Origin of the sequence: Deinococcus wulumuqiensis R12 (assembly GCF_011067105.1) — a bacterium.
GTDB classification, from domain to species: Bacteria; Deinococcota; Deinococci; order Deinococcales; family Deinococcaceae; genus Deinococcus; species Deinococcus wulumuqiensis.
Genome location: NZ_CP049357.1, coordinates 2051312 through 2106119, shown reverse-complemented (window position 1 = coordinate 2106119; position 54808 = coordinate 2051312). Strand labels below are relative to the sequence as shown.

General features: G+C 66.1%; 59 protein-coding genes and 2 tRNA genes (2 of these 61 cut by a window edge). 36 read left to right on the top strand and 25 right to left on the bottom strand.

Translation table 11 applies throughout. The annotated features are described in order from the left end of the window. From G6R31_RS10230 to G6R31_RS10195, 8 genes are all read left to right on the top strand, one after another. Window positions 1-277, top strand: the 3' portion of a protein-coding gene (locus G6R31_RS10230) for an ABC transporter ATP-binding protein (protein WP_017870563.1). Its footprint begins 431 nt before the window's first position; the window shows 277 of its 708 coding nt (coding positions 432-708); its start codon lies beyond the left edge, outside the window; the stop codon is at window positions 275-277. 181 nt (window positions 278-458) lie between these two features. Further along, the gene (locus tag G6R31_RS10225; protein ID WP_017870564.1) at window positions 459-1163 is read left to right on the top strand and encodes a hypothetical protein; all 705 of its coding nucleotides are present in this window, start codon (window positions 459-461) and stop codon (window positions 1161-1163) included. Further along, window positions 1160-1768, top strand: a complete 609-nt coding sequence (locus G6R31_RS10220) for a hypothetical protein (protein WP_017870565.1) — start codon at window positions 1160-1162, stop codon at window positions 1766-1768. The genes G6R31_RS10225 and G6R31_RS10220 overlap by 4 nt, the downstream gene beginning before the upstream one ends. Before the next feature lie 276 nt (window positions 1769-2044). Further along, window positions 2045-4912 (top strand): 2-oxoglutarate dehydrogenase E1 component, encoded by a 2868-nt coding sequence (locus tag G6R31_RS10215; RefSeq protein WP_017870566.1) that lies wholly within the window; start codon window positions 2045-2047, stop codon window positions 4910-4912. Window positions 4913-5018: 106 nt separating this feature from the next. Then, entirely contained in the window at window positions 5019-6086 is a 1068-nt protein-coding gene (locus G6R31_RS10210; RefSeq protein ID WP_017870567.1) for a hypothetical protein, read from the top strand. Window positions 6087-6135: 49 nt separating this feature from the next. Continuing rightward, window positions 6136-6813, top strand: coding sequence for an endonuclease III (gene nth / locus G6R31_RS10205; protein ID WP_017870568.1), 678 nt, complete (start codon window positions 6136-6138; stop codon window positions 6811-6813). 51 nt (window positions 6814-6864) lie between these two features. Further along, window positions 6865-8085 carry an MFS transporter gene (locus G6R31_RS10200; RefSeq protein ID WP_017870569.1) on the top strand — a complete coding sequence of 407 codons (1221 nt, stop codon included), beginning with the start codon at window positions 6865-6867 and terminating at the stop codon, window positions 8083-8085. 5 nt (window positions 8086-8090) lie between these two features. Next, complete coding sequence (locus G6R31_RS10195) at window positions 8091-8810, top strand: zinc ribbon domain-containing protein (RefSeq protein ID WP_017870570.1); 720 nt, start codon at window positions 8091-8093, stop codon at window positions 8808-8810. Between the two features lie 238 nt (window positions 8811-9048). Here the strand turns inward: G6R31_RS10195 and tatA are convergent, their stop codons facing one another. From tatA to G6R31_RS10140, 11 genes are all read right to left on the bottom strand, one after another. Continuing rightward, on the bottom strand, window positions 9049-9414 hold the full coding sequence (gene tatA / locus G6R31_RS17035; RefSeq protein ID WP_017870571.1) for a twin-arginine translocase TatA/TatE family subunit: 366 nt from the start codon (window positions 9412-9414) through the stop codon (window positions 9049-9051). 96 nt (window positions 9415-9510) lie between these two features. Next, the gene (locus G6R31_RS10185; RefSeq protein WP_081608260.1) at window positions 9511-10206 is read right to left on the bottom strand and encodes a HepT-like ribonuclease domain-containing protein; all 696 of its coding nucleotides are present in this window, start codon (window positions 10204-10206) and stop codon (window positions 9511-9513) included. 148 nt (window positions 10207-10354) lie between these two features. Then, a tRNA-Ala gene (locus G6R31_RS10180) sits at window positions 10355-10430 on the bottom strand. 127 nt (window positions 10431-10557) lie between these two features. After that, a complete protein-coding gene (locus tag G6R31_RS10175; protein WP_017870573.1) occupies window positions 10558-11946 on the bottom strand; it encodes a nicotinate phosphoribosyltransferase in 1389 nt (462 codons plus the stop codon). Window positions 11947-11983: 37 nt separating this feature from the next. After that, entirely contained in the window at window positions 11984-12826 is an 843-nt protein-coding gene (locus G6R31_RS10170; protein ID WP_017870574.1) for a metallophosphoesterase, read from the bottom strand. Further along, window positions 12823-13089 (bottom strand): hypothetical protein, encoded by a 267-nt coding sequence (locus G6R31_RS10165; RefSeq protein WP_017870575.1) that lies wholly within the window; start codon window positions 13087-13089, stop codon window positions 12823-12825. Before G6R31_RS10165 ends, G6R31_RS10170 begins: the two co-directional genes overlap by 4 nt. A 28-nt stretch (window positions 13090-13117) precedes the next feature. Continuing rightward, a complete protein-coding gene (locus G6R31_RS10160) occupies window positions 13118-14632 on the bottom strand; it encodes a UDP-N-acetylmuramoyl-L-alanyl-D-glutamate--2,6-diaminopimelate ligase (protein WP_017870576.1) in 1515 nt (504 codons plus the stop codon). A 79-nt stretch (window positions 14633-14711) separates the two neighbouring features. Next, window positions 14712-15335, bottom strand: coding sequence for a deoxynucleoside kinase (locus tag G6R31_RS10155; protein WP_017870577.1), 624 nt, complete (start codon window positions 15333-15335; stop codon window positions 14712-14714). Beyond that, window positions 15335-15949: a deoxynucleoside kinase gene (locus G6R31_RS10150; protein ID WP_017870578.1), complete on the bottom strand. Its 615-nt coding sequence runs from the start codon at window positions 15947-15949 to the stop codon at window positions 15335-15337. The genes G6R31_RS10155 and G6R31_RS10150 overlap by 1 nt, the downstream gene beginning before the upstream one ends. Window positions 15950-16138: 189 nt before the next feature. Continuing rightward, a complete protein-coding gene (locus G6R31_RS10145) occupies window positions 16139-17239 on the bottom strand; it encodes a S1C family serine protease (protein WP_017870579.1) in 1101 nt (366 codons plus the stop codon). Next, on the bottom strand, window positions 17236-17451 hold the full coding sequence (locus tag G6R31_RS10140; protein ID WP_017870580.1) for an FmdB family zinc ribbon protein: 216 nt from the start codon (window positions 17449-17451) through the stop codon (window positions 17236-17238). The genes G6R31_RS10145 and G6R31_RS10140 overlap by 4 nt, the downstream gene beginning before the upstream one ends. 549 nt (window positions 17452-18000) lie before the next feature. Here G6R31_RS10140 and glmS point away from each other — a divergent pair. The 21 genes from glmS (at window position 18001) to rplE (ending at window position 33903) form a co-directional block, all read left to right on the top strand. Next, on the top strand, window positions 18001-19821 hold the full coding sequence (gene glmS, locus G6R31_RS10135; RefSeq protein WP_017870581.1) for a glutamine--fructose-6-phosphate transaminase (isomerizing): 1821 nt from the start codon (window positions 18001-18003) through the stop codon (window positions 19819-19821). A gap of 334 nt (window positions 19822-20155) precedes the next feature. Continuing rightward, window positions 20156-21790, top strand: a complete 1635-nt coding sequence (gene pgm, locus G6R31_RS10130) for a phosphoglucomutase (alpha-D-glucose-1,6-bisphosphate-dependent) (protein WP_017870582.1) — start codon at window positions 20156-20158, stop codon at window positions 21788-21790. Window positions 21791-22088: 298 nt separating this feature from the next. Beyond that, the gene (gene rpsL / locus G6R31_RS10125; protein WP_010886950.1) at window positions 22089-22484 is read left to right on the top strand and encodes a 30S ribosomal protein S12; all 396 of its coding nucleotides are present in this window, start codon (window positions 22089-22091) and stop codon (window positions 22482-22484) included. Between the two features lie 123 nt (window positions 22485-22607). Then, window positions 22608-23078 carry a 30S ribosomal protein S7 gene (gene rpsG / locus G6R31_RS10120; RefSeq protein WP_017870583.1) on the top strand — a complete coding sequence of 157 codons (471 nt, stop codon included), beginning with the start codon at window positions 22608-22610 and terminating at the stop codon, window positions 23076-23078. Between the two features lie 248 nt (window positions 23079-23326). Continuing rightward, window positions 23327-25423 (top strand): elongation factor G, encoded by a 2097-nt coding sequence (fusA, locus tag G6R31_RS10115; RefSeq protein ID WP_017870584.1) that lies wholly within the window; start codon window positions 23327-23329, stop codon window positions 25421-25423. A gap of 100 nt (window positions 25424-25523) precedes the next feature. Continuing rightward, the gene (locus G6R31_RS10110; protein ID WP_025567736.1) at window positions 25524-25961 is read left to right on the top strand and encodes a hypothetical protein; all 438 of its coding nucleotides are present in this window, start codon (window positions 25524-25526) and stop codon (window positions 25959-25961) included. 275 nt (window positions 25962-26236) lie between these two features. Continuing rightward, on the top strand, window positions 26237-27454 hold the full coding sequence (tuf, locus tag G6R31_RS10105; RefSeq protein WP_017872078.1) for an elongation factor Tu: 1218 nt from the start codon (window positions 26237-26239) through the stop codon (window positions 27452-27454). A 5-nt stretch (window positions 27455-27459) separates the two neighbouring features. Next, complete coding sequence (gene rpsJ / locus G6R31_RS10100; RefSeq protein ID WP_010886955.1) at window positions 27460-27783, top strand: 30S ribosomal protein S10; 324 nt, start codon at window positions 27460-27462, stop codon at window positions 27781-27783. Next, entirely contained in the window at window positions 27780-28400 is a 621-nt protein-coding gene (gene rplC / locus G6R31_RS10095; RefSeq protein WP_017871871.1) for a 50S ribosomal protein L3, read from the top strand. The genes rpsJ and rplC overlap by 4 nt, the downstream gene beginning before the upstream one ends. Before the next feature lie 3 nt (window positions 28401-28403). Further along, window positions 28404-29021 (top strand): 50S ribosomal protein L4, encoded by a 618-nt coding sequence (gene rplD, locus G6R31_RS10090; RefSeq protein WP_017871870.1) that lies wholly within the window; start codon window positions 28404-28406, stop codon window positions 29019-29021. Then, entirely contained in the window at window positions 29018-29305 is a 288-nt protein-coding gene (locus G6R31_RS10085) for a 50S ribosomal protein L23 (RefSeq protein ID WP_017871869.1), read from the top strand. Before rplD ends, G6R31_RS10085 begins: the two co-directional genes overlap by 4 nt. A 13-nt stretch (window positions 29306-29318) precedes the next feature. Beyond that, window positions 29319-30146 (top strand): 50S ribosomal protein L2, encoded by an 828-nt coding sequence (gene rplB / locus G6R31_RS10080; protein ID WP_017871868.1) that lies wholly within the window; start codon window positions 29319-29321, stop codon window positions 30144-30146. An 11-nt stretch (window positions 30147-30157) separates the two neighbouring features. Continuing rightward, window positions 30158-30445, top strand: a complete 288-nt coding sequence (rpsS, locus tag G6R31_RS10075; protein ID WP_017871867.1) for a 30S ribosomal protein S19 — start codon at window positions 30158-30160, stop codon at window positions 30443-30445. Continuing rightward, window positions 30442-30846: a 50S ribosomal protein L22 gene (gene rplV, locus G6R31_RS10070; protein WP_017871866.1), complete on the top strand. Its 405-nt coding sequence runs from the start codon at window positions 30442-30444 to the stop codon at window positions 30844-30846. The genes rpsS and rplV overlap by 4 nt, the downstream gene beginning before the upstream one ends. After that, on the top strand, window positions 30846-31595 hold the full coding sequence (gene rpsC, locus G6R31_RS10065) for a 30S ribosomal protein S3 (RefSeq protein ID WP_017871865.1): 750 nt from the start codon (window positions 30846-30848) through the stop codon (window positions 31593-31595). The genes rplV and rpsC overlap by 1 nt, the downstream gene beginning before the upstream one ends. Beyond that, the gene (gene rplP, locus G6R31_RS10060; protein WP_025567820.1) at window positions 31595-32020 is read left to right on the top strand and encodes a 50S ribosomal protein L16; all 426 of its coding nucleotides are present in this window, start codon (window positions 31595-31597) and stop codon (window positions 32018-32020) included. Before rpsC ends, rplP begins: the two co-directional genes overlap by 1 nt. Continuing rightward, on the top strand, window positions 32007-32210 hold the full coding sequence (gene rpmC / locus G6R31_RS10055) for a 50S ribosomal protein L29 (RefSeq protein ID WP_025567822.1): 204 nt from the start codon (window positions 32007-32009) through the stop codon (window positions 32208-32210). Before rplP ends, rpmC begins: the two co-directional genes overlap by 14 nt. Continuing rightward, window positions 32207-32497, top strand: coding sequence for a 30S ribosomal protein S17 (gene rpsQ / locus G6R31_RS10050; RefSeq protein WP_010886965.1), 291 nt, complete (start codon window positions 32207-32209; stop codon window positions 32495-32497). The genes rpmC and rpsQ overlap by 4 nt, the downstream gene beginning before the upstream one ends. Beyond that, window positions 32494-32898 carry a 50S ribosomal protein L14 gene (rplN, locus tag G6R31_RS10045; protein WP_012693995.1) on the top strand — a complete coding sequence of 135 codons (405 nt, stop codon included), beginning with the start codon at window positions 32494-32496 and terminating at the stop codon, window positions 32896-32898. Before rpsQ ends, rplN begins: the two co-directional genes overlap by 4 nt. Next, a complete protein-coding gene (gene rplX, locus G6R31_RS10040; RefSeq protein ID WP_017871863.1) occupies window positions 32898-33245 on the top strand; it encodes a 50S ribosomal protein L24 in 348 nt (115 codons plus the stop codon). The genes rplN and rplX overlap by 1 nt, the downstream gene beginning before the upstream one ends. Before the next feature lie 115 nt (window positions 33246-33360). Beyond that, window positions 33361-33903 (top strand): 50S ribosomal protein L5, encoded by a 543-nt coding sequence (gene rplE, locus G6R31_RS10035; RefSeq protein ID WP_017871862.1) that lies wholly within the window; start codon window positions 33361-33363, stop codon window positions 33901-33903. Between the two features lie 256 nt (window positions 33904-34159). Here rplE and G6R31_RS10030 read toward each other — a convergent pair whose 3' ends face one another. From G6R31_RS10030 to G6R31_RS10015, 4 genes are all read right to left on the bottom strand, one after another. After that, window positions 34160-34804, bottom strand: a complete 645-nt coding sequence (locus tag G6R31_RS10030; protein ID WP_017871861.1) for a cyclodeaminase/cyclohydrolase family protein — start codon at window positions 34802-34804, stop codon at window positions 34160-34162. A 77-nt stretch (window positions 34805-34881) separates the two neighbouring features. Beyond that, the gene (locus G6R31_RS10025) at window positions 34882-35874 is read right to left on the bottom strand and encodes a malate dehydrogenase (RefSeq protein ID WP_017871860.1); all 993 of its coding nucleotides are present in this window, start codon (window positions 35872-35874) and stop codon (window positions 34882-34884) included. A gap of 174 nt (window positions 35875-36048) precedes the next feature. Continuing rightward, window positions 36049-36603, bottom strand: coding sequence for a hypothetical protein (locus tag G6R31_RS10020; RefSeq protein ID WP_017871859.1), 555 nt, complete (start codon window positions 36601-36603; stop codon window positions 36049-36051). A gap of 245 nt (window positions 36604-36848) precedes the next feature. Beyond that, complete coding sequence (locus tag G6R31_RS10015) at window positions 36849-38033, bottom strand: S1C family serine protease (RefSeq protein WP_161618053.1); 1185 nt, start codon at window positions 38031-38033, stop codon at window positions 36849-36851. 454 nt (window positions 38034-38487) lie between these two features. Between G6R31_RS10015 and G6R31_RS10010 the strand changes: the two genes are divergently transcribed. Then, a complete protein-coding gene (locus G6R31_RS10010) occupies window positions 38488-39471 on the top strand; it encodes an IS4 family transposase (RefSeq protein WP_164994000.1) in 984 nt (327 codons plus the stop codon). Window positions 39472-39503: 32 nt separating this feature from the next. Then, window positions 39504-39926, top strand: a complete 423-nt coding sequence (locus G6R31_RS10005; RefSeq protein ID WP_017870974.1) for a gamma-glutamylcyclotransferase family protein — start codon at window positions 39504-39506, stop codon at window positions 39924-39926. 104 nt (window positions 39927-40030) lie between these two features. On the opposite strand, the gene G6R31_RS10000 is transcribed toward G6R31_RS10005, so the two are convergent. After that, entirely contained in the window at window positions 40031-40228 is a 198-nt protein-coding gene (locus G6R31_RS10000) for a hypothetical protein (protein ID WP_017870973.1), read from the bottom strand. Window positions 40229-40366: 138 nt separating this feature from the next. Here G6R31_RS10000 and G6R31_RS09995 point away from each other — a divergent pair, with 138 nt between their 5' ends. Further along, the gene (locus tag G6R31_RS09995) at window positions 40367-42268 is read left to right on the top strand and encodes a menaquinone biosynthesis decarboxylase (protein ID WP_017870972.1); all 1902 of its coding nucleotides are present in this window, start codon (window positions 40367-40369) and stop codon (window positions 42266-42268) included. A 263-nt stretch (window positions 42269-42531) separates the two neighbouring features. Here the strand turns inward: G6R31_RS09995 and G6R31_RS09990 are convergent, their stop codons facing one another. Then, window positions 42532-43947 carry an esterase/lipase family protein gene (locus G6R31_RS09990; protein ID WP_017870971.1) on the bottom strand — a complete coding sequence of 472 codons (1416 nt, stop codon included), beginning with the start codon at window positions 43945-43947 and terminating at the stop codon, window positions 42532-42534. A gap of 517 nt (window positions 43948-44464) precedes the next feature. On the opposite strand from G6R31_RS09990, the gene G6R31_RS09985 reads away from it, so the two are divergent. Further along, complete coding sequence (locus G6R31_RS09985; protein WP_225983243.1) at window positions 44465-46210, top strand: DEAD/DEAH box helicase; 1746 nt, start codon at window positions 44465-44467, stop codon at window positions 46208-46210. A gap of 104 nt (window positions 46211-46314) precedes the next feature. Here G6R31_RS09985 and G6R31_RS09980 read toward each other — a convergent pair whose 3' ends face one another. Further along, the gene (locus tag G6R31_RS09980) at window positions 46315-47883 is read right to left on the bottom strand and encodes an acyl--CoA ligase family protein (RefSeq protein ID WP_017870969.1); all 1569 of its coding nucleotides are present in this window, start codon (window positions 47881-47883) and stop codon (window positions 46315-46317) included. Between the two features lie 231 nt (window positions 47884-48114). Then, complete coding sequence (locus tag G6R31_RS09975) at window positions 48115-48411, bottom strand: hypothetical protein (RefSeq protein ID WP_017870968.1); 297 nt, start codon at window positions 48409-48411, stop codon at window positions 48115-48117. 88 nt (window positions 48412-48499) lie between these two features. Here G6R31_RS09975 and G6R31_RS09970 point away from each other — a divergent pair, with 88 nt between their 5' ends. Next, window positions 48500-49684 carry a M20 family metallopeptidase gene (locus tag G6R31_RS09970; protein ID WP_017870967.1) on the top strand — a complete coding sequence of 395 codons (1185 nt, stop codon included), beginning with the start codon at window positions 48500-48502 and terminating at the stop codon, window positions 49682-49684. Window positions 49685-49805: 121 nt separating this feature from the next. Further along, window positions 49806-50972 carry a glutamate ligase domain-containing protein gene (locus G6R31_RS09965; RefSeq protein WP_017870966.1) on the top strand — a complete coding sequence of 389 codons (1167 nt, stop codon included), beginning with the start codon at window positions 49806-49808 and terminating at the stop codon, window positions 50970-50972. 228 nt (window positions 50973-51200) lie between these two features. On the opposite strand, the gene G6R31_RS09960 is transcribed toward G6R31_RS09965, so the two are convergent. Beyond that, window positions 51201-51283, bottom strand: a tRNA-Leu gene (locus G6R31_RS09960). A gap of 166 nt (window positions 51284-51449) precedes the next feature. Here G6R31_RS09960 and rpsO point away from each other — a divergent pair. After that, window positions 51450-51725, top strand: coding sequence for a 30S ribosomal protein S15 (gene rpsO / locus G6R31_RS09955; protein ID WP_017870965.1), 276 nt, complete (start codon window positions 51450-51452; stop codon window positions 51723-51725). 50 nt (window positions 51726-51775) lie between these two features. Here rpsO and G6R31_RS09950 read toward each other — a convergent pair whose 3' ends face one another. The 5 genes in view from G6R31_RS09950 to G6R31_RS09930 are tightly spaced (each overlapping or abutting the next) and all read right to left on the bottom strand, a layout consistent with a single transcriptional unit that may run on beyond the window. Then, window positions 51776-52336, bottom strand: a complete 561-nt coding sequence (locus tag G6R31_RS09950) for a Rieske 2Fe-2S domain-containing protein (RefSeq protein WP_017870964.1) — start codon at window positions 52334-52336, stop codon at window positions 51776-51778. Then, window positions 52327-53349, bottom strand: coding sequence for a c-type cytochrome (locus G6R31_RS09945; protein ID WP_017870963.1), 1023 nt, complete (start codon window positions 53347-53349; stop codon window positions 52327-52329). The genes G6R31_RS09950 and G6R31_RS09945 overlap by 10 nt, the downstream gene beginning before the upstream one ends. Beyond that, the gene (locus G6R31_RS09940; RefSeq protein ID WP_017870962.1) at window positions 53346-53939 is read right to left on the bottom strand and encodes a cytochrome c-type biogenesis protein; all 594 of its coding nucleotides are present in this window, start codon (window positions 53937-53939) and stop codon (window positions 53346-53348) included. Before G6R31_RS09940 ends, G6R31_RS09945 begins: the two co-directional genes overlap by 4 nt. Beyond that, entirely contained in the window at window positions 53936-54502 is a 567-nt protein-coding gene (locus G6R31_RS09935; protein ID WP_025567248.1) for a TlpA family protein disulfide reductase, read from the bottom strand. Before G6R31_RS09935 ends, G6R31_RS09940 begins: the two co-directional genes overlap by 4 nt. After that, a protein-coding gene (locus G6R31_RS09930; protein WP_017870960.1) for a heme lyase CcmF/NrfE family subunit crosses the window boundary here: on the bottom strand, window positions 54499-54808 show its 3' portion. Its footprint extends 1685 nt past the window's final position; only the last 310 of its 1995 coding nucleotides appear in the window; its start codon lies beyond the right edge, outside the window; the stop codon is at window positions 54499-54501. Before G6R31_RS09930 ends, G6R31_RS09935 begins: the two co-directional genes overlap by 4 nt.

Genomic DNA, 54808 nt, shown 5'->3' with positions numbered 1-54808 from the left:
GGCGATTGGCCGGGCGCTGATGGCGCGGCCCTCGCTGCTGCTGCTCGACGAACCGAGCCTGGGCCTGGCCCCGCTGGTGGTCGAGCAGGTGCTCGCCGCCGCGCAGCAAATCAACGCGCAGGGGGTCAGCGTGCTGCTCGCCGAACAAAACGCCTACGCCGCCCTCGGCATCGCCCACCGGGGGTACGTGCTGGAAAGCGGTCGGGTCACGCTGCAAGGCACGGCGCAGGAACTGATGAACGACGACCGGGTGCGGAGTGCGTACCTGGGGGTGTAGGACAGGCAAAGAGCTGAAGGGGGGTGCGGGCGACGAAGCCGCAGCCCTCTTTCCCTATATTGAAACGAATCGCCATCTCTTTTGGCTGACCCCATTCTGATTCATTGAAGATCGGGTGTTCTTTCTGGGAGTTGTCTTCTCTTGTCAAAGAGTCGGTTGCTGTTGTTATAGTGAGGGCGCTATGAAAACCCCCAGTCGTCTGGTGCTGGCAGGCGCGGGCCTGTGCATGGCGGGCCTGCTGTCCTCCTGCTTTCCTGTTCGTCCTCCCCCTGAAAAACCTGTCACGGTGAAATTCACCTTGCCTGCTGGGGCCGAAACTGAAAAGTTGGCGGTGGCGGCGCTCTACACCACCCGTGACAGTGTCGGAAACGTGGTTCAGAAGCGCGTGGACAACGCTCTGGGGTACGTCTACGGCACCGAGGGCAGCGTGACGCTGCAAAAGGCGCAGCTCGACAAGGTGCTGGCTGACCCGAACTGCCTGCCCTACCGCGCCGACAAGGTCAATCAGGTGACCAACCCCGCCAGCGTGCGAAGCTGCGACATCAATTTCGTGGCCTACGACCCCGCACAGATGACGGGCGACCCCACCACCGCCAACCTGCGCTACCTGACCCACGACACCTACAGCTACGCGAGCGAGGCCTACACCTACACCTCGACCCTCAGCGGCAAAGTCGGGGACGACACCGTGACCTCGCAGGAAACGGGCAGCCGCCGTGCAGGGTGGAGCCTGGTCACGCACCTGGTGCTCAACCCCAGCAGTGCGCCGGGCACCTATCAGGTCACCCGCAACAGCGTGGAAGACAGCCAGCTCAACCTGTCCCGCACCTTGCACCGGCCCAGCGACTACTTCACCAGCATGAGCGTCACCGGAGGCAAGCAATGAAACGTCTTTCCATGAAGGCCCTGCTCGGCGGCGTCTTGCTCACCTCGGCGCTCGTCTCCTGCGGCCAGGGCAGCCCAGCGCCCGACCTCGGCGGCCTGCCCCCCCTGGCGACGGGCATCACGGTGCGTTTTGACGCGGCTCCTGCCGACACTTACCTCACCCTCAGCACCGAGGGCGGCGAAGTGGTCTACCAGAAGGCCGTGGGCGAGGGGGCCAGGTCGTTTACCCCTGACCTGAACGACTGGCGCAACTTGTCGAGCCGCGCCGCTCCCATCAAGCTCAGCAGCGGCGTGACCACCGAAGCCCTGCTGTTCCTGAAATGGGGCATGTTTCAGGACAAGAACAAGAGCGGCAAACCCGACGACGGCGAGTGGCTCGACCGCATGACCCACGACCGCGTGGCCTACGCCGAAAAAGCCGTCAAGGTCGAGTTCGACACCGAAACGCCCCCCATGCACCACCTCTGGACGCTGAACCAGGGCTGGAGCCGCGCCGAGCACTACGTCTACCGCCCGCTGGGGAGCGGCACCTTCCAGCGCCTCTCGCGCAGCACGGCGCTGTGGGACTTCTGGCTGCACCCGGCGACGCCTCTGACCAGCATGTAATACGGATTCCGCTTAATTCCTGCACAGTCGGGAAAGCGCCGCCTGTGCATCCATATCGCAGAATCCGTATTTTTTCCTACTCGCATCCGCTCGGATTGAATCTGAAACTACCAGATTCAATCGGAATCCGTATAAGACGGCCCATCACCCGAAAGGAGCGCGGAGAGCAGGTGGTCCGCGCTTCTCATTTTTTGCTCCCGGGCGGCCCTGTCCAGTCCCTTCAAACGGTGACATGCTCTCCCCAAAACAGAGTGCAGACGGCGTATTCTTGGGCTTATGACCCAGTCGCACGACGAGCAGGCGCAGACCATGATGTGGGGCGGCAACGCGGCCTTCATCGAGGGGCTGTACGAAAGTTATCTGACCGACCCGGCTTCGGTGGACCCCGAGTGGCGCAATTACTTCGACGCCATGCGCGGCGGCGCTGCCGAGCGCGTCCACAGCGAGGTGCAGCGGCGCTTCTACGACCTCGGCACCCAGCGCCGGGGCGGGGCCGTCGTGCCGGTGCCGCAGGGCGTCAGCGGCGCTCAGCAGGCGGCGGGCGCCCTCGTGACCGCCTACCGCGTCTACGGCCACATCAGCGCCAGGACCAACCCCCTCAAGCTGCGCGGCATTCCCACCGTGCCCGAACTGACCCCCGAGTTCTACGGGCTGTCCGAGGCCGACCTCAGCGAGCAGGTGCAGGACGGCCCCTTCAGCGGCACCCTGCGTGAAGTCATCGGGCAGCTTCAGGCCACCTACTGCGGCCCCATCGGGTTCGAGTTCAACTACCTGCCCGCCACCGAGCGGGCGTGGTTCCAGGAGCGCATCGAAAAAGGCCGGGGCCAGTACCCATTCAGCCGTGACGAGCGCCGCCGCCTGATGCACAAGCTCAACGCCGCCGAGGGGCTGGAGCTGTACCTCAAGAACCGTTACCCCGGCGTCAAGCGCTTCGGGCTGGAAGGCGGCGAGAGCTTCATTCCGCTGATGGACCGCATCATCCAGCAGGCGGGCGGCAAATACGGCGTCAAGGAAGTCGTGGTGGGCATGGCGCACCGTGGGCGCCTGAACACGCTGGTCAACATCTTCGGCAAGCCCTCGGGCACGCTGTTCGACGAGTTCGACGGCAAGAAGAAAATCAGCGACGACCCGGATATCGCGGGCGACGTGAAGTACCACATGGGCTACTCCAGCGACGTGCGCACCCCCGGCGGCCCCATGCACCTCGCGCTGGCCTTCAACCCCTCGCACCTGGAAATCGTGTCGCCCGTCGTTCACGGCTCGGTGCGTGCCCGCCAGGACCGCCGGGGCGACACCGAGCGCAAGCAGGTGCTGCCCATCACCGTGCACGGCGACGCCGCCGTGTCGGGGCAGGGCGTGGTCATGGAGACGCTGAACTTCTCGCGTCTGCGCGGCTTTACCACCGGCGGGGCGATTCGCATCGTCATCAACAACCAGATCGGCTTTACCATCTCTGACCCCCGTGACACCCGGTCCAGCCGCTACTGCACCGACGTCGCCAAGATCGCCAACGCGCCCGTGCTGCACGTCAACGGCGACGACCCCGAAGCGGTGGCGTTTTGCGGCGACCTCGCCATCGCCTACCGCCAGGAATTCGGCAAGGACGTGTTCATCGACCTGATCTGCTTCCGGCGCAACGGCCACAACGAGGGCGACGAGCCGCGCATGACCCAGCCGGTGATGTACCGCGAAATCGACCAGCACCCCGGCACCCGCGCGCTGTACGCCGCCAAACTGGAAAGTGAGGGCGTGCTGGACGCGGGCGAAGGCGACAAACTGGTCGGCACCTTCCGCGACCGCCTCGACCGGGGCGACACCGTGGTCGAGGAAATGGAAAACCTCGAACAGAGCAAGCTCGCGGTGGACTGGAGCGACTACACCGGCACCCACTGGAAAGACGACGAGGTGGCCACCGCCGTGCCCGAGGCGAAGCTGCGCGAACTGGGCCTGAAGCTCGCGCAGGTGCCGGACGGCTTCAAGGTCCACCGCACCATCGAGCGCACGGTCATCAAGGCGCGTGAAGCGATGAGCCGGGGCGAGCAGCCGCTCGACTGGGGCATGGGCGAAATGCTGGCCTACGCCTCGCTGCTCGACGAGGGCTTCCATATTCGCCTCGACGGTCAGGACTCGGGGCGCGGCACCTTCGTTCACCGCCACGCCGTGCTGCACGACCAGGCCGCCACCAACCCGCTCGAAGAGGAGTACATGGCGCTCGCCCACCTCTCGCCCGAGCAGGGCCGGGTGGAAGTCATCGACTCGACCCTGTCCGAGGAAGCGGTGCTGGCCTTCGAGTACGGCTACTCGACCAGCGAACCCAAAGCCCTGATCGCCTGGGAAGCGCAGTTCGGTGACTTCGCCAACGGTGCGCAGGCGGTGGTGGACCAGTTCCTGTCGGCGGGCGAAAGCAAGTGGCAGCGCCTGAGCGGGCTGACCATGCTGCTGCCGCACGGCTACGAAGGTGCGGGTCCCGAACACTCCAGCGCCCGCCTGGAGCGCTACCTGCAACTGTGCGCCCAGAACAACATGCAGGTCGTGGTGCCCAGCAGCGCCGCGCAGATTTTCCACCTGCTGCGCCGTCAGGTGCTGCGCCCGTACCGCAAGCCCCTGATCGTCATGACCCCCAAGAGCCTGCTGCGCAACAAGCTCGCCATGTCGCCGCTGAGCGAACTGACGAACGGGGCCTTCCAGGAAGTCATCGGTGACCGCGAGGTCCAGAGCGCCCGCCGCGTGGTGCTGTCCAGCGGCAAACTGCACTGGGAACTCACCGAGGCCCGTGACAAGGACAAGGAAGGCTACGCGGGCACCGCGCTCATTCGTCTGGAGCAGCTCTACCCCTTCCCCGCCGAGGAAGTGAAGGCCGAACTCGCCCGGCACCCCGGCGCCCAGGTCGTGTGGGCACAGGAAGAACCCGAAAACCAGGGCGCGTGGCTGATGATCTGGGAAGACCTGGAACGCTGCCTCCAGCCCGGCCAGACACTCACCCACGCCAGCCGCCCGCGCTCGGCCAGCACCGCCGTCGGGTACACCAGCGTGCATATCAAGGAACAGGCCAAGGTCATCGCCGACGCTCTGGGCGAACCCGTCACCCGCAAGGACGTGGAAGCCCAGGTGGACCTGACCCGCGAGGCGAGCGCCCAGGGCTGAGGCCGGGCACGCCGGGAAAGCGGAGGGGGAGAGGAGGGCCGCGTGCCTTCCCTCCCCCCGCTCCGTTTTGACCTTCTGGACCCAGCCCCAGGCGGTACGCTGAGCCATGCGCCCTTTTGCTGCCCTGCCGACGCTCGCCACTGCCCTGCTGCTTCTCGGTGCCACTGCCCAGGCGCAGCTGTACGGTCCGCCTGCTCCCCCGGCGCCGCCCGTCGCGCCCGCAGCGCCGGTGACACCACCGGTCACACCACCGAGCACCCCGGCAGCGGGCCTGGCCCTGGGTGCCCCCCAGGACACCCTGCGCGAGTACCGCCTGAGCGAAACGACCCGGCTGCGCTACGACGACGTGCAGGTCGAGGTGTCCGGGGGCACGCCGGAACAGGCTGCCCCCCTGCAAAACAGCTTCCGCGAGGCGCTGCGGGCACGCGAGGGCGAGCGCACCCTCACCTACAAGCAGTTCCTGAAAGTCCTGCCTGCCGACGGCACGCCGGGGCGCTACCTCTGGAACAGCATCAGCAGCGAGGGGGGCCGCTCGGTGTCGTCGCGCTCGCTGCGCACCCTCGGCGCGGCGGGCGAGGGCAGCCTGGCCTACCAGCCGGACGCAGTCCCAGTGCCGGGCGACCCCACCCTGGCGCTGCTCACGGCCCAGATTCAGGCCGAACTCGCCCGCACCCACGCCGAACTGCTCGCGGGCTTCGACCCGGCCAGTTTCGGGCTGCTCACGGGCACGGCGCAGAGTGGCCCGCTCAGCCCAGGACCGCTCAGACCAGGACCGCTCAGACCAGGGCAGGCCTTTACGCGGGTCAAAACCCTGCAACCCGCGCACCCCCTGGCGACCCTGCCGGGCCAAAAGGTGGCCGGGGCACCGCTGCAAGTCGAGCAGCAACTGCGCTTCGAGAGCGAGCAGGACGGCCAGCTCGTCTTTTTCCGGCAGGCGCGGGTGCTGCAACCCGGGCAGGTCGTCACCGGCAGCGCCGACCTGCTGCTGACCCTGGCCCGCTACGTCTACGACGGCGAACTGCGCCTGACCCCGGATGGCCTGCCCGTCAGTGCCAGCCGTGACGAGGCGTCCGTCATTCGGGTCACGGGCCGGATGAACCAGGGCGACCTCACGCTCACCTTCGGCCTGACGGTGACCAGTACCTCGGTGCTGACCCTGACGCCGGTCAAGTAAGCCTTCTGGCCTACCCGGCCCGCCCGCGCCCGGGTGTACGCTGCCCCCCGTGACCCCCACTTCCGCCTCCCCGCGCCTGCCTGCCGGAGCCAGGGCCAGAGCGCCCCAGGTTCTGAGCTGCCTGGAAACGCTCTACCCCGACGCCCGCACCGAACTCGTCTTCAACACGCCTTTTGAACTGCTCGTGGCGACGGTCCTCTCCGCACAGGCCACCGACGTGAGCGTCAACGCCGCCACTCCCGCCCTGTTTGCCGCCTACCCCGACGCCCACGCCCTGAGTACAGCGACGGCGGAAGAGATCGAGCCGTACATCCGTTCTATCGGGCTGTACCGGGGCAAGGCGAAGAATCTGGCGGCCCTCGCCCGGCTGCTGGTGGAGCGGCACGGCGGCGAAGTGCCCAACGACTTCGCCGCCGTGGTGGCCCTGCCCGGTGCGGGCCGCAAGACGGCCAACGTGGTCCTGAGCAACGCCTACGGCTTTCCCGCCATCGCGGTGGACACCCATGTAGGCCGCCTCTCTCGCCGCCTGGGGCTGAGCGTACAGACCAACCCCGACAAGGTGGAACTCGACCTGCAAAAGCTCTTTCCCCGCGAGAAATGGGTATTTTTGCACCACGCCCTGATTCTGCATGGCCGCCGGGTCTGCTTTGCCCGCAAGCCCAACTGCCCCGGCTGCGTGATGGCCGACTTTTGCCCGAAGGTGGGGGTGGAGCATGTCGCGGTCTGAGGTTACCCCTCTGCTCTCGGCATTCCTCTCGCTGCACTCCGGGCGGCAAGCATGACCTGGCGTTTTTCCCGGCAGGTCTGGCTGTACCTCGCCGCCGTCTTTTCCTTCGGGTTGTCGCAGGCGTTCGCGGCTCTGTTTCTGAACTTCTACCTGCGGGCGCTGGGGCTGGACGCCGCGTGGCAGGGGGTCATCAACGCGCTTCCGGCGGTCAGCATGGCGCTGCTGAGCCTTCCGGCGGTGGCCCTGGCCCGGCGCATCAGCAACGCGCACACGCTCAAGATCGGGGCGGCGCTGGGGGCGCTCGGAACGGCGCTGCTCGCCCTGTCGCAGGGGCCGGTGCAGGCGATCATCGGCGTGGCGGTGCAGGGCGCGGGCGCGGCGCTGACGATGGTGGCGGGCGGCCCCTTCATGGCGAACAACACCGACGAGAAAAACCGCGTGACCCTGTTCAGCCTGCAAAACGCCCTGATGACCGGCGCGGGCTTCCTGGGCAACCTGCTGGGAGGCCGGGTGCCCGAACTGTACGCGGCGGCCACCGCCAGTGACCCCAGCGGTCTGGGGGCGCTGCGGGCAGCGCTGCTGGTGGCGACGGCGTTTCAGATCGTGGGGCTGTTGCCGGTCCTGGGGCTGCGGCCCACCGGCAAGACCCAGCCCGGGGGCCGGTCCTTCGCGGTGCGTGACAAGGCGAGCATGGCGCGGCTGGTGCTGCCCAACGTGCTGGTCGGGCTGGGGGCGGGCGCGACCATTCCCTTTCTCAACATCTTTATCGAGGGCAAGTTTCAGGTGTCCTACGCCAGCCTGGGCAGTCTGTTCGCCTGGACCAGCCTCGCCACCGCCGTCACGGTCCTTATCCAGCCCGCACTGGTGCGTTCGCTGGGGCAGCTGCGGGCCGTGCTGGCCGTGCAGGCGAGCAGTCTGCCGTTTCTGGCGATGCTGGGCTTTTCGCCTTTTTTGTGGATGGTCACGGCGGCGCTGTTTACCCGGGGGGCACTGATGAACGCGGCGGGGCCGGTCTACAGCGCCTACGCCATGACGCTGCTGCCCGAGGAGGACCGCCCCATGTATTCGGCGGTGAACATGATCGCCTGGAATATGGGCTGGGCGCTGAGCAGCGTGCTTTCGGGCGTGGTGCGCGGGGCGCTGCAGTTCGGCCCGGCCTTCAACGTGCTGTTCGGCTGGACGCTGGCGATGTACGCGGCGAGCATTCTGGCCATCTATTTCGGTCTGTATCGCCGGGCAGGGGCCGGGGCGCAGGCGAGCAGAGTACACTGAGGGCGATGAGTGAGCTGACTCCTTTGCAGCGCCTGCACCGTATTCAGGCCATTGACCTGAATCTCGACCGTCTGCGAGCCGAGGAGGGCAACTTCCCCGATGACCTGCGCTCGGCCCGCGCCGAACAGGACCGGCTGAACAACGACCTTGAGGACACCGAAATCACCCTGGAAGGGGTGGAAAAGCGGGTGCGCCAGCACGAGCAGGACCTCGCCAGTCTGCGCGAACAGGTGGCCCGCGCCCGTGAGGAACAGGAGAAAAACGCCTTCGACGCCCGCGCCCAGAGCCAGTACGGCAGCCGCATCCAGCAGCTCGAGGAGCGGGCCGAGGAACTTGAAGAGGACCTCGCCCCCCTGCGCGAGCGTGTGCGCGAACTCAGCGACAAGGCGAGCGGCCTGCGCGAGCAGCACCGCGCCCTGCGCCCGCAACTCGGCGAACTCGAAACCCGCGACGAAACCCGCATTCAGGACCTGCGGGACCAGGGCGCGGACGAACGCCAGGAACGCGCCGACCTGACCGTTGGCCTTGACGCCCGCACCGTCAAGGAATACGACCAGATTCGCAAGGCGAAAAAAGGCGTGGGCCTCGCCGAAGTCAGGGGCGGGCGCTGCTCGGCCTGCAACGTGGTGCTGCCGGTCAACGTGCAGCAAAAGGTGGCCCAGGGCAAGCTGCCCCCGGTCAAGTGCCCTTCGTGCGGCCGCTTCCTGATTCGTCTGGACGCCTGACCCTTCCGGAGCGAAAGCCCCACCCGCCAGTTTTGGTTCGGGTGGGGCTTTTCTGGTGGGGTGCGGCCTTATACGGATTCCGCTTCATTCCTGCACAGTCGGGCCTATACAGTTGGGAAGGCGCCGCCTGTGCATCCATATCGCGTAACCCGTATTTTTTCCTACTCGCATCCGCTCTGCTGCGCAGCTTTGCAAGTCGGATTGAATCTGGTAGTTTCAGATTCAATCGGAATCCGTATTAGCTGTCCTGTTTTACGGCCTCGGGCACCACCTGCGCCGGGGTGACCGCAGCCGGGGTGACGTGCGCGGCCTGCTGGGGAATGACTGCGGCGGCGGCCACCGGGACGCCCTGCGCCGCCTGAATCTGGGGCTGCGCGGCGACGACCTGCACTGGGGCGGGCTGGACCGGAGCAGCCGAGGACGTGGCCGGGCCGGTGTCCCGCAAGGCCCCGTCGAATTCTTCTTTCAGGCCCTGGGTGCTGCGCCGGAACTCGCGCAGGCTCGCGCCGATGCTCTTGCCGAGTTCAGGCAGTTTGCGCGGGCCGAAGACCAGCAGGGCCACGAGCAGGATAATCAGGATTTCAGGTGCGCCGAGGTTGGGCATAGGAGTCTCCTTGGGGAACCGCGCCGGGGCGGCTCAATGCTTGCCAGTGTAGCCCCGGCAGGTCAAAGCAAAGTTAAACGGGGGTTGGAAACTGGCTCAGTCAAGCTCCCCGCTATTTTCTCGGCCCTGCTGAGCGGTGAGGGCACTGGCGAGGGTACCCTCTAAAGCGATGCAACGCACTGCCTCCTTCCAGACCTTCTTGGTCGAGATGTGGAAGTATTGATGGACAAGTTTGTTTCTCAAAGCCTTGTAGGCTCTGAAATCAATGCTGCGATGCTGCTCCCATTCCTCTCTTGGAATTGCCGCGCAGGCCTCACCAAAACGGGTCAACTGCCAAATAACAGCGTCAATGACTGCTTTCTCAGAGTGCGTCGGTCGGGCTGACACGAATCTCGCTTCTTCTATGAGGGAGAGGTGCCTCTTAAGTGCATGGATGCAATCAAGCATGTGCCTAAGTCTGTCTGAAAGCTCAGGTGCTCCAGTACCGCCTCCTATCCCATAGATGATGAGATTCCCCTCAAGGTCAAGTCTGAGCACTCCACCGACCAAACGCGGCAAGTCATTGAAAACGTCTTCCTGTTCGACCGCGAAAAGCGCAGCTACATCAGCTTCATCAACCGCTTCTTCTAGAAGGTCCTTACCTGAGGAGTAGCTCAGGCTGAGAAGCAGTCTCCTCTCCGTATGGTCAGAAGTCGGTTCTGTGAGACCCAGAGCGATGGCATCTATGCCTCTCGTCCTCATCAGGGCAGCCAGTTCAAGAGATTTCGTTAGAACGTCATTGTAGTCACGCATTTGTGAAGGCTACAGCGCAAACTCTGAGCAGTATTGGCCGTCCAAATAACCACACTTCGTGCATAGCCTGGCTCTATCGGTTCAACAGACAGCACACATTGGCAACAGCAAAAATAAAAAAGGACACCGTTTTCACGATGTCCTTTTCTGGTGGAGCTGAGGGGATTCGAACCCCTGACCTTCTGAATGCCATTCAGACGCGCTCCCAACTGCGCCACAGCCCCGAACAGCTCAGCTAGTGTACAGAGGGTTCCCGAATCTGTCAACGGGGGCCGGGCAAAGAAGTGGGCGCCTCGTTTGCCCCCTCGCCTGAGGGCCGCGCTCGCCCTGGGCAGCGCTACTGCGGCGGCCTCAGCCTCTTGCCCGAATCTCCTCCAGCGTGTCGCGCACCAGCAACTCGCCGTCCCGGTAGACCACCCGCATCAGCGAGCCGGGGAACTCGGTGTCGAAGGTGCGGTAAGCCTTCGTGACCATCCGCCCGTTTTCCTCGACCAAATCGAGCACGCCGTCCTTGCTGCGCTTGCCGGGGTCGGTCACGGGGTCTTTGTAGATGCCCCGGTACGCGCCGTCGATCAGGCCCGCGCTCGCTTTGTACGCGAAGCGTTGGGTGTCGCGGTCCACCTTTTGCAGCAGCGCCCCGCCCATGCCGAAGGTGACGTTTTCGGCGGAAAAGCCGTCCACGTTCAGGTTCTGCAGAATCTGGCGGATGGTCTGTTCGTCGATGCCGTCGCCCTGAATCACCCGGACGTGCCGGAGCACCTTGAAGCCCTTGCTGTTCAGGGTGGTGCCGTACTTGGCAGCGAGCGCGTTCACCGCCATGCGGACCATCGCGGGGGGGTCGCCACTGTCGGGCCGCACGACCAGTGTGGCGCCGCTCTCCTCGACTTCCTGGCGCAGCGTTTCGCCCCAGTGGACGTTGATGGCGTACTTCAGGTCGTAACTGTCGGACACGACGGCAAAAATCCCGCCCGGTCTGCCGAAGTTGCGGACCATGTTGCGGTAGGCGTCCACCTCATGCTCCTTGCCCCAGCTGGTGATGGTGGAGTGCTCGGCGGCAGGGATGGAAAAGCCCGCCAGTTCGGCGCCGTAGTGGTTGCGGCCCACCCGCAGGGCCTCCAGCGTGTCGCTGCCCTGAAAGTTGACGAGGTGCGCCAGCCCCCCGATGCCCGCGCTTTCGCGGCTGCTCACGCCGCGTGAGCCGAAGTCGTGGAGCTTGAAGGGCAACTCCTCGGCGGCGTGGTCGGAGGTGTCTTCGAGCGCCTGCCGGATAATTTCGCGGATGTGCCAGCTCTGGGTGCAGACGGTGGTGGGGTACCACACCCGCATCAGCATCGTCTCGAACCAGCCGGGCAGCCAGGGCAGCTCGGGGTCGGTGTTGGTGCAGCTCATCAGGACGTTGTGGATGGGAACCAGCGTGCCTTCGGGCACCGCGCGGAGTTCCAGGGGGAGCTTGCCGCCGTGAACGTCCACCACGCGCAGCCAGCCTTCATACGGAAACGGCTCGCCGTGCGCCTCGATGACGGCGCGGGCTTCGTCCACGTCCTCGCGGGTAATGCGGCGGGTCAGGTAGCGGTCGAGGATGTACTGCAACCCGAAAAAGCGCGTGACCGGATAGCGCCCCCCGCGCGATTCGAGGTAGGAAAACAGCCGGGTGGTGCCGGGCGGGTACTGGAGAAAGTGGCTCGACTTGTACGAGTCGGTGTCCAGAATCAGGTTGAAGTCCGAAAGCGGGGTGGTCATGGGCAGTCCTCCAGCGAAGGCGGCAGGGGGCAGAACGTCACCAGGGCGAAGCGCTCGGCGGCACGGGGCGCGACTCGCCCACGCGGACATCCTCGGCGGGCATCGCTTCTCCGAAGTGCATGTATTTGCGGGCCAGTTCGGGAGCGCCGCGCCCGTGCAGCACGCGAATCACGGGCCGCGCCTGGGGGTTGCCGATTTCGACCACCGCCAGCCGCCCGGTTTCGTAGGCGCCGAGGTCCACGTACACGTGCCGCCCCAGTCGGGTGGGCTGCCGGACCGGGGTGTGGCCGTGCAGGCTGTAGACCACGCCGCCCGGCAGCGGGAACGGTCCCTCGAAGGGCCGCAGCCACAGCGCCGCCGACAGCGGGTTGGGGTGCGTCTGGTGCGCGACTGGGGGCGCGGCGTGCGACACCAGCACGCTGGGGCGGTCCTCGCCGGGGGCCTCGTCGTGAATCTCGCCGTCGGCGGTCACGTACACCACCCGTTTCAGGTCGGGCAGGTGCAGATACTCGTCGAGGAGGGCAGGGAACTGCTCGAGCGTCAGTCCGCCGAGTTCCTTGCGCACCGTGTCGCCCCCGGCCCGCATCCACCACTGGTAGCCCTCCATCGCCCGGCGGTAGTCGCCCATGTCGTGGGTGCCGAGGTAATCGCGGTACCAGCGCGGGCCTTCCTGCGCCATGCGTTCGTGGTTGCCCATCAGCAGCGTGGCGCGGCCCGCCGCACGCAGTTCGAGCAGCAGCGCGACCGTCGGCATGCTGCGCGGCCCCCGGTCGATGGCGTCGCCCAGGCTCAGGAAGTGGGCGTTAGGGTACTCATCCACCACCGCCCGCAGCAGGTCCACCCGCCCGTGCAGGTCGGGAATCACGACGACCTGCCTCACGGCGCGTCCTCCGGGGCGTCGGCAAAGTCGAGGAGCGTCTGCTTGCTGCGTTCGCGCATCAGGCGGGGCGCGTCGGGGTCGGGGGTCAGGGTGAGCTGGGCGCCTGTGCGGGACACGCGGTAGCCCTGGCCATCGGCGGCGGCGGGCAGCCACTCGGCGGGCAGTTGAAAGGTGCGGCCCTGGTCGTCTTCCACGTCGGCCAGTCCAGCGTCCTCGTCGAGAATGTCTATCACCAACAGCGTGTCGGCGGAGTCTTGCGTCATGCGGGTCAGTGTAGACCAGCGCAGCTTCTCAGCGCCGCAGGGCCAGCGCCGCCCGCGCTTCTTCCACCTCGTTCCAGGGCAGCGTCTCGTCGGCGCGTTCCAGCGTGTCTTCCGGTCCCTTACCCGCCAGCAGCACGGTGTCGCCCGGCTGCGCGTGCGTGACGGCGTGCCGGATGGCCTGCCTCCGGTCCCCGATGCTCAGGAAGTTGGTGCGCCCCGCTTCGCCCGCGCCGCGCTCCATCTCGTTCAGGATGTCGGCCAGCGGGGTGTCGCGGCAGTCTTCCTCGGTAAAAATCGCGTGGTCGGCCAGCCGCGTCGCCACCTCGCCCAGCGGCGCGCGCTTGGACGGGTCACGCGGGCCGCCCGCCGAGCCGATGACCACCCACAGCCGCCCGGCGGTGGTCGCCCGCAGCGTGCCGAGGGCCTTTTCCAGACTCGGCGGCGTGTGCGCGAAATCCACGACGACGCGGGGGCCGTCCCCCTTCCCGGAGGCCGATTCACCCGGCACCCGTTCGCCCGGCACCCGTTCGCCCGGCACCAGTTCCATGCGGCCCGGCACGCCCCGGAAAGAAGCGAGGCCCGCCTGAAGCTGCGGCGGCGTCGCCCCGAGGTGATGGGCCGCCGCCATGCCCGCCAGCGCGTTGGCGACGTTGAAGCGGCCAATCATCGGCAGCGCGGCGCTGAACTCGCCCGCCGGGGACACCACCCGGAAATGCAGCCCGCTGTGGCGCTCCTCGATGTCCTGCGCCCGCCAGTCGGCGTGCTGGTTCTCGGCGGAGTAGGTCGTTTCGCCCGGCGCGACGCCCCGCAGCTGCGCGGTCCAGGGGTCGTCCACGTTCAGCACGGCAAATCTGGCACGCTCGACCAGTTTGCGCTTGTCGGCGAAGTAGTGTTCCAGCGTGCCGTGAAAATCGAGGTGCTCGCTCGACAGGTGTGTCCAGACCGCCACGTCCCAGTCCACGCCGCGCACCCGGTCCAGCGCCAGCGCGTGGCTGCTCGCTTCCAGCACCGCCGCCTGCCCGCCCACCGCGACCATCTCGCCCAGCGTCGCCTGCACCTGCGGCGCTTCGGGTGTGGTGAAGTGCGCGGGAAAATGCCGCAGCTCGCCATCCGGCAGTTCATAGCCGACGGTGGAAAGCAGGCCGGTCTGGAGGCCCGCCGAGCGCAGCAGGTGCCGGGTCATCCAGCTGGTGGTGGTCTTGCCGTCGGTGCCGGTCACGCCGACCACCTTCAGGCGGCGGCTGGGGTGCCCGGCGAGGGCCGCCGCCGCGTCGGCCAGCGCGGCGCGGGCGCTGGGCACCGTCAGGTACGGCAGCGGCGCGGTCTGCCCGTCTGCCAGTCCTTCGCCCAGCACGGCCACCGCACCCGCCGCCTGTGCCTGGGCCATGAAGCTGTGGCCGTCGAACTTCGCCCCCCGAATCGCCACGAACACGGAGCCGGGCTGCACCCACGCGGCGTTGTGGGTCACGCCCGTCACCTCGGCGTCGGTGTGCAGGTCGGGGACGGGCAACTGAAGTTCGGCGGCGAGGTCATGGAGGCGCATAGGGGAGAGGGTAGAGGGTGGCGGGGAGAGGGTAAAGGGTGAAGGGTACAGGGGAGAGGGTGGAGGGGCGGTCCCCCGCTCAGCGCAGCAGCGGCAGCCCGTAGCCGTGCGCCTGCACCCGCCCGCACACCCACTCGAAGGCCTGCGGGTCGTGGACGAAATCCAGCCGGTCCCCGTCCACCCGCACCACCGGGCACAGGTCGAAGGCGGCAATCCACTCGGCGTACAGGCGGTTCAGGCCCGCCAGATACTCGTCGGGAATGCTCTGCTCGTAGTCGCGCCCGCGCAGGGCGATGCGGGACTTGAGGGTGGGCAGCCCGGCCTCGATGTGAATCAGCAGGTCCGGCACGCGCAGCGCGGGCAGCACGCCCTGATACAGGCCCCGGTAGGTCTGCCAGTCGCGCTCCTGCATCTGGCCCGATTCGTAGAGGTTGCGGGCGAAAATGCCGGCGTCCTCGAACACCGTGCGGTCCTGAATCACGTACCGCGCCCCCGTGACCGTGCCGAGGTGCTGTTCCAGCCGCCGCGACAGAAAGTACACCTGCGAGTGAAAGGAGTACTGCCGCATGTCGCGGTAAAAGTCCTCCAGATACGGGTTTTCCGCGTACGGCTCGTACACCGGGCGCAGGCCGTAACGCTCCGAGAGCATCCGCGTCAGGGTGCTTTTGCCGCTGCCGATGTTGCCGGACACCGCCACGTACATCAGGGCTTCCTGGTAGGCGCAGCCGCCAGCGCCGCGTCGATCTGGGCAAAAATCGCCCTTTCGTCGGCCTCGTTCGTCACGAAGTCGTACCCTTCGGCCTCGATGATGAGGTGCGGGTGGGCGTAGGTGCGGAAATAGTCGTCGTAGCGGGCGGTCAGCTCGGCGAGGTACTCGGGCTTCATCTCCTGCTCGTAGGGCCGCCCCCGCTTGGCGATGCGGCGCAGCAGCTCGGGCGTGTCGGCCCGCAGGTACACCACCAGGTCGGGCGTGGGCAGCCGGGGCGAGAGGTGGCGGTAGAGGTCCTGATACAGGTCGAATTCGGCGTCGCGCAGGTTCATCGCCGCGAAGATGAAGTCCTTGTCGAACAGGTAGTCGCTGACCACCTCCGGGCGGTACAGCCCCGGCTGCCACAGGTGCGAGAGCTGCTTGAAGCGCGAGAGCAGAAAAAACGCCTGCACCTGAAACCCGAACATTCCCGGCTGCTTGTAGAAGTCGGCCAGAAAAGGATTTTCCTCCACGACTTCCAGATTCAGTTCGGCGCCCGTGCGCCGCGCCAGCCGCTGCGCGAGGCTCGTTTTGCCCACTCCGATAGGCCCTTCCACGACGACATACATCGGGGTCAAGTGTAGAGGGTGGAGGGTGGGGAGCTGTCCCCCTCTCCCCTCCCCTTATACGGATTCCGCTTAATTCCTGCACAGTCGGGAAAGCGCCGCCTGTGCATCCATATCGCAGAATCCGTATTTTTTCCTACTCGCATCCGCTCGGATTGAATCTGAAACTACCAGATTCAATCGGAATCCGTATTACTCCACCGTGCGCTTGAGCAGCGTCACCGGAACCTTGACCTGCTGGCGGTCGCGCCACAGGGTGAGGGTGACGGTCTCACCGGGGCGCTTGGCGGCCACCAGCCGGGTCACGTCGAAGGAGTTGCGCACGCCCTGACCGTCCACCGCCACGATCACGTCGCCCAGCGGCGCGAGGAGCTGTCCCCTGGCGTTGCGCAGCGAGCCGCGCAGGTCGGCGACGGCGGCGGCGCTTCCGGCAGCCACCTCGTCCACCAGGGCGCCCTCGGCGCTGGTCAGGCCCGCAAATTCGCGCAGCGCGGGGTCGAGGGTATCGAGGTCCACCAGGGTGGCGCCCAGGGTGCCGCGCTGCGGGGCGCCGGTCTTTTCCAGGTCGTCCACGCTCTGCGCCACCAGGTCGCCCGGCAGGGCCAGCCCGATCAGCCCCGCCACCGCCAGGTTCGGTGCGGCGTTGGCCGCCGCCACCCCGACCACCGCGCCGCGCGAGTCGAGCACCGGGCCGCCGGAGTTGCCCTGCTGAATGCTGGCGGTGGTGGCGAGGTACTGCCCGACCTCCTGGGCGATGGTGTCGGTGCGCGGCACGTCACGGGCGCTGGCGAGGACACTGAAAATCCCCGTGCTCACGAAGTTCGAAAAGCGCAGCGGGGTGCCGATCACCAGCAGTTTCTGCCCCGGCACCAGCCGCGCACTGTCCCCGAAGGCCAGCGTGCCCGGCGCCGTGGCTCCCTGCACCCGCAGCAGCGCGATGTCGATGCCGGGGTCGGTGGCCTCGATGCGGGCGGTGGCCTGCCGACCGTTGGACAGCGTGACCGTGATCGCTTCCTGGTCCTGCACGACGTGGTAGTTGGTCACGATCAGGTCACGTTTGTAAAAGAATCCGGTGCCGACTTCTACCGGGTCGTCGCCGGGTTGCAGGGCTTCCTTGCGCAGCCGCACGTCGATGCGCACCACGGCGGGCAGCGCCGCCTGCACCACCTCCACGGTGTTGATCTCGTCGGGCGTGACGAGTGCCTGCTGCGCCGAGACGCGCCCGGCCAGATACGCGCCCGCCGCCGCGCCGAGCAGCAACAGGGTCAGGGCGGCGGCGCGAAGGGGCTTCACTCGCCGCCGCCGCCTTCGCCGCCCGACTTCCCGGCCGGGCGCGAGTCGGTCACGTAAAAGCCGCTGCCCTTGAAGGCGATGGCGGGCCGCGCCAGCACGCGCTTGACCGCCGCGCCGGTCTCGGGGTGAACGGTGTAGGGTTCGTCGCGCATGCTCTGCACGAGTTCGTAGATTTCGCCGGTGTTCAGGTCTTTGTAGAGGTAAGTGGGCATCAGAGGGGTCCTTCGGTGCGGGGCGGCGCTTGCCGCGCGGGTGCCCCGGCAAAACAGAGGTGGGGATCAGCAAAGCCCGTCCCGCACGGGAGCGGGGCCGCCGTCATCCTAGCAGGACACTGACGGGTGCGGCCCTGAGCAACATGCACACCCTGCTCACCTGCCTTTCCTGCTCATCTGTCCGACAGGTGCTATCCTGCCTGCCGAACCCCTATCCCGCTGGCGGGGTTCACCCTCTTCGGGCAGCGCAAGGCCCCGGTTCCGTGCCGGGGAGACGAGGTGGAGGTCAGCGACAGTTCTGCGGATGCCTCCAGGCCCAGGTGACCGGGCCTACCCGGCGCCCCCCTGCACCGCGCAGGCGAGGCGCAAGCCAGGCGATAACCCCCGCAGCGATGCGGACATAAGGCCGGGCAAATCACCCCAACATCACCAGGCGGAAGCCGTGCGTGGCGAAGCCCCCCCAGACGTTCCTGGCCCTTTTTGCACCTGTTCGGCCAGGAACCGAGGGCACTTCGTGGTCTGACCCGCGCACGCCAAAAAGGAGCTTTTATGTGCGGAATCGTCGGTTATATCGGCAGTCGGGCAGCGCAGGACGTGCTGCTGAGTGGTCTTTCCAAGCTCGAATACCGTGGCTACGACAGCGCGGGCGTGGCCGTGGGCGACGGAGCCTGCATCAACGTCCGCAAGAAGGCGGGCAAGCTCGCCAACCTCGCCGGTGATCTGGAAGCGGCGCCCCTGGGCGGCACCTTCGGCATCGGGCACACCCGCTGGGCCACCCACGGCCTGCCCAACGACACGAACAGCCATCCCCACACCACCGAAGACGGCAAGATCGTGCTCGTTCACAACGGCATCATCGAGAACTACCTGACGCTCAAGGAAGGGCTGCTCTCACGGGGTCACACCTTCAAGAGCGACACCGACAGCGAGGTGGTCGCCCACCTGATCGAGGAAGCCTACGCGGGTAACCTGGAAGAGGCCGTCCGCGCCGCTCTGGCGCAGGTGCGCGGGGCCTACGCGCTGGTCGTGACGCACGTGGACCACCGCGAAATCGTGGCCGCCCGCACCGTGTCCCCGCTGGTGATGGGCGTGGGCGAGGGCGAAATGTTCCTGGCGTCCGACGTGCCCGCGCTGCTCGCCTACACCCGCCGCATGGTGTTCCTGATGGACGGCGACATGGTGATTCTCAGCGACGACGGCTACCGCATCACCGACCTGCAGGGCAACCTCGTGCAGCGCGACGTGGACCTGATCGAGTGGGACGCCGAGGCCGCCGAAAAGGGCGGGTACGACACCTACATGCTCAAGGAAATCTACGAGCAGCCCCAGGCACTGACCAACACCCTGCTGGGCCGCTTGCGCGACGAAAAGGGTGAGGTGGACCTCGACATCGACCTCGACCCCCGCTCCTTCAAGCGCATCAGCATCGTGGCCTGCGGCACCGCCTACTACGCGGGGCTGGTCGGGGAGTACCTGATCGAACAACTCGCCCGCATTCCCGTCGAGGTGGACGTGGCGAGCGAGTACCGCTACCGCAACCCGCTGGTGGGCGAAAACACCCTGGCGATTGCGGTCAGCCAGTCGGGGGAAACCATCGACACCCTCGAAGCCATGCGCGAAGCCAAGAAAGGCGGAGCGCAGACCCTGGGTGTCATCAACGCCAAGGGCAGCTCCATGACCCGCGAACTCGACAGCACGCTCTACATCCACGCCGGGCCGGAAATCGGCGTGGCGAGCACCAAGGCGTATACCAGCATGGTGAGTGCTTTCCTGATGCTGGCGCTGTGGCTGGGCCGCACACGCGGCACGCTGAGCGACAAGGAAGGCGCCGAGCTGCTGCACGCCGCCCGCGAACTGCCCCGTCTGGTCGAGGAAGCCCTGAAACCCGAGCGGGTCGCCCGCATCAAGGAAGTCGCCGAGAAGTACGCCCACGCCAGCGACTACCTGTTCCTGGGGCGCGGCGTGAACAGCCCCACCGCTTTCGAGGGCGCGCTGAAGCTCAAGGAAATCAGCTATATCCACGCCGAAGCCTACGCAGCGGGCGAAATGAAGCACGGCCCCATCGCCCTGATCGACGAGAAGCTGCCGGTGGCCGTGATCGCCACCGAGTCCCGCCTGCTCGAAAAGACCATCAGCAACGTGCAGGAAGTGCGTGCCCGCGCGGGCAAGGTCATCCTGTTCCTCAGCGACGGCGACGAGGAGAACGCGCAGCACGGCGACGACGTGGTGTACCTGCCCCGCGCCCACGAAATGGTCAGCCCGGTCGTCAATGCCGTCGCCATGCAGCTGCTGGCCTACTTCACGGCAAGCGCCCTGGGCAAGGACGTGGACAAGCCCCGCAACCTCGCCAAATCGGTGACGGTGGAATAAAGCACACAAAGCTGTCGGGTCATCGCACACGCTGCCTGACGGTCAGCTCAGGGGCGCCGGAATCTCCTGCGGGAGACGGCGCCCCTGCCCTTGTTCCGGCCAGCTTCGGCAGTGTCACTGGCCCACGTGTCGGCGGCTCTAAAGATTCCCTGGCGGCGGCGCCTGGGGACGCGCTCTAGAGCATTTGACAAAAAGACGCAACGTCTTTTTGGCGAGCGGACTGGGACAGCTCGCAGAGAGCGAGTGCAAAACACTGAGCAGGGCGGAGAATGGAGTGATGCGGGGTGCCGTTCCGCGCATCACGTAATTCGGAGAACTGCTCTAGACTGGCCGCATGACCCTCAGTGAGTTGGCCGGAAAACGCGCGCCTCAGTCCCTGCTGACCAATGTTCCCCGTCTGGTCGCGCACTACTACGAGACGCGCCCTGACCCGGCAAACCCCGCCCAGCAGGTCGCCTTCGGCACCAGCGGGCACCGGGGCAGCAGTCTGGGCGGCACCTTCAACGAGGCGCATATTCTGGCGGTCAGTCAGGCGGTGGCCGAGTACCGCGCCGGAGCGGGCATCGGCGGGCCGCTGTTCATGGGGCTGGACACCCACGCGCTGTCCGAAGCCGCTTGGTCCACCGCGCTGCGGGTGCTGGTGGCGAACGGGGTCCGAGTTCACGTCCAGCCCGGATTCTTTACCCCCACACCTCTGGTCAGCCACGCGATTCTGGAACACAACCGCGCCCAGCAGGGAGGCACGGCGGACGGTATCGTCATCACCCCCAGCCACAACCCCCCGCAGGACGGCGGCTTCAAGTACAACCCCCCCTCGGGCGGCCCCGCCGACACCGACGTGACCGCGCAGATTCAGGCCCGTGCCAACGAGTTGCTGCGTGACGGCTTGCGCGGCGTCAAGCAGGTGACGCTGGCCGACGCTCTCGCCGCCGCCACGCCTTTCGACTTCGTCACGCCCTACGTGGAACAGTTGCCGCAGGTGGTGGACCTGGACATCATCCGGAGCAGCGGTGTTCGCATCGGGGTAGACCCGCTGGGCGGCTCCAGCCTGCCGGTCTGGGAAGCAGTGGAGGCCCGCTACGGCCTGGGCCTGACCATCGTGAACCGCGAAATCGACCCGCGCTTCGCCTTCATGCCGGTGGACCGGGACGGCAAGATTCGCATGGACTGCTCCAGCCCCTACGCGATGGCGGGCCTGCTGGAAATGAAGGGCGACTTCGACGTCGCCATCGGCAACGACCCCGACGCCGACCGCCACGGCATCGTCACCCCCGACGGCCTGCTCAATCCCAACCACTACCTCGCGGTCATGATCGAGTACCTGTTTCAGCACCGCCCCGGCTGGAACGCGGAGGCGGGCGTCGGCAAGACCCTCGTCAGCAGCGCCATCATTGACCGGGTGGCGGCGGGTCTGGGGCGGCGACTGGTGGAGGTGCCGGTGGGCTTCAAGTACTTCGTGGACGGCCTGCTCTCCGGCGACCTCGGCTTCGGCGGCGAGGAGTCGGCGGGCGCGAGCTTCCTGCGGATGGACGGGCGCCCCTGGAGCACCGACAAGGACGGCCTGATTCCCGGCCTGCTCGCCGCCGAGATGACGGCCCGCACCGGCAAGACGCCCTCCGAGCGCCTGCGCGACCTCACCGCCTGCCACGGCGAAACCGCCTACAGCCGGGTGGACGCGCCCGCCAACGCCGAGCAGAAGAAGGTGCTCTCCAACCTCTCGCCCGAGCAGGTCACGGCGACCACGCTGGCGGGCGACCCCATCACGGCCAAGCTGACCCGCGCTCCGGGCAACGGCGCGGCCATCGGCGGTCTCAAGGTCACCACCGAGTACGCCTGGTTCGCCGCCCGGCCCAGCGGCACCGAGGACGTGTACAAAATTTACGGTGAGAGCTTCCGGGGCGAGGAACATCTGGCGCAGGTGTTCGAGGAAGCCCGCGACGTGGTGTCGGCGGCGCTGTCAGGCGGCTGAGAGGCTCTCCTCTTTTCCTCCTGCCTTCCCTGTGCGCCCCTTGTAACTCTTGCCTGCCATCGCCTATCATGGCAAGGTTGGAAAGCGTGCCCTGAGAAGGGGTTGAATCAGGGACGCTTCTCGGCATGGACCACGCGAGCGCTTCAGGCCGCGGGTGATCACCTCACGAAAAGGGCGTGTCCAAGCTGCCGCGCCATTTTCAGTCCGTCAACCCGGTGCTGCTCCCCCCGTGTGGGCAGCCTTCTTCTGAAGCCCCGACCACCGGCGCGCTTCAAATCAACGAAACAGGAGTGATGTTTTGCCTACCACCCAGCAACTTCTGCGCAAGGGCCGCAAGGTTCTCCAGAAAAAGAGCAAGGTCCCGGCCCTGAAGGGCAGCCCCTTCCGCCGTGGCGTGTGCACCGTCGTGAAGACCACCACCCCCAAGAAGCCCAACTCGGCGCTTCGTAAGATCGCCCGTGTGCGCCTGTCCAGCGGCTTTGAAGTCACCGCGTACATCCCCGGCGAAGGCCACAACCTGCAGGAACACAGCGTCGTGCTCATTCGCGGCGGCCGTGTGAAGGACCTTCCCGGTGTGCGTTACCACATCGTGCGCGGTTCCTTGGACACCCAGGGCGTCAAGGACCGCAACAAGAGCCGCAGCAAGTACGGCACCAAGAAGCCCAAAGCGGGCGCCGCTGCCGCCAAGAAGTAAGGTCACAGCCCTGCACGCACCTCCCACGCTGTGAAGTCCAGCGAGAGGTGACGCCGATGAAGCAGGCTGTCTGAAACCGCATACCCGTGCCCCCGAAGGGGCCGAGACTCAAGGAGCAAGAACATGGCACGTCGCCGCAGAGCAGAAGTGCGCCCCGTTCAGCCCGACCTGGTGTACCAGGACGTGCTGGTGAGCGCGATGATCAACCGCATCATGCGTGATGGCAAGAAGAACCTCGCCAGCCGCATTTTCTACGGAGCCTGCCGTCTGGTGCAGGAGCGCACCGGCCAGGAGCCGCTGAAGGTCTTCAAGCAGGCCTACGACAACGTCAAGCCCCGCGTCGAAGTGCGCAGCCGCCGCGTCGGTGGCTCCACCTACCAGGTGCCGGTCGAAGTCGGCGTGCGCCGTCAGCAGAGCCTGACCCTGCGCTGGATGATCACCGCCGTGGACGGTCGCCCCGAGCGCACCGCCATCGAGCGCCTCGCCGGTGAAATCATGGACGCCGCGCAGGGCCGTGGCGGCGCCATCAAGAAGAAAGACGACGTGGAGCGCATGGCGGAAGCCAACCGCGCCTACGCGCACTACCGCTGGTAATTCCAGATTGAGGGACAGGACTTTTCTGTCCCTCGTTCCGGGCGGAGTGAGAAGGAACAGCAGCAGCCCCTTTCGTGAAATGGAACAGCAAACGGCGCATTTTCGATTGCTGAGCAGTGGAACGGAAGGGGCGGTCCAGAGCCGCCGAACGCTGGCTGGCCGAGAACCCTAAGTCTCCCGCTCGCTTCTCTCGGCAAGGAAGATCCATCACGGCCACCTGACAGGGCCGCCGTATTACAGGGAGTCTCATGACCATCACGAAATCGCAGGAGTACCTGACCCACTTCCGCAACATCGGGATTGCCGCGCACATCGACGCCGGCAAGACCACCACCACCGAGCGCATCCTGTTCTTCACGGGCAAGAACCGCAACATCGGTGAAGTGCACGACGGCGCGGCCACCATGGACTGGATGGAGCAGGAGCGCGAGCGCGGTATCACTATCACCGCCGCCGCGACCACCGCCCACTGGAAGCACAGCGGCACCGGTGAGGACTACACCGTCAACATCATCGATACCCCCGGTCACGTGGACTTCACCATCGAAGTGGAACGCTCCATGCGCGTGCTCGACGGCGCGGTGGCCGTGTTCGACTCCAGCCAGGGCGTCGAGCCTCAGTCGGAAACCGTGTGGCGTCAGGCCGACCGTTACGGCGTGCCCCGCATCGCGTTCTCCAACAAGATGGATAAGACCGGTGCGAGCTTCGACCTCGTGGTGAACGACATCCGCGAGCGTCTGGGGGCCATTCCTGCGCCGATCCAGTACCCCATGGGTGCCGAGAACGAGTTCAAGGGCATCATCGACATCGTGCGGATGCAGGCCCACACCTTCACCAACGACCTCGGCACCGAGATCACCGTCTCGGACGTGCCCGCCGAGTACATGGACAAGGTGCAGGAAATGCGCCAGCAGCTCATCGAAGCGGCGGCCGAAGTCGACGAAGACCTGATGATGAAGTTCCTGGAGGGCGAGGAGCCCACCCAGGAAGAACTGATCGCCGCGATCCGCAAGGGCACCATCGCCAAGCAGATCTTCCCCGTGCTGTGCGGCAGCTCCCTGAAGAACAAGGGTGTGCAGCTGCTCCTCGATGCCGTGGTGGACTACCTGCCCAGCCCGCTGGAAGTGCCCGCCATCAAGGGCACCCACGAGGACGGCGAAACCGTCACCGAGTTCCCCGCCGACCCCGAAGGCAAGCTGGCCGCGCTGGCGTTCAAGATCATGGCCGACCCCTACGTGGGCCGCCTGACCTTCGTGCGCATCTACTCGGGCACCCTGGCCTCGGGCAGCTACGTGTACAACGCTTCCAAGGACAAGCGCGAGCGCGTGGGCCGTCTGCTGAAGATGCACGCCAACAGCCGTGAAGAAGTCACCGAGCTGAAGGCGGGCGAACTCGGCGCCGTCATCGGTCTGAAGGACGCGGGCACCGGCAACACCCTGATCAGCGACGGCGACGACCGCGTGCTGCTCGAATCCATCGACATTCCCGAGCCGGTCATCAAGCTCGCCATTGAGCCGAAGACCAAGGCCGACCAGGAAAAGATGGGCATCGGTCTTCAGAAGCTCGCCGAAGAAGACCCCACTTTCAAGGTCGAAACCGACCAGGAAAGCGGTCAGACCACCATCGCGGGCATGGGCGAACTTCACCTGGAAATCCTGGTGGACCGCCTCAAGCGCGAGTACAAGGTCGAAGCGAACGTGGGCGCCCCGCAGGTGGCCTACCGTGAAACCATCACCAAGCAGGTCGAAGTGGACTCCAAGTTCGCCCGTCAGTCGGGTGGTCGCGGTCAGTACGGTCACGTCAAACTGCGCGTCGAGCCGCTGGAACCCGGTGCGGGCTTCATCTTCGAAAACGCCGTGGTCGGCGGCACCGTGCCCAAGGAGTACATCGGGCCGGCCCAGAAGGGTGTCGAAGAAGCCATGCAGAGCGGCCCCATGCTCGGCTTCCCGGTGGTGGACATCAAGGTCGTCATCTACGACGGCTCGTACCACGAAGTCGACTCCTCGGAAATGGCCTTCAAGATTGCTGGCAGCATGGGCCTCAAGGAAGCTGTCCAGAAGGGCAGCCCCGCCATCCTCGAACCCGTGATGCGCGTCGAAGTCACCACCCCCGAGGAGTACATGGGCGACGTGATCGGCGACCTGAACAGCCGCCGTGGCCAGATTCAGGGCATGGAAGCGCGCGGAAACGCCCAGATCGTCAAGGCGTTCGTGCCCCTGAGCGAAATGTTCGGCTACGCCACCGACATGCGCTCCAAGACCCAGGGCCGCGCCAGCTACTCGATGTTCTTCGATCACTACACCCAGGTGCCCACCAACCTGGCGCAGCAACTGATGAAGAAGTAAGACCCACCGGTCTGGAGAAAGCTCACCTCTCGGGGTGGGCTTTTTCTGTTGTGCCTCAGAGCGCAGCGCCGTCGGGGGCGGTCCTGTTAACCTGCGGGCCATGACTCTGCCTCCTTCTCCTGCCCAACAGAGCCAGGCGCCCGCCGGACCACCTCCCCGTCGCCTGAGTTTCCTGACCCTGCCGCTGATGATCGGCCTGATCTACAACGCGATCTCTCTGCTGACCATTCCTTTTTCCGGGCCCACGCTCAACGACCTGCTGGCGGAATACGGCAAAGCGTCGGGGCAGCCGGTGCCCACGCTCTCGTCTGAACTGGTTCAGTCCGCGCTCTGGATCTCGTTTTTCCTGACGGCTGCGCTCATCCTGTGGCTGTACTTCACCCGCCGGGCCGTTCTGGAAGGTAAGAATGCGGGGCGCGTGTCCAGCATCGTGATCGCGGTGCTGAGCCTGCTGCTGTTTCCTGTGGGAACGGTTCTCGGGATTTTTATGCTCGTCGGGGCGTTTGACCGTGAGGTGACGGCGTACCTGCGCCGCTGAAGAGGCGCGGTCAGGTGGCAAGGGACAAGGGAGAAGGGGGGAGGGACCGTTGGACCTCCCCTCTTGCCCTGTCAGAACAGTTGATGTAATCTAAGCAGTCGGTGCGCCGTGGACCCCTGTCCCGGTGCAACGTGCCAGAGAGCAGGCGGGACACCGCCCTGGCGAGAATCAACCCAATGTGGGTCACACCACCAGAACCTCGTGGCATGCGCGGGGGAAGCCCGATCAAAGGGGCGCTTTTGTGTGTGAATCCACCGCTTGGAGGGAGTAAGACAATGGCAAAAGGAACGTTCGAGCGCACCAAGCCCCACGTGAACATCGGCACCATCGGTCACGTCGACCACGGCAAGACCACCCTGACCGCCGCCATCACCTTCACCGCCGCTTCGGCTGACCCCAGCATCGAGACCCTGGCCTACGACCAGATCGACAAGGCCCCCGAAGAAAAGGCCCGCGGCATCACCATCAACACCGCCCACGTCGAGTACCAGACCGAAACCCGTCACTACTCGCACGTCGACTGCCCCGGTCACGCCGACTACGTCAAGAACATGATCACCGGCGCGGCGCAGATGGACGGCGCTATCCTCGTCGTCAGCTCCGCTGACGGCCCCATGCCCCAGACCCGCGAGCACATCCTCCTCGCCCGTCAGGTCGGCGTGCCCTACATCGTCGTCTTCATGAACAAGGTGGACATGGTCGACGACGAAGAACTGCTCGAACTCGTCGAGATGGAAGTGCGCGAGCTGCTGAGCAAGTACGAGTTCCCCGGTGACGACCTCCCCGTCGTCAAGGGCAGTGCGCTCCGCGCCCTCGAAGCCCTGCAGGGCAATCCCAAGATTGCCCGTGGCGCCGACAAGTGGGTCGACTACATCTGGGAACTGCTCGACGCGGTCGACAGCTACATCCCCACCCCCGAGCGCGACACCGACAAGACCTTCCTGATGCCCGTCGAAGACGTGTTCACCATCACCGGTCGTGGCACCGTCGCCACGGGCCGCGTGGAACGCGGCACCGTCAAGGTCCAGGACGAAGTCGAAATCGTCGGCCTGACCGATACCCGCAAGACCACCGTGACCGGGATCGAAATGCACCGCAAGCTGCTCGACTCCGGCATGGCGGGCGACAACGTCGGCGTGCTGCTGCGTGGTGTGGCGCGTGACGACGTGGAACGTGGTCAGGTGCTCGCCAAGCCCGGCAGCATCAAGCCGCACACCAAGTTCGAAGCCAGCGTGTACGTGCTGAGCAAGGACGAAGGTGGCCGTCACAGCGCGTTCTTCGGTGGGTACCGTCCGCAGTTCTACTTCCGCACGACGGACGTGACGGGCGTGGTGGAACTGGCCGAAGGCGTGGAAATGGTGATGCCCGGTGACAACGTGACGTTCACCGTGGAACTGATCAAGCCCATCGCCATGGAAGAAGGCCTGCGCTTCGCCATCCGCGAAGGTGGCCGCACCGTCGGCGCCGGCGTCGTTTCCAAGGTCCTGGAGTAATAAACATGGTTGCCCCGAAGATCCGTATCAAACTGCGTGGTTTCGACCACAAGGCGCTGGACCAGTCCGCGAGCAAGATCGTGGACACCGTCCGGCGCACCGGGGCGGACGTGAGCGGTCCCGTGCCGCTCCCCACCCGCATCCGCCGCTTCACCGTGCTGCGCAGCCCCTTCAAGTACAAGGACAGCCGCGAGCACTTCGAGATTCGCACCCACAACCGTCTGGTGGACATCATGAACCCCACCAAGAAGACCATTGATTCCCTGATGACCCTCGACCTGCCCACCGGCGTCGACATCGAGATCAAGACCGTCGGGGGCCGCGCATGAAGGGCATTCTCGGCACCAAGATCGGCATGACCCAGATCTGGAAGAACGACCGCGCGGTTCCCGTGACCGTCGTTCTGGCTGGCCCCTGCCCCGTCGTGCAGCGCAAGACCGCGCAGACCGACGGCTACGAAGCCGTGCAGATCGGCTACGCGCCCAAGGCGGAGCGTAAGGTCAACAAGCCCATGCAGGGCCACTTCGCCAGGGCGGGTGTGGCTCCGGTGCGCGTGCTGCGCGAGTTCCGCGATTTTGCTCCCGAAGGCGACAGCGTCAACGTGGACATCTTCGCTGAAGGCGAAAAGATCGACGCGACCGGCACCAGCAAGGGCAAAGGCTTCCAGGGCGTCATGAAGCGCTGGAACTTCGCCGGTGGTCCGGCGAGCCACGGTTCCAAGAAGTGGCACCGCCGCCCCGGTTCGATCGGTCAGCGCAAGACCCCGGGCCGCGTGTACAAGGGCAAGCGCATGGCCGGTCACATGGGGATGGAGCGCGTGACCGTGCAGAACCTCGAAGTCGTCGAAATCCGCGCGGGCGAGAACCTGATTCTCGTCAAGGGCGCGATTCCCGGCGCCAACGGCGGGCTTGTGGTGCTGCGCCAGGCCGCCAAGGGAGGCAGGTAAGACATGGCGCAGATCAACGTCATCGGGCAAAACGGGGGCCGCACCATTGAGCTGCCTCTGCCCGAAGTGAACAGCGGCGTGCTGCACGAAGTGGTGACCTGGCAACTCGCCAGCCGTCGCCGCGGCACCGCCAGCACCAAGACCCGCGCCCAGGTGGGCAAGACGGGCAAGAAGATGTACAGCCAGAAGGGTACGGGTAACGCCCGTCACGGCGACCGCAGCGTTCCCACCTTCGTGGGCGGCGGTGTGGCCTTCGGTCCCAAGCCCCGCAGCTACGACTACACCCTGCCCCGTCAGGTGCGTCAGCTCGGCCTGGCGATGGCGATCGCCAGCCGTCAGGAAGCGGGCAAGCTCGTGGCCGTTGACGGCTTCGAGATCGCCGACGCCAAGACCAAGAACTTCGTCAGCTGGGCCAAGCAGAACGGTCTGGACGGCAGCGAGAAGGTGCTGCTGGTGACCGACGACGAGAACGCTCGTCGCGCGGCCCGCAACGTGAGCTGGGTCAGCGTGCTGCCCGTGGCTGGCGTGAACGTGTACGACATCCTGCGTCATGACCGCCTCGTGATCGATGCGGCTGCCCTGGAGATCGTGGAAGAAGACGCCGGGGAGGAGCAGCAGTGAGCCACTACGACATTCTTCAGGCGCCCGTGATCAGCGAGAAGGCCTACGCGGCCATGGAACGCGGCGTGTACTCGTTCTGGGTCAGCCCCAAGGCCACCAAGACCGAGATCAAGAACGCGGTTCAGCAGGCGTTCGGCGTGCAGGTCGTGGGGATCAGCACCATGAACGTGCCGGGCAAGCGCAAGCGCGTGGGCCGCTTCATCGGTCAGCGCAATGACCGCAAGAAGGCCATCGTGCGTCTCGCCGAAGGCCAGAGCATCGAGGCCCTGGCGGGCCAGGCCTAAGGAGATTTGAGACATGGCCGTCAAGAAATACCGTCCCTATACCCCCAGCCGTCGCCAGATGACGACTGCGGACTTCAGCGGACTGACCAAGAAGCGCCCCGAGAAGGCGCTGACCGAAGCGCTGCCCAAGACCGGTGGCCGCAACAACCGTGGCCGCATCACCAGCCGCTTTATCGGCGGCGGGCACAAGCGCCTGTACCGCATCATCGACTTCAAGCGCCGTGACAAGAGTGGCGTGAGCGCCAAGGTCGCCGCTGTCGAGTACGATCCCAACCGCAGCGCCCGCATCGCCCTGCTGCACTACGCCGACGGCGAGAAGCGCTACATCCTCGCGCCTGAAGGCCTGACCGTGGGCGCGACCGTGAACGCCGGTCCCGAAGCCGAACCCAAGCTCGGCAACGCGCTTCCCCTGCGCTTCGTGCCGGTGGGTGCTGTTGTTCACGCGCTCGAACTGATCCCCGGCAAGGGCGCCCAGCTCGCCCGCAGCGCGGGTACCAGCGTTCAGGTGCAGGGCAAGGAAAGCGACTACGTCATCGTGCGTCTGCCTTCGGGCGAACTGCGCCGCGTGCACAGCGAGTGCTACGCCACCATCGGTGCCGTGGGCAACGCCGAGCACAAGAACATCGTGCTGGGCAAGGCCGGACGCAGCCGCTGGCTGGGCCGCAAGCCCCACCAGCGTGGTAGCGCCATGAACCCCGTGGATCACCCCCACGGCGGTGGTGAAGGTCGTACCGGTGCGGGCCGCGTGCCTGTGACCCCCTGGGGCAAGCCCACCAAGGGCCTCAAGACGCGCCGCAAGCGCAAGACCTCGGACCGTTTCATCATCACCCGTCGTAAGTAAGGAGGGTCGTTATGCCCCGTAGCCTCAAAAAAGGCCCGTTCGTGGAAGACCACCTCCTGAAGAAGGTGGACGCCCAGAACGACAAGAAAGACAAGCGCGTGATCAAGACCTGGAGCCGCCGCTCCACCATCGTCCCTGAGATGATCGGTCACACCATCGCCGTGTACAACGGCAAGCAGCATGTTCCGGTGTTCGTGAACGAGCAGATGATCGGCCACAAGCTCGGCGAGTTCAGCCCCACCCGCAACTACCGTGGGCACGGCGCCGACAAGAACGCCAAAGGGAGCAAGAAGAAATGACCGCTCCTGAACAGACTTTCCGCAACAAGAAGCAGCGCAAGCAGCAGGTCAAGCTGCGCAAGCCCGGCTTCGCCGTTGCCAAGTACGTCCGCATGAGCCCCCGCAAGGTGCGCCTGGTCGTGGACGTGATTCGTGGCAAGAGCGTTCAGGACGCCGAAGACCTGCTGCGCTTCATCCCCCGCTCGGCCAGCGAGCCGGTCGCCAAGGTGCTCAACAGCGCCAAGGCCAACGCCGTGCACAACGACGAGATGCTCGAAGACCGTCTCTTCGTCAAGGAAGCCTATGTGGACGCGGGACCGACGCTCAAGCGCCTGATTCCCCGCGCCCGTGGCTCGGCCAACATCATCAAGAAGCGCACCAGCCACATCACCATCATCGTTGCCGAGAAGGGAGCCAAATAATGGGCAATAAGATCAACCCGAACGGCTTCCGCCTGGGCATCACCAAGGGCTGGAACAGCCGCTGGTACGCCGGCAAGAAGCAGTACGCCGGTCTGCTCAAGGAAGACGAGCAGATCCGTCAGCTGGTCAACCGCAAGCTGGCTGCCGCCGGTATCGCCCGCATCGAAATCGAGCGCGCAGGTCAGCAGGTCAACGTGATCATCTCCGCCGCCAAGCCCGGCGTGGTGATCGGTAAGGGCGGCGAAAGCATCAAGGAACTGCGCGGTGACATCGAGCGTCTGGTGTCCGCCGGCACGGTGGCCGTGAACGTCGCCGAGATCCCCAACCCCAACATCAGTGCCCCGCTGGTCGCCCTGCGCATCGCCGAGCAGATCGAGCGCCGTTTCGCGTTCCGCCGCGCCATGAAGCAGGCCGCGCAGCGCGTGATGGAGTCGGGCGCCCGCGGCGTCAAGGTGATCCTCAGCGGTCGCCTCGGCGGCGCCGAGCAGGCCCGCACCGAAAAGGTGCTCGAAGGCCGCGTGCCGCTGCACACCCTGCGCGCCGACATCGACTACGGCACCGCGCTGGCCCGGACCACCTACGGCATCCTGGGCATCAAGGTGCTGGTGTTCAACGGTGAAGTGATCGGTGGCAAGACCGAAACCTTTGCCCGTCCTCAGCGCCGTGACCGCGACGAGCGCCGTCCTGAAGGTGGCGACCGCCCGGCCCGTCGCCGTCCCACCGCCCGCCGCCGCACCGGAGGTGAATGATGCTTCTTCCGAAGCGCACCAAGTTCCGTAAGCAGTTCCGTGGCCGCATGACCGGCGACGCCAAGGGTGGCGACTACGTCGCGTTCGGCGACTATGGTCTGATCGCCATGGAACCCGCCTGGATCAAGAGCAACCAGATCGAGGCCTGCCGTATCGTCATGAGCCGTCACTTCCGCCGTGGCGGGAAGATCTACATCCGCATCTTCCCCGACAAGCCCGTGACCAAGAAGCCCGCCGAAACCCGAATGGGTAAGGGCAAGGGCGCCGTGGAGTACTGGGTGAGCGTCGTGAAGCCCGGCCGCGTGATGTTCGAAGTGGCGGGCGTGACCGAGGAACAGGCCAAGGAAGCCTTCCGCCTGGCCGGTCACAAGCTCCCCATCCAGACCAAGATGGTGAAGCGCGAGGTTTACGATGAAGCCCAGTGAGATGCGTAACCTGCAGGCTGACGATTTCGCCAAGGAAATCGACAGCCGCAAGAAAGAACTGATGGAGCTGCGCTTTCAGGCGGCGGCGGGCCAGCTGGCCCAGCCCCACCGTGTGCGCCAGCTTCGCCGCGAAGTGGCCCAGCTCAACACCGTCAAGGCCGAGCTGGCCCGCAAAGGGGAGCAGCAATGAAAAAGACCTTTACGGGCGTCGTGGTGAGCGACAAGGCCGACAAGACCGTGAGCGTCAAGGTCGAGCGCCGCTTCGCGCACCCCCTGTACGGCAAGGTCGTGACCCGCAGCCACAAGTACGCGGCCCACGACGAGAACAACGAATACAAGATCGGTGACCGGGTGGAGATCATCGCGGTGCGCCCCATCAGCAAGACCAAGACCTGGAAGGTCACCAAGCTGATCGAGCGTCCCCGTGGCATCGAAACCACCCTGGCCGAGACCGAAGTCGCCGGAGGTGAAGCATGATCATGCCTCAGTCCCGCCTGGACGTGGCGGACAACAGCGGCGCCCGCGAAATCATGTGCATTCGCGTGCTCAACAGCGGTATCGGCGGCAAGGGCCTGACCACCGGTGGTGGCGGTAACAAGCGCTACGCCCACGTCGGTGACATCATCGTCGCCTCGGTCAAGGACGCTGCCCCCCGCGGCGCCGTGAAAGCCGGTGACGTGGTCAAGGCCGTGGTCGTGCGCACTTCTCATGCCATCAAGCGTGCCGACGGCAGCACCATTCGCTTCGACAAGAACGCCGCCGTCATCATCAACAACCAGGGCGAGCCTCGCGGCACCCGCGTCTTCGGGCCGGTCGCCCGCGAACTGCGTGACCGCCGCTTCATGAAGATCGTTTCCCTGGCTCCGGAGGTGCTGTAATGCCCCGTCCTAGCGCAGGCAGCCACCACAACGACAAGCTGCACGTTCGCAAGGGTGACACCGTCATCGTGCTGAGCGGCAAGCACAAGGGCCAGACCGGCAAGGTGCTGCTCGCGCTTCCCCGTGACCAGAAGGTCGTCGTGGAAGGCGTGAACCTCATCACCAAGAACGTCAAGCCCAGCATGAGCAACCCCCAGGGTGGTCAGGAACAGCGCGAGCTGGCCCTGCACGCCAGCAAGGTTGCCCTGGTCGACCCCGAAACCGGCAAGGCCACCCGTATCCGCAAGCAGATCGTCGACGGCAAGAAAGTGCGCGTCGCGGTCGCGAGCGGCAAGACCATCGACTGAACCACTCACTCGGGTCACCCTGTGAAGCCCCAGTTTTGGGGCCTCAACGTCTCAATACGGGGGTGACCTGAGCGGCGCTGGCTGAGACACTGCCAGACCGCTCGAAGGACTGACCATGCAACAGCTCAAGACGAAGTACAACGACCAGGTGCGCCCCGCCCTCATGCAGCAGTTCGGCTACTCCAGCGTGATGGCCGTACCCCGCATCGAGAAAATCGTGGTGAACGAAGGCCTCGGCAGCTCCAAGGAAGACTCCAAGGCGATCGACAAGGCCGCCAAGGAACTCGCCCTCATTACCCTGCAAAAGCCCATCATCACCAAGGCGAAGAAGAGCATCTCGAACTTCAAGCTGCGTCAGGGCATGCCCGTGGGCATCAAGGTCACGCTGCGCGGCGAGCGCATGTACGTGTTCCTGGAAAAGCTGATCAACATCGGCCTGCCCCGCATCCGTGACTTCCGTGGGATCAACCCCAACGCCTTCGACGGCCGCGGCAACTACAACCTCGGCATCAAGGAGCAGCTGATTTTCCCGGAAATCACCTACGACATGGTCGACAAGACCCGTGGCATGGACATCACCATCGTGACCACCGCCAAGACCGACGAAGAAGCCCGCGCCCTGCTGCAGGCGATGGGCCTGCCCTTCCGCAAGCAGTAATCGGTTTCAGGGTAAAAAAAGGGAGTCGCTTCGGCGGCTCTTTTTTGTTGCCTGACCGAAAAAGGCCCCCGATGTTGGGAGCCTCTCCTTTAGAGCAGTTCTCCGAATTACGTGATGCGCGGAACGGCACCCCGCATCACTCCATTCTCTCCTGCGGAGCTTTGCAAGTCCGTCCTGATCAGTGTTTTGCACTCGCTCTCTGCGAGCTGTCCCAGTCCGCTCGCCAAAAAGACGTTGCGTCTTTTTGTCAAATGCTCTAGTCCTGCTGTTCGGCGATCTGCTTCTGCGCCTGCTTCAGGAGCCGTTCGGCCCGCTCGTGCCCCTGCTGTTCCAGGGCGTCACGCTGGGCCTGCAAAGGGGCCTTTTCGTCGTCGGAGAGGCGCAGCAGGTTGATGTCCACCGTGAGCAGCGCCGCGTCGATGGCCCCGCGCAGCAGTGAGGCTCCCGCGCCGATGTCACTGACGACTTCGGCATGAACCTCGCGCACGGTGCCTTCGGCTTCTTCCAGCGCCTGAACGCACTGACGGGCAATCTCCAGCGGCGCAGCGCGGGCGGCCTCGCCTGCTTCAGCCAAAGCCTGGGCACGGGCCTGCTTTTCTTCTTCCGAGTCCTTGGGCAGTTTGGTCGCGTCCACGAACTTGCGGAACACGGCCACGTCCTCGTCGGCCAGGGCCTGCAACCTGGCTTGAATGCTCTGAAGGCGTTCCAGGGTCGCGGACAGTTCGGGGGAAAGCTCTTTCCCGGCCTTCTGCGCCTTGTTGCGGCTGATGGTGAGCGCCATGCTCAGCAGACCGACGCCGAAGGCCCCGCTGAGGGCGGCCACGCTTCCGCCTCCCGGCGTGGGTTTGTGGCTGGCAGTCGCTTTGAGCAGGTCGGCGGCGGTCTGGTTCCAGAGACTCATGCCCCGCACTGTAGACAAAAAAGCGAAGGGCAAAGAGCCTGTGCTGGCCCTCTGCCCTTCGCGCTTTGCCCTCGGCTTTACTTCACCAGACCGAGCTTGCGCACTTCGTCGCGCTCTTCTTCAAGTTCGCGGGCGGTGGCGTCCATCTTGCTGCGGCTGAAGTCGCTGACGTCCAGGCCCTGCACGATTTCGTACTTGCCGTCCTTGCAGCGCACGGGGAAGCCGTAGATCAGCCCTTCGGGGATGCCGTAGGAGCCGTCGCTGGGGATACCCATGCTGGTCCATTCGCCTTCGGGGGTGCCGAGTGCCCAGTCGCGCATGTGGTCAATGGCAGCAGAAGCCGCCGAGGCCGCCGAGGAAGCGCCACGGGCTTCGATGATGGCTGCGCCACGCTTGGCGACGGTGGGGATGTAGTCGCTCTCGTACCACTGGCGGTCAATCTGGTCGAGGGCGGGCTGCCCCTTCACGGTGGCCTGCGAGAGGTCGGGGTACTGGGTGGAGGAGTGGTTGCCCCAGATGGTCACGTTCTTGATGTCGCTGACCGCCGCGCCGGTCTTCTCGGCGAGCTGCGAGATGGCGCGGTTGTGGTCGAGGCGCACCATGGCGGTGAAGCATTTGGGGTCGAGGTCGGGGGCGTTCTGCTGAGCAATCAGGGCGTTGGTGTTGGCGGGGTTGCCGACGACCAGCACCTTGACGTCACGGCTGGCGACTTCGTTGAGTGCCTCGCCCTGGGGCTTGAAGATGCCGCCGTTGGCTCCGAGCAGGTCACCGCGTTCCATACCGGCTTTGCGGGGCATGGCACCGACCAGCAGGGCGAAGTCGGCGTCCTTGAAGGCCACCTTGGGGTCGTCGGTGGTCACCACGTCGGCCAGCAGCGGGAAAGCGCCGTCGCGCAGTTCCATGACCACGCCCTGAAGCGCCTTGAGCGCGGGGGTGATTTCGAGCAGTTGCAGGATCACGGGCTGGTCCTTGCCGAGCATGTCGCCAGCGGCGATGCGGAACAGCAGGCTGTAGCCGATTTGCCCAGCGGCGCCGGTAACGGCCACGCGGACGGGTTGTTTCGTCGTCATGAGTCTTCCTCCTGAGGATGGTTTTACGACTCATGGTAACGCGCCGGAACGTGGAAACAGCTGGGGCGTTCCTGCGGGGGAGACAGGGAAGGCAGAGCGGCGGGCAGACAGCAGAGGCCGGAGAGCTGAAAAAGGCCCGCTGACCGGGCGGGTCAGGGGCCAAAGGGGGAAAGCTCAGGCGGCGGGGGCGCTGTCGTCTGTGGGCTGCTCGGCGGCTTCGGAGCGGGGCGTTTCCGCGTCGGGGGTGCGTCGGGGGCGGGCAGAGCGCTCGGACGTGGCACGTTCGGCGGCGGCACGTTCGGAAGCAGCGCGGTCGGTGCCAGGGCGCTCGGGACCGGCGGGGTCAGTGGGCGCGGCGCTGATGCGGGCCAGGGTCTCGCCGAAGGCCCGCAGCGCTTCACTGCCCTCAAGCTCGGCCACGGCGCGGGCGTTGAGCGCGGCGAGGGCCTCGCGGTTCACGGCGTACTCGGGGGCGTCGTAGCCTTCGAGCTGTCCCAGCACGCGGTAGGCGGTCGCGGCGTCCACCGTTTCGCCCTTGCTGGTCACGATCTCGGGCGCCGAGAGGGATTCGCCGCCGATGAGGGTGATTTCCGTGCCGCTGATCAGCATGGCGCGGTCCCCCCGCTCCTTCATGTGCGCGGCGAGTTGCAGCAGGCGCCGCAGGTCCAGCATGGATTGAAAGAGGTCGAGGTGGGGCAGCATCGCTCCGGCTTTTTTCAGGGTGTCCATAAGACCATTATTCTGTTTTTAGCAGAATTGTCAAGAAGATTTATGGTCACTAAAGCGGAGGGTTCGACCTGTTCTCTGCGGCACGGGTCTTATACGGATTCCGCTTAATTCCTGCACAGTCGGGAAAGCGCCGCCTGTGCATCCATATCGCAGAATCCGTATTTTTTCCTACTCGCATCCGCTCTGCTGCGCAGCTTTGCAAGTCGGATTGAATCTGAAACTACCAGATTCAATCGGAATCCGTATTACATGGTGCTGCGGGCGGCCAGGGTGAGCTTGACGCTGATGCTTTTGCCGCCGCGCAGCACGCTCAGGGTGACGGTTTCGCCCGGCGCGTGGCGGCGCACGGCGTACTGAAAATCGCTGAAGTTGTAGATGCGCCGCCCGTTGACCGCCGTGACGATGTCGCCGCCGAGCAGGTCGCCCTTGGCCGAAAAGCGCAGGGGTTGCAGGCCCGCCTTGGCCGCCGGGCTGCCGGGCACCACGCGGGTGAAAAAGGCCCCGGCGGTCTTGCCGAGTTTGCTCTCCACAAAGGCGCTTTCGGGAAGGTTGGCGAGCAGGCTCCACTCTCCCTCCAGACTGATGCCGATGACGGGCGCGTCACGCTTGACCCCGCGCCGAAGCTCGGCCACGCGGGCATCAGTTGCGGTCACAGGCACGGCGTAGGCGTGGATATCGAGCGAGTTCTCGTCCTCGCCGCGCATACTCACGTAGCTGACCACCCCGGCCACCTCGCCCGCCCGGTTGATGATGGGACCGCCACTGTCGCCGGGAACCAGCGGGGCGCTGAGTTCCAGGGTGCCGGGCGGGAAATCGGCGCGGCCCGCCTCGCTCTGAAGGCCGGTGAAGCGCCCGACCTTGGGCCGCAGGTACGCCCCGCCGCCGTTGCCGATGGCGAGCGCGGCGTCTCCCACCTTCGGCGCGGCTTTCGCCAGTGGCAGGAAGGGCGTTCCCTTCGGCACGCCGACCTGCACCACCGCGAGGTCGTACTGGTCGTCGTAGCCCACCACCGTGACCGGGTAGCGTTTGCCGTTGCTGGTCCGTGCACTCAGGGCGGGCGCCTGAAACACCACGTGGTAGGCGGTGAGGGCCAGACCGCCCTCGCTGATCAGAAAGCCGGTGCCCACGCCGCCAGGCTCGGTGCAGGCATTGACCGGGCACTGCTCAATACGCAGCGTGGCGGGGCGCAGCTTGGTGAACAGGGCTTGTAGGGCGGCATTTTCCTGCGCCGTGATCGGCTTGACCGGCAGGCGCCCGGCGGCCTTGCCGGGGACACTGTTGACCGGGGAGGCGGGGCGGGCGGGCGCGGCCTGGGTGTTCTGGAGGGTGTTCTGAGGAGCGTTCTGGGCCTGCGCCTCCCATCCGGCACCCAGCAGCAGGGCGCCGGTCAGAAGGCCCAGCAGCGTGGCCTGAAGACCTGTCGGTGACATGCGGTCCATTGTTTCGCGGGCAGCGTGGGAAGGATGTGTGGTGGCTCTCTGTCAGGCCAGGTGGTCTAGAGCATGTGACAGAAAGACGTTATACGGATTCCGCTTCATTCCTGCACAGTCGGGAAAGCGCCGCCTGTGCATCCATATCGCGGAATCCGTATTTTTTCCTACTCGCATCCGCTCGGATTGAATCTGAAACGACCAGATTCAATCGGAATCCGTATAATTCGGAGCTCAGTAGGTGACAACTTCAGTTCGATGTCGTCCCAGACGGGAAAAATCAACAGTCGGCCCCATCAAGCTTGATGGGGCCGACTGTTCGCGGTCTCCTGGGAGTGTGAAATCGACAGAATCCACTGCTCAACAAGCTACCGTACTCACACAGCACTTCAAAGCGCACGCCAGTCATCTCCGCATCGACACGCTCCAGCGGCTCATTGACGTCCTCCTGGCGATGATTGCCGCGAGAAGCGTCAATCATCACGATCTGAGTGCCCATATGCCAGGGATGAGTACCCCGCAGGGCAAGAAGAGACGAGCAGACCGGACCTTCCGGGATGAGCAGCTGGACATGGGCTTTTTCATCGCCCTGCTCGTCGCCCACCTGCCACCAGGAAAGGTTTTGCTGAGTCTGGACCGCACCAACTGGGAACACGGGGAGACGCCCATCAACTTTCTGGTGCTTGGAGCCGTGGTCCACGGCTTCACCCTGCCCCTGATCTGGGTGCCCCTCGACGAGTCCGGGAACAGTCACACGTACGCCCGGATGTGGCTGGTGTTGAAGCTGCTTCGGGCCTTGCCAGCGAAACGCTGGCTGGGCCTAGTGGCTGATCGTGAGTTCATCGGTGCGGAATGGTTCCGTTTTCTCCGTCGTCAGGGCATCAAGCGGGCCATCCGCATTCGGCACAGCGACATGCTGGACGATATGAGCGGGAAAGAGTGGTTTGAGCATGTCCAGCACGGTCATTTTCACGAGATCAGCGAAAAGGTGTTTGTGTTCGGGGAGTTGATGCGGGTGGTGGCGACGAGGTCACCTGTGGGTGACCTCATCATCATCGCTACCGATTTCAATGCTCGGAAGACCTGGAAGCTTTACAAGCAGCGCTGGTCAATTGAGTGCACCTTCAGCAGCTTCAAAACGCGAGGCTTCGACCTGGAGCGAACGGGGATTACAGAAAAAAGCCGTCTACAACGGCTCTTTGGTCTGGTGACGCTGGCCTGGATGTTCTGTTTGCAGCTGGGGGTCTGGCTCGGCCAGACCCATCCCATTCCCGTCCTGAAACATGGTCGCAGAGCGGTCAGCCTGGTGCGTCACGGTGCTCAGCATCTCGTGGATGCCCTGCGTTGGAAACCCGAACGATGCAGGGCTTTCCTGGAACTGCTCACCCGTCCTTTCTGCCCGCCAGGCGCGGCTGGAGACGAAGTTGTCACCTACTGAGAATTCGGAGAGCTGCTCTAGAGTGCAGCTCTATGGTTCCTCTGCTCCCCGTCTTCGTCTACGGCACCCTTCTGCCCGGTGAGCGCAATGCTCAGGTGGCGGCGCGGGGCGGGCACTTCACGGCGCGGCCTGCGACCCTGGCGGGGTTTCGGCTGCTCGACCTGCGGCCAGAGGGCTACCCGGGCATCGTGCCGGGCGCGGCAAGTGACCTCGTTCACGGTGCCGCGCTGACCTACGCCCCCGCCGACTGGGAACGGGCGCTGGCGCTGCTGGACGAACTCGAGGGGGTGGACGAAACGCCGCCGCTCTACACCCGGCAGCGGGTGCGGCTGACGCTGCAAGGTGGGGAAGAGGTGGAGGGCTGGGTGTATGTCTACGCCCTCTCCGACCGACTGGAGCAGGCTGGGGTGAACCCGGTGCCGGGGGGCGACTGGCGCGCCCTGGCAGAGCGCTGAAGCGTCCCGGCGCCGAGGAGCGCGGGTCCAGGCCAACGAAAAACCCCCGACCCGGATATGGGTGGGGGCAGGGATGCCGGGCCGGAGCTATGCCGGGCCGGAGCTTAGCGCGACTGCTTCTGGTCGTCCGCCGTTTCGCCGCCCTCGTGGGGCACCGAATCCAGCGTGGGGCCAAAGTTGGTGTTGGCGCCGTCGCTCACGCCGTCGGCGCGGCTGCCCTCGGAAGCGGTGATGTCGGCGGGGGCAGCGGTGTTCGTCTGCTTCGCTGCCGTCTGGTTGGTGTTCGGTTTGCCTTCGCCCATGATGAACCCTCCTGAGATTGAACTTGAACCGAGTCTAGGGAAGGCAGCCGTGGGGCAGATGTGCCGAGGGTTGGGCCGGGTTTACCTGCGGCTGCGTCCGGCACCTTTGCCCCGCCCCCCGCGCCCTATCCTGACCCCATGCCCCGCGCCGCGAAAGAGTTTCCCGACCTTCAGTCCTTTATCCGCCTGCTGGAGGAACGCGGCGAACTGATTCGCGTCTCCGCGCCCGTCTCGCGGGAGCTGGAAATCACCGAAATCGCTGACCGGATGGTGAAAAAGGGCGGCCCGGCGGTGCTGTTCGAGAATGTCCGGGGAAGCGAGTTTCCGCTGGTCATCGGCCTGATGAACACTCGTGAACGCACCGCGCTGAGCCTGGGGGTCGGGGACCTCGACGACCTCGCCCGCAAGGTACGCGACCTGATCGATCTCAAGGGGGCGGGGGGCGTAGCGGGGATGCTCGGGCAATTGCCCAAGCTGCGCGACGCGATGAATCTGCCGCCCCGCCGCGTGCGGAATGCGCCTGTGCAGGAAGTCGTCTGGCGCGGCGACGAGGTGGACCTGAGCAAGATTCCGGTGCTCAAGTGCTGGCCGGAGGACGGCGGCCCCTTCGTCACGCTTCCACTGGTGATGACCCGTGACCCCGAGACGCGCGAGTGGAACATGGGCATGTACCGCATGCAGGTGATGAGCAAGAACACCACCGGGATGCACTGGCAGCGCCACAAGACCGGCACGCGGCATCTGGAAAAAGCAAAGCGGCTGGGGCAGAAGCTGGAAGTCGCCGTCGCCATCGGTGGCGACCCCGCGCTCATCTACGCCGCCACCGCGCCGCTGCCGCCCGTGCCGGGGCTGAACGAGCTGATTCTGGCGGGCTACCTGCGCGGGCAGCGCTACCCGGTGGTCCGGGCGCTGACGGTGGACATCGACGTCCCTGCCAACGCCGAATTCATCCTGGAAGGCTATGTGGACCCGCAGGAAGACTGGGTGACCGAGGGGCCGTTTGGCGACCACACCGGCTTCTACACGCTGCCCGACCTGTATCCGCTGTTTCACGTCACTGCCGTCACCATGCGGAAAAACCCGGTCTATCCGGCCACCATCGTGGGCCGCCCGCCGATGGAGGACGCCTACCTCATCGAAGCGTCCGAGCGGCTGTTTTTGCCCGCCGCGCAGCTGATTTTGCCCGAAATCGTGGATTTCCACATGCCGCCCGCCGGGGTCGCGCACAACCTGATGGTCGTCAGCATCAAAAAGACCTATCCGGGGCAGGCGTACAAAGTCGCCAATGGCCTGCTGGGGCTGGGGCAGAACATGTTCGCCAAGGTGATCGTGGTCGTGGACGAGGATTTCCCCCTCACCGACTTCGGCGCCGTGTGGCGCGAGGTGGCGCAAAAAGCCGTGCCGGGGCGCGACACGCTGCTCACGCGCGGTCCCATCGACGTGCTCGACCACTCCAGCCGGGGCTGGGGGTTCGGGGGCAAACTGATTATCGACGCGACCACCAAGCGCCCCGAGGAAGTGGGCAGCGGCGTCAGCAGCCGCGAGGAGCAGGCGCACGACGTGCTGCCGGCCGGGGCGACTTCTCCGACCCTGGGCGGACAACTGCGGCAGATTTTCGCTCCCGCCACCGAGCTGCCCACCTTTGAAGGCGTCGTCGCGCAGCGGCAGACCCCGGACGGCTACTGGTTCGTGTCTCTCCGAAAGACCCGCGCCGGACAGGCCCGCGCCCTGGCTGAAACCTTCGCCGCCCACCCCGCCGCGCAGGGCGTGCGTCACCTTCTCATCTGCGACGAGGAAACCGACGTGCAGGACGCAGGCGACGTGTGGTGGACGGTGCTGAACAACGTGGACCCGGAGCGCGACTGCTGGACCCTGGGCACGGGGAGCGGCGTGGGCCTGCTCGCCTGGGACGGCGCCCGCAAACTGCCCGAGGAAGGCTTCGTGCGCGACTGGCCCAGGAAAATCGTGATGGACGAAGCGGTGCGTAACCGGGTGGACGCCCTGTGGCACGTCTGGGGGCTGCCGGAGCAGTGGCGCTGAACTGGGGCAGGGGAAAGCTGCCTTTCCGGTAATACGGATTCCGATTGAATCTGGTCGTTTCAGATTCAATCCGACTTGCAAAGCTGCGCAGCAGAGCGGATGCAAGTAGGAAAAAATACGGATTCCGCGATATGGATGCACAGGCGGCGCTTTCCCAACTGTATAGGCCCGACTGTGCAGGAATGAAGCGGAATCCGTATAAGGCGCAACAGAAAAGCGGCGCGGGGTGGAAGGCTCCCGCGCCGCTGTTCTGTCCGGCTGATTTACCGCAGGCTCGCCAGCCACGCCGCCTGGTTGCGGTAGAAGGGCCGCACGTCCCGAAGCTCCAGCAGGCCGATGATCGCCACGTGGTCCCAGTTGTTCAGCTTGCCGAGGTGGTACCACTGCCCCGGTTGCGCCGCGCCGCCCAGAAAGTCGGTCTGGCTCTGGCCCAGCGGCGCCCCCTGGCTCTTGACCGGCACCAGGCCGTCGTTTTCCCACCATGAGGCGTCGTACCGCACCTTGCCCCTGGGCGAACTGCCCGTCGTGTTGCCGATGGTGGGGCGCAGGGGCCAGGGGTAAGGCCACGCCAGCGCGGACAGCGGCGCGTTCATGAACAGGGGCGTGGGATAGGCCCAGCCCGTGACCAGCCCCGGGGTGGTGGCACTCGTGGTCCACGAAGCGTAGACCGTATTCGGACTGCGCCCGATGAAGGTGTTGAGGTCGGCCATGCCGTCCACGCTCAGGTCATAGGCGGCGTTGGAATCGTTCTTGGCGAAGTGCGAGGCCATCACCCGGTCGAAGTAGGTGTCGAAGGTCTCGCCCGGCTGACGCCGCAGGCCCCACTGCCCCAGGTCGAAGTCGTACACCAGACTCTGCGAGGAAACGCCCATGCTGGCCGCCACAGTCTTGAGCAGGTCCTTGAGCATCGGCACCATCGCCTGAATGTGGTCGGTGGCGGGGGTGCCGCTGTTGGGGGTGCTGACGGTCATCACCGCGCTGACCCAGCCCCCGCGCCCGCCGCGAAACAGGTTGTCGCCCTCGGCATCGGCGGGGCTGCCGTCTTCGAGCAGCTTGACCAGCATCCGCGCCGTCTGGCCGCCCATGCTGTGCCCCAGCAGGTGAATGGGATGTTCGGCGTCCCACTCGGGGTAAAACCCGGGGTAGCACTTGGCCGGGTCGAAGCGCGAAAAGCCGTGCCGGGCCGAATACGCCGCGCCGTAGTCCACGCAGCCGCCCTTGATTTGCGCGTACAGCTCGGCGGCCCGTTCCCAGTTGGAACTGATGGGGCCGACGCTGGCCGCAAAGACGTTGTACCCCTGGCCGCGCAGGTCGCCGACAACGTCGTACGAGCTGCCCCAGTACGGCACGCCCATCATTTCCTGCTTGCCCCAGCCCCCCAGGCCATGCACCAGAATCAGCGGCGTGGCCTTGTTGAGCGTCTGGGCACTGACCGGCTTGCCGCCGGGGAAGGTCTGCTGCAACAGGCTCGCTTTCGGTGCTCCTGCCAGTGGCTCGGGTGCCTGGGCGGGCAGCGCGGCTTTGCGGGCGGCGTAGCTGTCGGGTGTGTTGGCGCTGTCGGGTGCGGCGCTCTCCGCTGGGGCATCGTGGACAGCAGCGGGGCCACGCGGCGTGGTCTGCCCGCAGGCGGCGAGCAGGGCGGTCAGGGACAGGGCAGCAGAAATCAGCACTCGGTTCATGGCAACCTCACAAAGAGGGCAGCAAGAGGGTGCCGGGACGCCGGCCAACTGCACTCTGTTCAAACTTTGACTATGTTCAAAATTTAGTTTTGTGGGTGGACCGCCCGTCCTAAGTGGTCTAGAGCAGTTCTCCGAATTACGTGATGCGCGGAACAGCGCCCCGCATCACTCCATTCTCCGCCCTGCTCAGTGTTTTGCACTCGCTCCGCTCGCCAAAAAGACGTTGCGTCTTTTTGTCAAATGCTCTAGACACGTCGGCGCCGCAGGAAGGCTTGCAAGGGAACAGGCACAGGCGGCCAGAGGAGAGCGCAGGCCCCGAACCGCCGGGCGGTGAAGGTGCTACAGTCGCCCCAGGACCCCACCCGCGCAGCTTTGTGGACGTGTCCAGCCTGAGAGTGCCCCCGCAATTCGGTGGGTGGCGCCAGGCCGTCAGGAAGTCGCTTCCTGTTCCCTTCCTCTTCGGGCGCCTGTCGCCCCATTCCTCGGCGTCTGCGCGTGCGTGAGGCGGAGAAAGCAGATGTCAGACCAGAACGAACGCCGTAGCGGTCCCCGTTCCCCGCGTGGCCGTGGCCCGCAGGGTCAGCAGAATGCGGGCCGCAGTGCCCGTCCCCACCAGGGTGGCCGCCCCGGACCCGCCCCCCTTCCTGAAGCCCGGATGGCCTTTGGCGAAAGTGGCGACTGGGAAGCCGAACCGATTCGCACGGCGGACCGTGCCCCGCGTCAGGGCCGGGGCCAGCCGGGTGAGCGCAACCGCAATCAGGCGCAACCGCGCAATCAGAACCAGCCCCGCAGCAACGAGCCGCGCAACAACGAGCCGCGCCGCCAGCGTCAGGACGAGCGTCAGGACGGCAGCCGCTCGCGCCCGGCGCAGGCCGTACAACAGCCCGCCGACACGGCGCCGCAACCCACCATGATTCGGCTGGCCGACCCCGGCGAGTGGCGCAAGCTGCTCGGGGAGCGGCAGCCGACGCCCGTGCAGGAAAAGGCCATTCCCGAACTGCTCGCCGGGCGCGACGTGATCGCCACCGCCCGCACCGGCAGCGGCAAGACACTCGCCTTCCTGATTCCGGCGGCGGCGCGGGGCATCGGCGTGACTGGCCCCACGCGCGGCATGGCGCCCGAAGTCCTCATCGTCTCGCCCACCCGCGAACTCGCCGTGCAGATTCGTGACGTGGCCCGCGAACTCGGCATGACGGCGGGGCGCATCACCGGGGGCATCACCCCCGCCGCCACCGCGCGTGAAGCGAGCAACAAAGGGGTGGTCAGCGGCACGCCGGGCCGCCTCAAAGACCTCATCGGCAAGGGCGAACTGGGCCTCTCGCATGTCAAGTACGTGGTGCTGGACGAGGCCGACGAACTGCTCTCGCTGGGCTTTCTGAAGGACGTGGAGTGGATCGTGAACCAGGCCCGCGCCCAGGCCCGGGGAGGACAGATTCAGGTGGCCCTCGCCTCCGCCACCTTTCCCGAGGAAGTGCGCGGCGTGGCGGCGCGGGTGCTGCGTGACCCGGTGCGCGTAGACATCGAGCCGCCCCGCAGCGCCGAAACCGCTCCCCTCAGGGCCGGGGAAGTGGTGGCCGCTGGCGAGGGCCGCGCCGAACATATCGCCCGCGACACCACCCGCGACGAGGTACTCGAGCACGCCGCCGCCGAAATCCGCGAGGCGCTGCGCGAGCCGGGCGGCTGCGTGGTGGTGTTTTGCCGCACCAAGGCACTCACCAAGCGCCGCGCCGAGAAACTGGGGCAGATGCTCCCCGGCGAGGAAGTCGTGCCGCTCGAAGGCAACATGGACCAGCGCAAGCGTGAGCGCGTGATGGACAAACTGCGCGACGGCACCGCCCGCGTGCTGGTCGCCACCGACATCGCCGGGCGCGGCATCGACCTGCCCGAGGTGCGCCTCGTCATCCATGCCGATGTCGCCACCACGTCCGAAGACCACGTTCACCGTTCGGGCCGCACCGCCCGCGCGGGCCGGGGCGGGCGCAACCTCGTGTTCATCATCCCCGAGCAGCGCCAGCGCTGGGCACAGGTGCGCCGGGGTCTTCCCGCCCACCTTCACCCGCCCAAGACCGCGCAGGAACACCTGATCGACAAGGACATTCAGGAAAAACAGGGCCGGGGCAGCGGCAACGGGGTGGACGCCCCGCGCCAGGGCGGAGGCCGGAGCGACGGTCAGCGGGGCGGCGGACGGCCCCAGGGCCAGGGCCGCAGCGACTCGGGCCGCAGCAGTTCGGGAAGGGGCGGGCCTCGCGGCGGACGGCGCTAGCGTCAAGCAGACCAGGGAAAGCCGGGGCAAGTGCTGTTGCTCCGGCTTTCCTTTTCCCTTTCGCTGTCGGCTCCTAAGCTTTGAAAGAGCGTGACTTGCCCGTATCAGTTCACCCCTCGCGCTTTGCCCTGCCACAACTCGGCCCGCAGGATGAACTTCTGGAACTTACCGCTGGCGGTCTTGGGCAGGTCGTCGCGGAATTCGTAGTGCTTGGGCACCTTGAACCCGGCCAGATGACCGCGCACATGCGCCGTGAGTTCCTCCGGCGTGACCTGCTGGCCCGCGTGCAGGGCGATAAAAGCGCAGGGCACCTCGCCCCACTTGTCGTCGGGCATGGCGACCACCACCGCTTCGCGCACGGCTGTGTGAGCGTACAGCACGCCCTCGATTTCCACGCTGCTGATGTTTTCGCCGCCCGAAATAATCACGTCCTTGTTGCGGTCGCGGATTTCGATGCGTCCGTCGGGGTGCACCACCGCCACGTCGCCGGTGTGGAACCAGCCGCCCTCCAGCGCCTTGGCGGTCGCCTCCTCGTTGCGGTAGTAGCCCTTCATGACCAGATTGCCGCGCACCATGATTTCGCCCAGCGTCTCTCCGTCCCAGGGCACGGGCTTCAGGTGCTCGTCCAGCACGTCCACTTCGCCCGCCGCAATCATCTCCACACCCTGCTTGGCGATCAGGGCGGCGCGGCGCGGGGTGGGCAACTGCTCCTGCCCCGCCGAGAGTTCGGCCACGGTAATCAGCGGGCTGGTTTCGGTCAGGCCGTACACCTGCGTGACATGAAAGCCCAGCGCGTTCATGTCGGCGATGGTGCGGGCGTGGGGGGGGCTGCCCGCCGTCGCCACCCGAATCTGGCGGCTCAGGGGCCGGGCGCACGCCGGGTCGGTGAGCATGGACAGCACCGTGGGCGCGGCGCACAGATGGGTCACGCCGTACCGCTCGATGGCGTCGTAGGCGGCCTCGGCCTGCACCGCTGGCAGCGTCACATGGGTCGCCCCCACGCCGAAGGGACTCCACACGCCGCCCCAGCCGTTGGCGTGAAAGTCGGGCAGGGTATGCAGGTAAACCGTGTCCTGGTCGGCCTTGAAGTAATAAATCGTCTCCAGGGCGTTGAGCATGGTCGAGCGGTGCGTGAGCATCACGCCCTTGGGGTCGGAAGTGGTGCCGGACGTGAAGTTGATGGTGATGGTGTCGTTCTCGTCCTGCACGGGGATAGGCAGCGGTGAGCCGTCCTGCGCGGCGAGGCGGGCCTCGAAGTCCTTCCCGGCGCCCGCAGCGTCACCCATCACCCACACTTCGATGTTGTGCTCGGCGGCCACCTCACGCACCTTGCCGTGCAGCGACTCGTCCACCAGCAGCAGCCGCACCTCGGCGTGCCGGAGCTGAAAGTCGTATTCCTCCGGGTTCAGGCGGGTGTTGAGCGGCACCAGCACGCTGCCTGCCCAGGGCACGCCCGCGTAGGTGAGCAGGCCGCCGTGCGTGTTGGGCGACAGCACCGCCACATGCTGCCCGGCGTACCCCGCCGCCTGCACCGCGCGGGCAAGCTGAAATATTCTCTGCCCCCACTGACGGTAGGTAAAACGCGGGCCACCGGGTTCGATGACGGCGGTGTGGTCGGGATAGAGCTTGAGGCCACGGCGGACGAGGTCCAGGGGCGTCAGGGGCGTGATCATGGGCAAACCTCCAGCAGGTGCAGACGTCGGGTTGTCGGGTGCTGCTCAATCTACGCCGCCCGGCGCGGAGGGGGTAGGGAACTGTTTAGGGCATTTCTCGAAACGCCCCCATGTCTTTTTGGCGAGCAGGGCCGCGAAAAGAGCGACGCCTGCCGGACCGGACGAAAGAAAAAGGCCCTCACGCGCTCAGGGACGCGGAGGGCCAGGAAAAAAGGGTCTATACAGAAGGCTTCAGAACCAGCCCTTTTTCTTCGGGGCCTTGCCCAAGCGCTTTTGCGCCTGCTCCAGCACGAAGTCGAGCGCCTTGCCTTTGGTGCTGGCTTTGTAGTACTTGCCGCGCCGGGCCTTTTGCTGGCCGCGCAGGTACGACGCGATTTCAAGCGCAATCGGGGTGAAGGCGAGCAGGCGGGTCAGGGTCAGCCCCCCACGCTTCGGCGCGGCGGCGCGGGCAGTGCCGGGCGTGCCCCCAGGGGCGTTGAAGGTGCCTTTGACGGTGCGGCCGGAACGGGTCGGTTTCACGCTCTTCATTACGCGGCAAGCAGGCCAAAAGTTGCTGAGCGGCGGGTGCAACCGGGTTGGGAGTTGAGGGGACGGCGGCCTCTGCTAGCCTGAGCGCATGACCACAACCGAAGACCGCGTCTCGGCCCTGCGCCCCCAGCTCGAAGCGTGGCGACGCTGGCTGCACCAGCACCCCGAACTCAGCTTTCAGGAATTCGAAACCGCCAAATACATCGTCAGCGAGCTGAACAAGCTGCCCGACCTTCAGGTCTCGCAGCTCACCCCGACCAGTGTGCTGGCGGTCCTAAAGGGCGGCAAACCCGGCAAAACCGTGCTGCTGCGGGCCGACATCGACGCGCTGCCCATCCATGAGGAAAACACCTTCGAGTTCGCGTCCAAGACCCCCGGCGTGATGCACGCCTGCGGGCACGACGGCCACACCGCCATCCTGCTCGGCACGGCCAAACTGCTCAGCGAGGACGCGGCGAACGTGCCCGGCGAAATCCGCATGATTTTCCAGCACGCCGAGGAAAACGGCCCCGGTGGCGCGGAAGAACTCGTGATGGAAACGTCCCTGATGGACGGCGTAGACGTGGTGACGGGCCTGCATCTCAACAGCCAGTTGCCCGCCGGACAGGTGGCGGTCAAGGCGGGGCCGTTCATGGCTTCTCCCGACATGATAGAGCTGACCATTCAGGGCCGGGGCGGGCACGGCGCACACCCCGAAGAAGCGGTGGACCCCATCGCCATCGGGGCGCAGGTCGTCACCAACCTCCAGCACGTGGTCAGCCGCCATGTGGGGGCGCAGGACGCACTGGTCGTCAGCATCACCTACTTCCAGAGCGGCTCCACCCACAACGTGATTCCCGACACCGCCCGCATCATGGGCACCGTCCGCACCTTCGACCCCGAACTGCGCCAGAAGGCTCCCAAACTCATCGAGCGCGTCATCAAGGGCGTGTGCGAGGCGCACGGCGCGACCTATGTCCTGAACTACGAGTTCGGCTACCGCCCCCTCATCAACACCGACTGGGTGGCCGAGGAACTCAGGCAGATTGCGCTGGACACGGTGGGCGCCGGGCACTTCAGCGAAGCCAAAGCCACGATGGGCGGCGAAGATTTCAGCGCTTACCTCGAAAAGGCCCCCGGTGCCTACTTCAACGTCGGCTCCGGCAGCGACGAGCACGACAGCCGCTGGCCGCACCACCACCCGCGCTTTACCATCGACGAACTCAGCCTCGAAACCGGCGTGAAGATGATGCATGCGGCGGCCCTCCGACTCGCGCAGCCTCAAGCAAACTGAGTCTCTGAGGCGCACCCCTGGCGCCCTGCCCCCGCCGATGCGGGAAAGCGGGGCGCCTTGCCGTACAGAGAGCTTTGCGGTCAACAGGTGCGCCGTGAACCGTTGCGCTACCGTGTCGGCCATGTCTGACCCGACCGCCGACTACGACTGGCTCTACGCCCAGACCCGCGCCGGGCGGGGGCGGGGGCCGGGGCCAGCACGGGCGCTGCTCGAACGCCTCGGCAGCCCGGACCGCCAGTTTCAGAGCGTCCGTGTGGTGGGCACCAACGGCAAAGGCAGCACCTGCGCGATGCTGGAAGCGGGCTTCCTGGCGGCGGGCGTGCGCGTGGGCCGCTTTACCAGCCCGCACCTGCACGCCTACGAGGAACGCATCCGGATAGGCGGCCAAAACCTCAGCCCGGCGCGAACCGCGCAGTTCATCGAGTGGGCCAAACGCCAAGCCCCCGGCGAGGCGTTTTTCGACCTGACGCTGGCCCTCGCCTGTCAGGCTTTCGCCGAAGCCGGAGTGGGGTGGGTCGTGATGGAAGCGGGCGTCGGCGGCGCCAGTGACGCGACCCAAGCGCTCGGCGACGTGCGGGCGGTGGCCCTGACCAACGTGGACCTCGACCACACGGCGGTCCTCGGCCCCACCCTCCGCGACATTGCCCGCGACAAGGCGGGGGCGGCGCGGCCCGGGGTGCCCCTGCTGACCACCGCGACGGGCGAGGCGCTGGACGTGGTGCGCGAGGTGGCGACGGAGACGGGCGCGCCCCTCTATGCGCCGCAGACGCATCCCGACCTGTTCGCCCTGCCCCACGCCCCGAACCTGAGTGGGCCGCACCAGCTGGCCAACGCCGCGCTCGCCGCCGCCACCCTGCGTGTGCTGAGCTTTGAGGGTGGCCTGGAGGCGGCCCTGCGTGCTTCCCACCCCGGACGTCTGGAACGCTTCACCGTCGCGGGCAAAACCGTGCTGGTAGACGGTGCCCACAACCCGCACGCCGCCCGCGCCCTGGCTGCCGCCGTTCCCCGCGCCGACGTGCTGCTGTTCGGGGGCCTGGCCCGCAAGGACACGGCGGCGACCCTGGCCCCGCTGCTGACGGTCGCGCCGACGCGGGTCTTTACGGCGCCGTCCGACCTCGCTGCCCCCCCCACAGAGCTGGCCGCAGAGTATGGCGGCGCGGCTCACCCGGCGCCCATCGCTGCCCTGGCCCACGCGCTGGACCTGACGCCCCCGGGCGGCACGCTGCTCGTGGCGGGAAGCCTGTATCTGGCGGGGCTGATTCGGGCGGAACTCGCCCCAGAGGGATAATACGGATTCCGCTTAATTCCTGCACAGTCGGGCGTATACAGTTGGGAAGGCGCCGCCTGTGCATCCATATCGCAGAATCCGTATTTTTTCCTACTCGCATCCGCTCTGCTGCGCAGCTTTGCAAGTCGGATTGAATCTGAAACTACCAGATTCAATCGGAATCCGTATAAAACACGCCGAAGGGATAAAACAAAAGCCGCCGGACTCCTGAGAATCCGGCGCTTTTCTTGGTGCTCGAGATGGGACTTGAACCCACACGGTTACCCACACGCCCCTCAAACGTGCGCGTCTACCAATTCCGCCACCCGAGCACAGTGAGAGGCGAGAGAAATACTAGGCGGGAGCGGCACAATTGTCAAGCGCTGGCCCCTTGCTCCGGCGGTGCCTAACGAAGTATGCTTATGTTTGCCGCCGTTACGCGGTCGGGGGACTTCTCCGGCTGAGACGCGCGGGACTTCATAACCAGGAGAACTTCAAATGATCGACAAACAGCAAGTGATTCGCGACAACGCAGGCAGCGACAGCGACACCGGCAGCACCACCGTGCAGGTGGCCCTGCTCACCGCCCGCATCAACAACCTCGCCGCGCACCTTCAGACCAACAAGAAGGACAAGGCCGGTCAGCGTGGCCTCCAGCTGATGAACGGTCAGCGCCGCCGCCTGCTCAAGTACCTCGAGCGCACCGACTACGACGCCTACATCGCCCTGACCGACAAGCTCGGCATTCGCCGCGGCCAGCGCATCGTTCGCTGAGTCTTTCCTCTGGCTCCCCCGTCCGAGTGGCGGGGGGCTTTTTTTGATGTTCAGCCCTGTCCGGTTCGGGGGTCGGGTTCCAGGCCGTGCGCGTAGAGCGTGTCTCCCTCGGCGCGGAGCTGCACGCGGGCCAGGGGAAAAAGGGCCTTGCCGAACACGCTCTGGCCCTGCCGCTGCGGGTCGAACACGCTGTAGTGGCAGGGGCAGCCCAGCATCGGGTGCTCGGCGCGGTAGTTGTAGGACAGCGCCAGCAGTTCGGTGTCGGCGATGGGGTTGACCTGACAGCCCAGGTGGGTACACAGCCGCGAGTACGCCGCGAAGTGCCGCCCCCCTACCGTGACGCCGGTCGGCGTCGGCTGCGGCAGTTCCATCAGCAGGCAAGGGGTCTTGCGGTACTGAAACTCGCGGAAGGAATACGGCCCCTGCAACTCGGAGAGCTTCGCCACCGCCTGCCGGGGGCCGGGCTGAAAGTTGGGCGGCCCCGGCGCGTGCTTGTCCAGCGTCACGCGCCGGGCATAGTTCGCCATGTAAGCGAAGGCGCCCGCCGTGCCCGCCACCGGCAGCACCCACCAGTAACTCAGCAGCGTGCGCCTGGACTCGTCTACTGCCATTCTTTCCCCTTCAGGGTCTGGACCAGCGCGTCCAGCTGTTTGCCTTCCAGTTGCGGAAAGGCGGGCATTCCGGTGGCCCCCTGAAGCACGATCTGGCGCAGCGCGGTTTCGTTTCGCAGTGCGGGCGAGCCGACCAGCTTGGGACCGGTGCCACCTTCGCCCTGTCGCCCGTGACAGCCCGCGCAGTTCTGCGCGTAGACGAGCTGGCCGTCCACCGTGCCGCCCACCTTGGCCTGGTACTCGACAATCAGGTCGTCGGCCTCGCTGGAGTCGGGGGCCAGCTTGCGGTAGTTCGCCAGCACCTCCAGCGCCTGCGGGTACTGCCCGAACGTGCCCAGCGCGTAGCCGTAGAGCAGTTGGCCTTCGGGGGCCTGGGGGTCGAGCTGGGCGGCGCGGGCGATGAAGCTCAGGCCGTTTTCCGCCATCTTGGCGTCGCCCAGCAGGACATATCCCACCCGGCGCATGGCCTTCGGGTGGTCGCGCTCCGAGAGCAGCACCTGCGTGTACGCCTCCGCCGCCTGCCGGTACTGCCGGGCGTCCCAGGCGGCGTCGCCCCACGCGAGATAGTCCGCCGCCTGCCCTGAACTCCGGGCGCGGTTGGCGAGGGCAGGCAGACGCGAAGCACTTTCCAGCTGCGTCTGCTCGGCAGGGGAGAGGCCCAGGTTGCGCCACTGCGGGAAGAAAGTCACGGTCCCGATGCCCAGCAGCAGCGCGGTGCCCAGCAGGGTGGCGGCGGCCACCGGCAGGGCGGGCCGGGCCTGTCCCGCTTTGGGCGTGGGCGGCAGGGCGTCGAGTTCGTGCAGCACCTGCGTCAGCCGCACCTTCTCGCGGGTGAGGGCACTGGCGTCGGCGCCCTGGGCCTGCAACTCGCCCAGGTTGCTCAGCAGCAGCTCGCGCTCCTCTTCCAGTTCGGTGCGGCGGGTGTCCTGCGGCGTCACGCGGGCCGGGGCCAGAATGGGCCGCAGCACCAGCAGGGTCGCCAGGAGGCCCAGCGCGAGCAACACGGACATCATGCCCGCTCCTCGCGTTCGCGCAGCAGCGCGGAGATGCGGCGTTCGTCGGCGTCGCTCAGCGGTTCGGCAGGTTCACGGCTGGCGCGGCGCAGGTAACTTTGCCACAGGCCGGTGCCGAGCAGCAGCGCCCCCACCGGAAAGCCCCACAGCAGCCAGTTGATGCCCTTTTTCGGCGGCTCCATCAGAATCCGTTCGCCGTAGCCCGCCACGAAGCGCTCCAGAATCTGCCGCTCGCTCTGGCCCCGGCGAATGCCGTCACGCACCTCGTTCATCATCTGGCGCGAGATGTCGGTCTGCGACTGCGCGATGCTCTCGCCCGAGCAGATGGGGCAGTGCAGCTTGGTCCCGATGCGCTGCGCTTGCCGCTCCTGCTCCACGGTCAGGGGAATGGGCGCGGTGCGCTCCACTTCTGCCACCCCGGTACGCACCGAGTCGGCGCGGCCCCGTTGGTCGGTGTCCTTCGGTGCCGCTTGCGAGGCGGCTCCCTGGGTCGCGTTCTGCTGCGCGGGCGTCGTGCCCTGCGCCGCAGCGGTCGGGACCAGCACGGGCGAGGCCAGCAGCAGCGCGGTCAGGAGGGTGCGAACCTTCACAGCCCCGCCTTTCTCAGCGCCCCGCGCAATTCGGGTTCCTCAATGGGGCCGTCCTTGATGTGCACGACCTGCCCCTGCCCGTCCACGATGAAGGTGACCGGCAGCTTGCCCACCCCGTAGTTCAGCGCCGTGCGCGAGCCGGGGTCGAGCAGCGCGGGGTAAATCAGGCCGTAATCGTCCATGAACCGCCGGGCGTCGGCGGGCTGGTCGTTGTAGATGACGCCGTAGAATTCGGCCTTGCCTGCCGTCTCCTGCGACAGTTTGGAAAACATCGGCGCTTCCTGACGGCACGGCACACACCACGACGCCCAGAAGTTGACGACCACCGGCTTGCCCCTGGCCGCCGTGAGCGCGTGCGTGCGCCCGCCGAGGTCCTGAAGCGCGAAGGCCGGTGCGGGCTTGTTCAGCAGGGCCGGGCCACCCTCCGGGTCGGGGGTCAGCAGGCCGTAGGCGAGCAGGCCGACCAGTCCGGTCATCACGGCGGGAACAATCCAGCGGGTCCAGGACGTGCGTTTGGGGGGCACGAAATGGGGCGGCACAGAATGGGGTGACGGGGAGGTCATACCGTTGCTCCTTCCAGCGTCCGGGCGGGCGGGCGGACCGCCACCGTTTCGCGGACCGGGGCGGTGACGCTCAGGGCCGTGCCGAGCAGCAGCACCGCGCCACCCCACCAGATCCAGCTCACCAGCGGGGAATCGATGACCGCCACCGTCGCCCACTGCTCGCGTACGTCGCCGCTGAGCAGCGTCACGTAGGTGTCGCCCATCAGGTGGTACTTGACGGCGGGCATGGCGACCTGCTGCGGCATGTTGACGTAGGTGTTGAGTTTGGGCGTCAGCACTTCACGGCCCACCTGCACCGTCGCCACG

Coding starts and splice junctions, on each gene's coding strand:
- G6R31_RS10225 (WP_017870564.1), top strand. CDS start 459: ATGAAAACCCCCAGTCGTCTGGTGCTGGCAGGCGCGGGCCTGTGCATG.
- G6R31_RS10220 (WP_017870565.1), top strand. CDS start 1,160: ATGAAACGTCTTTCCATGAAGGCCCTGCTCGGCGGCGTCTTGCTCACC.
- G6R31_RS10215 (WP_017870566.1), top strand. CDS start 2,045: ATGACCCAGTCGCACGACGAGCAGGCGCAGACCATGATGTGGGGCGGC.
- G6R31_RS10210 (WP_017870567.1), top strand. CDS start 5,019: ATGCGCCCTTTTGCTGCCCTGCCGACGCTCGCCACTGCCCTGCTGCTT.
- G6R31_RS10200 (WP_017870569.1), top strand. CDS start 6,865: ATGACCTGGCGTTTTTCCCGGCAGGTCTGGCTGTACCTCGCCGCCGTC.
- G6R31_RS10195 (WP_017870570.1), top strand. CDS start 8,091: ATGAGTGAGCTGACTCCTTTGCAGCGCCTGCACCGTATTCAGGCCATT.
- tatA (WP_017870571.1), bottom strand. CDS start 9,414: ATGCCCAACCTCGGCGCACCTGAAATCCTGATTATCCTGCTCGTGGCC.
- G6R31_RS10185 (WP_081608260.1), bottom strand. CDS start 10,206: ATGCGTGACTACAATGACGTTCTAACGAAATCTCTTGAACTGGCTGCC.
- G6R31_RS10175 (WP_017870573.1), bottom strand. CDS start 11,946: ATGACCACCCCGCTTTCGGACTTCAACCTGATTCTGGACACCGACTCG.
- G6R31_RS10165 (WP_017870575.1), bottom strand. CDS start 13,089: ATGACGCAAGACTCCGCCGACACGCTGTTGGTGATAGACATTCTCGAC.
- G6R31_RS10160 (WP_017870576.1), bottom strand. CDS start 14,632: ATGCGCCTCCATGACCTCGCCGCCGAACTTCAGTTGCCCGTCCCCGAC.
- G6R31_RS10155 (WP_017870577.1), bottom strand. CDS start 15,335: ATGTACGTGGCGGTGTCCGGCAACATCGGCAGCGGCAAAAGCACCCTG.
- G6R31_RS10150 (WP_017870578.1), bottom strand. CDS start 15,949: ATGTATGTCGTCGTGGAAGGGCCTATCGGAGTGGGCAAAACGAGCCTC.
- G6R31_RS10140 (WP_017870580.1), bottom strand. CDS start 17,451: ATGCCCACTTACCTCTACAAAGACCTGAACACCGGCGAAATCTACGAA.
- glmS (WP_017870581.1), top strand. CDS start 18,001: ATGTGCGGAATCGTCGGTTATATCGGCAGTCGGGCAGCGCAGGACGTG.
- pgm (WP_017870582.1), top strand. CDS start 20,156: ATGACCCTCAGTGAGTTGGCCGGAAAACGCGCGCCTCAGTCCCTGCTG.
- rpsG (WP_017870583.1), top strand. CDS start 22,608: ATGGCACGTCGCCGCAGAGCAGAAGTGCGCCCCGTTCAGCCCGACCTG.
- fusA (WP_017870584.1), top strand. CDS start 23,327: ATGACCATCACGAAATCGCAGGAGTACCTGACCCACTTCCGCAACATC.
- G6R31_RS10110 (WP_025567736.1), top strand. CDS start 25,524: ATGACTCTGCCTCCTTCTCCTGCCCAACAGAGCCAGGCGCCCGCCGGA.
- tuf (WP_017872078.1), top strand. CDS start 26,237: ATGGCAAAAGGAACGTTCGAGCGCACCAAGCCCCACGTGAACATCGGC.
- rpsJ (WP_010886955.1), top strand. CDS start 27,460: ATGGTTGCCCCGAAGATCCGTATCAAACTGCGTGGTTTCGACCACAAG.
- rplC (WP_017871871.1), top strand. CDS start 27,780: ATGAAGGGCATTCTCGGCACCAAGATCGGCATGACCCAGATCTGGAAG.
- rplD (WP_017871870.1), top strand. CDS start 28,404: ATGGCGCAGATCAACGTCATCGGGCAAAACGGGGGCCGCACCATTGAG.
- rplB (WP_017871868.1), top strand. CDS start 29,319: ATGGCCGTCAAGAAATACCGTCCCTATACCCCCAGCCGTCGCCAGATG.
- rpsS (WP_017871867.1), top strand. CDS start 30,158: ATGCCCCGTAGCCTCAAAAAAGGCCCGTTCGTGGAAGACCACCTCCTG.
- rplV (WP_017871866.1), top strand. CDS start 30,442: ATGACCGCTCCTGAACAGACTTTCCGCAACAAGAAGCAGCGCAAGCAG.
- rpsC (WP_017871865.1), top strand. CDS start 30,846: ATGGGCAATAAGATCAACCCGAACGGCTTCCGCCTGGGCATCACCAAG.
- rplP (WP_025567820.1), top strand. CDS start 31,595: ATGCTTCTTCCGAAGCGCACCAAGTTCCGTAAGCAGTTCCGTGGCCGC.
- rpmC (WP_025567822.1), top strand. CDS start 32,007: ATGAAGCCCAGTGAGATGCGTAACCTGCAGGCTGACGATTTCGCCAAG.
- rpsQ (WP_010886965.1), top strand. CDS start 32,207: ATGAAAAAGACCTTTACGGGCGTCGTGGTGAGCGACAAGGCCGACAAG.
- rplN (WP_012693995.1), top strand. CDS start 32,494: ATGATCATGCCTCAGTCCCGCCTGGACGTGGCGGACAACAGCGGCGCC.
- rplX (WP_017871863.1), top strand. CDS start 32,898: ATGCCCCGTCCTAGCGCAGGCAGCCACCACAACGACAAGCTGCACGTT.
- rplE (WP_017871862.1), top strand. CDS start 33,361: ATGCAACAGCTCAAGACGAAGTACAACGACCAGGTGCGCCCCGCCCTC.
- G6R31_RS10030 (WP_017871861.1), bottom strand. CDS start 34,804: ATGAGTCTCTGGAACCAGACCGCCGCCGACCTGCTCAAAGCGACTGCC.
- G6R31_RS10025 (WP_017871860.1), bottom strand. CDS start 35,874: ATGACGACGAAACAACCCGTCCGCGTGGCCGTTACCGGCGCCGCTGGG.
- G6R31_RS10020 (WP_017871859.1), bottom strand. CDS start 36,603: ATGGACACCCTGAAAAAAGCCGGAGCGATGCTGCCCCACCTCGACCTC.
- G6R31_RS10015 (WP_161618053.1), bottom strand. CDS start 38,033: ATGTCACCGACAGGTCTTCAGGCCACGCTGCTGGGCCTTCTGACCGGC.
- G6R31_RS10010 (WP_164994000.1), top strand. CDS start 38,488: ATGATTGCCGCGAGAAGCGTCAATCATCACGATCTGAGTGCCCATATG.
- G6R31_RS10005 (WP_017870974.1), top strand. CDS start 39,504: ATGGTTCCTCTGCTCCCCGTCTTCGTCTACGGCACCCTTCTGCCCGGT.
- G6R31_RS10000 (WP_017870973.1), bottom strand. CDS start 40,228: ATGGGCGAAGGCAAACCGAACACCAACCAGACGGCAGCGAAGCAGACG.
- G6R31_RS09995 (WP_017870972.1), top strand. CDS start 40,367: ATGCCCCGCGCCGCGAAAGAGTTTCCCGACCTTCAGTCCTTTATCCGC.
- G6R31_RS09990 (WP_017870971.1), bottom strand. CDS start 43,947: ATGAACCGAGTGCTGATTTCTGCTGCCCTGTCCCTGACCGCCCTGCTC.
- G6R31_RS09985 (WP_225983243.1), top strand. CDS start 44,465: ATGTCAGACCAGAACGAACGCCGTAGCGGTCCCCGTTCCCCGCGTGGC.
- G6R31_RS09980 (WP_017870969.1), bottom strand. CDS start 47,883: ATGATCACGCCCCTGACGCCCCTGGACCTCGTCCGCCGTGGCCTCAAG.
- G6R31_RS09975 (WP_017870968.1), bottom strand. CDS start 48,411: ATGAAGAGCGTGAAACCGACCCGTTCCGGCCGCACCGTCAAAGGCACC.
- G6R31_RS09970 (WP_017870967.1), top strand. CDS start 48,500: ATGACCACAACCGAAGACCGCGTCTCGGCCCTGCGCCCCCAGCTCGAA.
- G6R31_RS09965 (WP_017870966.1), top strand. CDS start 49,806: ATGTCTGACCCGACCGCCGACTACGACTGGCTCTACGCCCAGACCCGC.
- rpsO (WP_017870965.1), top strand. CDS start 51,450: ATGATCGACAAACAGCAAGTGATTCGCGACAACGCAGGCAGCGACAGC.
- G6R31_RS09950 (WP_017870964.1), bottom strand. CDS start 52,336: ATGGCAGTAGACGAGTCCAGGCGCACGCTGCTGAGTTACTGGTGGGTG.
- G6R31_RS09945 (WP_017870963.1), bottom strand. CDS start 53,349: ATGATGTCCGTGTTGCTCGCGCTGGGCCTCCTGGCGACCCTGCTGGTG.
- G6R31_RS09935 (WP_025567248.1), bottom strand. CDS start 54,502: ATGACCTCCCCGTCACCCCATTCTGTGCCGCCCCATTTCGTGCCCCCC.